The sequence below is a fragment of the Motilibacter deserti genome, assembly GCF_011250635.1.
In the GTDB taxonomy this organism is placed as follows: domain Bacteria; phylum Actinomycetota; class Actinomycetes; order Motilibacterales; family Motilibacteraceae; genus Motilibacter_A; species Motilibacter_A deserti.
The window spans coordinates 1-57,671 of record NZ_JAANNP010000006.1 but is presented as its reverse complement, the minus strand read 5'-3'; the positions used below and the strand labels follow the sequence as shown (position 1 = coordinate 57,671).

The 57,671-nt window shown below is 73.3% G+C and carries 41 protein-coding genes and 1 pseudogene (1 of these 42 running past the window's edge); 20 read left to right on the top strand and 22 right to left on the bottom strand.

All coding sequences use genetic code 11. The features are described 5' to 3' along the window. The 3 genes in view from G9H71_RS11570 to G9H71_RS11560 are tightly spaced (each overlapping or abutting the next) and all read right to left on the bottom strand, a layout consistent with a single transcriptional unit that may run on beyond the window. Positions 1 to 153, bottom strand: partial view of a glycosyltransferase family 2 protein gene (locus G9H71_RS11570; RefSeq protein ID WP_166281928.1) — the start only. The gene continues 705 nt to the left of window position 1, outside the view; the window shows 153 of its 858 coding nt (coding positions 1–153); its start codon is at positions 151 to 153; its stop codon lies beyond the left edge, outside the window. Then, positions 150 to 1,589, bottom strand: a complete 1,440-nt coding sequence (locus G9H71_RS11565) for an O-antigen ligase family protein (protein WP_166281926.1) — start codon at positions 1,587 to 1,589, stop codon at positions 150 to 152. The genes G9H71_RS11570 and G9H71_RS11565 overlap by 4 nt, the downstream gene beginning before the upstream one ends. Continuing rightward, positions 1,580 to 2,359 (bottom strand): hypothetical protein, encoded by a 780-nt coding sequence (locus tag G9H71_RS11560; protein WP_166281924.1) that lies wholly within the window; start codon positions 2,357 to 2,359, stop codon positions 1,580 to 1,582. The genes G9H71_RS11565 and G9H71_RS11560 overlap by 10 nt, the downstream gene beginning before the upstream one ends. 207 nt (positions 2,360 to 2,566) lie before the next feature. Between G9H71_RS11560 and G9H71_RS11555 the strand changes: the two genes are divergently transcribed. The 7 genes from G9H71_RS11555 (at position 2,567) to G9H71_RS11525 (ending at position 10,700) form a co-directional block, all read left to right on the top strand. Beyond that, positions 2,567 to 3,901 carry a polysaccharide pyruvyl transferase family protein gene (locus G9H71_RS11555; protein ID WP_166281922.1) on the top strand — a complete coding sequence of 445 codons (1,335 nt, stop codon included), beginning with the start codon at positions 2,567 to 2,569 and terminating at the stop codon, positions 3,899 to 3,901. Continuing rightward, entirely contained in the window at positions 3,898 to 5,226 is a 1,329-nt protein-coding gene (locus G9H71_RS11550) for a Coenzyme F420 hydrogenase/dehydrogenase, beta subunit C-terminal domain (protein WP_331272921.1), read from the top strand. The genes G9H71_RS11555 and G9H71_RS11550 overlap by 4 nt, the downstream gene beginning before the upstream one ends. A 35-nt stretch (positions 5,227 to 5,261) precedes the next feature. Then, on the top strand, positions 5,262 to 5,918 hold the full coding sequence (locus G9H71_RS11545; RefSeq protein WP_331272920.1) for a methyltransferase domain-containing protein: 657 nt from the start codon (positions 5,262 to 5,264) through the stop codon (positions 5,916 to 5,918). Beyond that, the gene (locus tag G9H71_RS11540; protein ID WP_166281920.1) at positions 5,915 to 6,583 is read left to right on the top strand and encodes a class I SAM-dependent methyltransferase; all 669 of its coding nucleotides are present in this window, start codon (positions 5,915 to 5,917) and stop codon (positions 6,581 to 6,583) included. Before G9H71_RS11545 ends, G9H71_RS11540 begins: the two co-directional genes overlap by 4 nt. A gap of 197 nt (positions 6,584 to 6,780) precedes the next feature. Then, the gene (locus G9H71_RS11535; RefSeq protein ID WP_166281918.1) at positions 6,781 to 8,103 is read left to right on the top strand and encodes a right-handed parallel beta-helix repeat-containing protein; all 1,323 of its coding nucleotides are present in this window, start codon (positions 6,781 to 6,783) and stop codon (positions 8,101 to 8,103) included. 258 nt (positions 8,104 to 8,361) lie between these two features. Beyond that, positions 8,362 to 9,705 (top strand): right-handed parallel beta-helix repeat-containing protein, encoded by a 1,344-nt coding sequence (locus tag G9H71_RS11530; protein WP_166281858.1) that lies wholly within the window; start codon positions 8,362 to 8,364, stop codon positions 9,703 to 9,705. Between the two features lie 65 nt (positions 9,706 to 9,770). Then, entirely contained in the window at positions 9,771 to 10,700 is a 930-nt protein-coding gene (locus G9H71_RS11525; protein ID WP_166281916.1) for a right-handed parallel beta-helix repeat-containing protein, read from the top strand. A 14-nt stretch (positions 10,701 to 10,714) separates the two neighbouring features. On the opposite strand, the gene G9H71_RS11520 is transcribed toward G9H71_RS11525, so the two are convergent. The 6 genes from G9H71_RS11520 to G9H71_RS11495 all read right to left on the bottom strand — a co-directional run bounded on the left by G9H71_RS11520 (position 10,715) and on the right by G9H71_RS11495 (position 21,756). Continuing rightward, the gene (locus tag G9H71_RS11520) at positions 10,715 to 11,626 is read right to left on the bottom strand and encodes a glycosyltransferase (protein ID WP_166281914.1); all 912 of its coding nucleotides are present in this window, start codon (positions 11,624 to 11,626) and stop codon (positions 10,715 to 10,717) included. Beyond that, positions 11,623 to 13,104 carry a lipopolysaccharide biosynthesis protein gene (locus G9H71_RS11515; protein WP_166281912.1) on the bottom strand — a complete coding sequence of 494 codons (1,482 nt, stop codon included), beginning with the start codon at positions 13,102 to 13,104 and terminating at the stop codon, positions 11,623 to 11,625. The genes G9H71_RS11520 and G9H71_RS11515 overlap by 4 nt, the downstream gene beginning before the upstream one ends. Before the next feature lie 62 nt (positions 13,105 to 13,166). Then, positions 13,167 to 18,314, bottom strand: a complete 5,148-nt coding sequence (locus G9H71_RS11510; protein WP_166281910.1) for a Kelch repeat-containing protein — start codon at positions 18,312 to 18,314, stop codon at positions 13,167 to 13,169. 6 nt (positions 18,315 to 18,320) lie between these two features. Beyond that, positions 18,321 to 19,757, bottom strand: a complete 1,437-nt coding sequence (locus tag G9H71_RS11505; RefSeq protein WP_331272919.1) for a glycosyltransferase family 4 protein — start codon at positions 19,755 to 19,757, stop codon at positions 18,321 to 18,323. After that, positions 19,754 to 20,836 carry a glycosyltransferase family 2 protein gene (locus G9H71_RS11500; RefSeq protein WP_166281908.1) on the bottom strand — a complete coding sequence of 361 codons (1,083 nt, stop codon included), beginning with the start codon at positions 20,834 to 20,836 and terminating at the stop codon, positions 19,754 to 19,756. Before G9H71_RS11500 ends, G9H71_RS11505 begins: the two co-directional genes overlap by 4 nt. Next, positions 20,833 to 21,756: a glycosyltransferase gene (locus G9H71_RS11495; RefSeq protein WP_166281906.1), complete on the bottom strand. Its 924-nt coding sequence runs from the start codon at positions 21,754 to 21,756 to the stop codon at positions 20,833 to 20,835. Before G9H71_RS11495 ends, G9H71_RS11500 begins: the two co-directional genes overlap by 4 nt. 570 nt (positions 21,757 to 22,326) lie before the next feature. Here G9H71_RS11495 and G9H71_RS24520 point away from each other — a divergent pair. Continuing rightward, positions 22,327 to 24,120 (top strand): DUF4082 domain-containing protein, encoded by a 1,794-nt coding sequence (locus G9H71_RS24520; protein WP_166281904.1) that lies wholly within the window; start codon positions 22,327 to 22,329, stop codon positions 24,118 to 24,120. 15 nt (positions 24,121 to 24,135) lie between these two features. Here G9H71_RS24520 and G9H71_RS11485 read toward each other — a convergent pair whose 3' ends face one another. The 3 genes from G9H71_RS11485 to G9H71_RS11475 form a co-directional block, all read right to left on the bottom strand. Continuing rightward, positions 24,136 to 25,323: a glycosyltransferase family 4 protein gene (locus G9H71_RS11485; RefSeq protein WP_166281902.1), complete on the bottom strand. Its 1,188-nt coding sequence runs from the start codon at positions 25,321 to 25,323 to the stop codon at positions 24,136 to 24,138. Positions 25,324 to 25,428: 105 nt separating this feature from the next. Further along, entirely contained in the window at positions 25,429 to 25,989 is a 561-nt protein-coding gene (gene pth / locus G9H71_RS11480) for an aminoacyl-tRNA hydrolase (RefSeq protein ID WP_331272918.1), read from the bottom strand. A 54-nt stretch (positions 25,990 to 26,043) separates the two neighbouring features. Next, on the bottom strand, positions 26,044 to 26,676 hold the full coding sequence (locus G9H71_RS11475) for a 50S ribosomal protein L25/general stress protein Ctc (protein ID WP_166281900.1): 633 nt from the start codon (positions 26,674 to 26,676) through the stop codon (positions 26,044 to 26,046). Between the two features lie 388 nt (positions 26,677 to 27,064). On the opposite strand from G9H71_RS11475, the gene G9H71_RS11470 reads away from it, so the two are divergent. The 6 genes from G9H71_RS11470 (at position 27,065) to G9H71_RS11445 (ending at position 32,652) form a co-directional block, all read left to right on the top strand. Beyond that, a complete protein-coding gene (locus tag G9H71_RS11470) occupies positions 27,065 to 27,664 on the top strand; it encodes a hypothetical protein (protein ID WP_166281898.1) in 600 nt (199 codons plus the stop codon). A gap of 43 nt (positions 27,665 to 27,707) precedes the next feature. Beyond that, positions 27,708 to 29,477 carry a DUF4012 domain-containing protein gene (locus G9H71_RS11465; protein ID WP_166281896.1) on the top strand — a complete coding sequence of 590 codons (1,770 nt, stop codon included), beginning with the start codon at positions 27,708 to 27,710 and terminating at the stop codon, positions 29,475 to 29,477. Positions 29,478 to 29,568: 91 nt separating this feature from the next. Then, complete coding sequence (locus G9H71_RS11460) at positions 29,569 to 30,183, top strand: hypothetical protein (protein ID WP_166281894.1); 615 nt, start codon at positions 29,569 to 29,571, stop codon at positions 30,181 to 30,183. Further along, entirely contained in the window at positions 30,176 to 31,411 is a 1,236-nt protein-coding gene (locus G9H71_RS11455) for a glycosyltransferase (RefSeq protein ID WP_331272917.1), read from the top strand. The genes G9H71_RS11460 and G9H71_RS11455 overlap by 8 nt, the downstream gene beginning before the upstream one ends. Before the next feature lie 129 nt (positions 31,412 to 31,540). Then, complete coding sequence (locus tag G9H71_RS11450) at positions 31,541 to 31,819, top strand: PqqD family protein (RefSeq protein ID WP_166281892.1); 279 nt, start codon at positions 31,541 to 31,543, stop codon at positions 31,817 to 31,819. Then, positions 31,816 to 32,652 (top strand): hypothetical protein, encoded by an 837-nt coding sequence (locus G9H71_RS11445; RefSeq protein ID WP_166281890.1) that lies wholly within the window; start codon positions 31,816 to 31,818, stop codon positions 32,650 to 32,652. Before G9H71_RS11450 ends, G9H71_RS11445 begins: the two co-directional genes overlap by 4 nt. On the opposite strand, the gene G9H71_RS11440 is transcribed toward G9H71_RS11445, so the two are convergent. From G9H71_RS11440 to G9H71_RS11430, 3 genes are all read right to left on the bottom strand, one after another. Continuing rightward, a complete protein-coding gene (locus G9H71_RS11440) occupies positions 32,589 to 34,022 on the bottom strand; it encodes a hypothetical protein (protein WP_166281888.1) in 1,434 nt (477 codons plus the stop codon). The two genes, G9H71_RS11445 and G9H71_RS11440, sit on opposite strands and share 64 nt — an antisense overlap. A 65-nt stretch (positions 34,023 to 34,087) precedes the next feature. Beyond that, the gene (locus G9H71_RS11435; RefSeq protein WP_166281886.1) at positions 34,088 to 34,807 is read right to left on the bottom strand and encodes a hypothetical protein; all 720 of its coding nucleotides are present in this window, start codon (positions 34,805 to 34,807) and stop codon (positions 34,088 to 34,090) included. Between the two features lie 130 nt (positions 34,808 to 34,937). Beyond that, positions 34,938 to 36,338, bottom strand: coding sequence for a hypothetical protein (locus G9H71_RS11430; protein WP_166281884.1), 1,401 nt, complete (start codon positions 36,336 to 36,338; stop codon positions 34,938 to 34,940). A 228-nt stretch (positions 36,339 to 36,566) separates the two neighbouring features. Here G9H71_RS11430 and G9H71_RS11425 point away from each other — a divergent pair, with 228 nt between their 5' ends. Further along, the gene (locus tag G9H71_RS11425) at positions 36,567 to 37,226 is read left to right on the top strand and encodes a class I SAM-dependent methyltransferase (protein ID WP_166281882.1); all 660 of its coding nucleotides are present in this window, start codon (positions 36,567 to 36,569) and stop codon (positions 37,224 to 37,226) included. Between the two features lie 25 nt (positions 37,227 to 37,251). Here the strand turns inward: G9H71_RS11425 and G9H71_RS11420 are convergent, their stop codons facing one another. Beyond that, positions 37,252 to 38,610, bottom strand: a complete 1,359-nt coding sequence (locus tag G9H71_RS11420) for a glycosyltransferase (RefSeq protein WP_166281880.1) — start codon at positions 38,608 to 38,610, stop codon at positions 37,252 to 37,254. A gap of 32 nt (positions 38,611 to 38,642) precedes the next feature. On the opposite strand from G9H71_RS11420, the gene G9H71_RS11415 reads away from it, so the two are divergent. Further along, complete coding sequence (locus G9H71_RS11415; RefSeq protein WP_166281878.1) at positions 38,643 to 40,115, top strand: lipopolysaccharide biosynthesis protein; 1,473 nt, start codon at positions 38,643 to 38,645, stop codon at positions 40,113 to 40,115. Positions 40,116 to 40,133: 18 nt separating this feature from the next. Here the strand turns inward: G9H71_RS11415 and G9H71_RS11410 are convergent, their stop codons facing one another. After that, positions 40,134 to 41,060, bottom strand: coding sequence for a glycosyltransferase family 2 protein (locus tag G9H71_RS11410; protein ID WP_166281876.1), 927 nt, complete (start codon positions 41,058 to 41,060; stop codon positions 40,134 to 40,136). 287 nt (positions 41,061 to 41,347) lie between these two features. Between G9H71_RS11410 and G9H71_RS25085 the strand changes: the two genes are divergently transcribed. Further along, the gene (locus tag G9H71_RS25085) at positions 41,348 to 45,253 is read left to right on the top strand and encodes a discoidin domain-containing protein (protein WP_166281874.1); all 3,906 of its coding nucleotides are present in this window, start codon (positions 41,348 to 41,350) and stop codon (positions 45,251 to 45,253) included. Between the two features lie 169 nt (positions 45,254 to 45,422). Beyond that, a complete protein-coding gene (locus G9H71_RS11400; protein ID WP_166281872.1) occupies positions 45,423 to 47,891 on the top strand; it encodes a glycosyltransferase family 4 protein in 2,469 nt (822 codons plus the stop codon). A gap of 169 nt (positions 47,892 to 48,060) precedes the next feature. Here the strand turns inward: G9H71_RS11400 and G9H71_RS23115 are convergent, their stop codons facing one another. Further along, positions 48,061 to 51,579: a glycosyl hydrolase gene (locus G9H71_RS23115; protein ID WP_196791997.1), complete on the bottom strand. Its 3,519-nt coding sequence runs from the start codon at positions 51,577 to 51,579 to the stop codon at positions 48,061 to 48,063. Between the two features lie 305 nt (positions 51,580 to 51,884). Between G9H71_RS23115 and G9H71_RS11390 the strand changes: the two genes are divergently transcribed. Then, positions 51,885 to 52,952: a glycosyltransferase gene (locus G9H71_RS11390; RefSeq protein ID WP_166281870.1), complete on the top strand. Its 1,068-nt coding sequence runs from the start codon at positions 51,885 to 51,887 to the stop codon at positions 52,950 to 52,952. Here the strand turns inward: G9H71_RS11390 and G9H71_RS11385 are convergent. Genes G9H71_RS11385 through G9H71_RS11375 form a run of 3 tightly spaced genes read right to left on the bottom strand, consistent with a single transcriptional unit; the run spans position 52,949 to position 56,010 of the window. Next, entirely contained in the window at positions 52,949 to 54,091 is a 1,143-nt protein-coding gene (locus G9H71_RS11385) for a glycosyltransferase family 4 protein (RefSeq protein ID WP_166281868.1), read from the bottom strand. The two genes, G9H71_RS11390 and G9H71_RS11385, sit on opposite strands and share 4 nt — an antisense overlap. Positions 54,092 to 54,140: 49 nt before the next feature. Further along, complete coding sequence (locus tag G9H71_RS11380) at positions 54,141 to 55,160, bottom strand: glycosyltransferase family 4 protein (protein ID WP_166281866.1); 1,020 nt, start codon at positions 55,158 to 55,160, stop codon at positions 54,141 to 54,143. Next, the gene (locus tag G9H71_RS11375; protein WP_166281864.1) at positions 55,147 to 56,010 is read right to left on the bottom strand and encodes a glycosyltransferase; all 864 of its coding nucleotides are present in this window, start codon (positions 56,008 to 56,010) and stop codon (positions 55,147 to 55,149) included. The genes G9H71_RS11380 and G9H71_RS11375 overlap by 14 nt, the downstream gene beginning before the upstream one ends. A 99-nt stretch (positions 56,011 to 56,109) precedes the next feature. Here G9H71_RS11375 and G9H71_RS25080 point away from each other — a divergent pair, with 99 nt between their 5' ends. After that, the gene (locus G9H71_RS25080) at positions 56,110 to 57,435 is read left to right on the top strand and encodes an O-antigen ligase family protein (RefSeq protein WP_166281862.1); all 1,326 of its coding nucleotides are present in this window, start codon (positions 56,110 to 56,112) and stop codon (positions 57,433 to 57,435) included. A gap of 25 nt (positions 57,436 to 57,460) precedes the next feature. Here the strand turns inward: G9H71_RS25080 and G9H71_RS11365 are convergent. Next, a pseudogene (locus tag G9H71_RS11365) lies at positions 57,461 to 57,671 on the bottom strand (glycosyltransferase family 4 protein); the annotation flags it as partial.

The following is a 57,671-nucleotide window of genomic DNA, read 5'->3' as shown; positions in this document are numbered from 1 at the left end:
GAGCGTCGCCTCGTCGTCGCCGTTGTGCCACAGCCACACGCGCGCGTGCTCGTCGCAGGACGCGAGCAGGCGCGGCAGCGAGAGCGACACGTAGTCCGCGCTGTTGTAGGTGATCATGAGGATGTCCACCGACCGCGGCGCGCCCGCGCTCATCGGGCGGCCTGCCCTGCGAGAGGGCGCAGCAGCGGCCGCTCCCGGAGGACGGGCACGTCCGGCACGGGCTCGTCCGCGCGGCCGGCGGCGGCCGGGCCTCGCGTCAGCCTCCACAGCGCGCCGGTCGCGCCGAAGAGGAGGAACAACGTCATCGCGAAGGTCGTGAAGCCGAGCGAGTCGAAGGTCGCCGAGGCGACGAGGCCCACCGCGACCGCCGCCGCCAGCGCCTGCCCGAGCGAGCGAGCCTGCTCGTCGGGCGCGGTGCGCCGGGCCCGGCGCGCCAGGCTGAACGCGACCGCGAAGAGCACGAGCAGTGCGGCCAGCCCGAGCACGCCGCCGCTGACGAGCGTGCCGAGCAGCTGGTTGTCGAGCAGCACGTAGCGGTCGGGCAGGAACGTGCCCTGCCCGCGCCCGAGCCAGGGGCGCTCGGAGATGTAGCCCGAGACCGCGGCGTAGTCGCTCGTGCGGTTCTGGATGCTGGGGTCGTTGCCCGCGTTGGTGAACAGCGACCGGATCGTGCCGAGCAGCCCGGGCTGGGTGGCCCGCACGGCGACCAGGGCGACCAGGGCGCCGATGGCGACATTGGCCTGCGCCCGCAGCCGCCACGGCGCCATGACGACGACGAGCCCCACCACGAGCGCGAGGACGGCGGAGCGGGAGATGGAGAACGGCACGCCCACGCCGATGACCACGACGAGCAGCCAGCGCCACCGGCGCTCGCGGCCGCTGCGGGCGAACAGCGCGTAGTGCAGCGCGAGCGGCAGCAGCATGCCGAGGATCACGCCGAACTCGATGTAGTGCCCCGCCGTGCCCGCCACCCGCGACAGGTCCCCGGAGCCGCGGGCGCCGATGCCGATGAGGGTCCCGTTGCGGGACAGGCCCGGTACGACGATGTGGCGGGTGAGGTCGATGCCCGCGACGTGCTGCAGCGCGCCCACGACCGACATCCCCGCGCCCGCCAGGACGAGCGTGCGAAGCAGCCGGTCCAGGGAGCGCCGCGTCGGCACGCCGTCGGCCACGACGAGCGCGGTGCCGACGAGCGCCACGGTCACGAGCAGCCCGCGGTCGGCGCTGCGCCCCTCGACGCCGTCGAGCCCACGGTCGTAGCCGGCGGCGTAGGACAGGACATAGAGCAGGAGGTACGCGGCGAGCGCCCAGCGGACCGGCTGCCGGCCGCGGGCGGCGAGCCCCGGCACGAGCCGCATCGCGCACCACCACGCGAACAACCCGAAGCCGAGCATCAGCGCGGGGCGGCCGGCGGCGCCGAGCCCGGACACGACCAGCCGGGGCGGCAGGGCGTAGAGCAGGAGGACGAGCGCGCCGACGACGACCCCGGCGTCCGTCGCGTCGCGCAGGAGGGGGCGGTCGGCCGCCGGCCGGCGCGGGCCGGGACGGGCGGGCAGGAGGGGTCCGGCCGCTGGCCCGGTCAGTGCCACGACCCCGCGTGCGGCCGCCGCGGGAGCACGACCGGCTCGTCCCCGCCGGGCGCCGGCGCACCGGCGCGGGCCGGGTCGGCGCGGTCGTCGGGGCCGAGGCCCGCGAGGGCGCGGCGCCGGGCGTGCCGCTGCGCCCGGGCCCGGGCCACGCCCTCCACCGCGAGCGCGAGGCCGACGGCGAGCGCGAGCCCGACGCCGAGCACGATGGCCTGGACCTTGCGCAGCCCGCTCTTGCCCGCGCTCGGGGTCTCGCCGACCGCGAGGTCGGTGACGGTGAACTGCTGGATCTCCGGCGACCCCTTGGCGTCCTGGAGCGCCTCGAGCTCGCGGCGGAGGACCTGGCCGAAGACCTCGGCGGTCCGCACGGCCTGGCCGGCGCTGTCGGCGACGACGCTCAGCTGGAGGAAGGGGGTCCGGGTCTGCGCCTTGACCGTGTAGCCGCCCGCGCCGCCGCGGGCTGCGACCTCGCGGCGGACCTCCTGGCTGCCCATCTTGAACTCCATCGTCTGCGCCATCGTCTGCGCGCCGGCGGAGAGGAAGGGGTTGATCGTCACCTCCTGCACGTCGTCACCGGACTCGTCCGGTGCGAGCGCGCCCAGGCCGCCGACGAGGGTGACGTTGGGCGAGGTGATCTGGACCCGGGCGGTCGTCGCGTACTCCGGCTGGATCCGGCTGCCGGCGAGCGCCGCCGCGAACACGGCGAGGAAGGCGATGGGAAGGGCGACGTACCACCTGCGCAGCACGAGAACCGTCAACTGCCACAGGTCCACGCGTTCCTCCTCGATGACGTCCGGCTTCCTGGCGAACAGCCTGCCATCCAGCCCCGGATCGGGAGGGCGTTCCTCTGGTAGTTTCCCCCGCCTGGGTCTGTGCGTGCTCCGGCCGTGACCCTCCGCCGGGCCGGCCAGCAGGCCCCTCCCGCCCCCGACCGGCGCCGCGACCCGCCGTGCCGGCGCCCCCATGCCGAGGTGCTGCCCGTGACCGATGGCCCGCTGCGCGCCTGCCTGTTCGGCACGCCCGGCACCGCCTACAACCTCGGTGTCGGAGCGCTTCGGCTCTCGCTGCTGCACGGTGTCCTCGAGCGCCGCCCCGACGCGCGGCTCGTCGCCTTCGACGACGGGTGGGGGGTACGCCCCGCGGCCCTCGAGCTGGCCGACGGGCGGGCGGCGGCGTACCGGCTCTGCGGCGCGCGCAACAGCCGTCGGCTGGACCGCCCCGAGAGCTACGCCCGCATGCGGCTCGCGCTCCGGCTCGGCGGAGCGGGCAGCGTGGGCGCCCGGCTGGTCCGCGGCGCCGACGCCGTGCTCGACGTCAGCGGCGGGGACAGCTTCGCCGGGACGTACGGGGAGTTCCGGTTCCGCACCGTGCTGCTGCCCAAGCTGCTCGCCCTGCAGGCCGGCCGGCCGCTGGTCCTGCTGCCGCAGACGTACGGCCCCTTCCCCGACCCGGCCATGCGGGCCAAGGCGGCGCGGGTGGTGCGTGCGGCGCACGCGGCGTGGGCGCGCGACAGCGACAGCCACGACGCGCTGCGCGAGCTGCTCGGGGACGAGTACGACCCGCAGCGGCACCGGCTCGGCGTCGACATGGCGTTCGCGCTGCCGGTGCGCCGCCCGGACGACGCGGTCGCGGACGCGGTGGAGCGGTTCGTCGACGGCGACGGGGCGCCGGTCGCGGGCGTCAATGTGAGCGGCCTGCTTTACAACGACCCGACGGCCGCGGCGCGCTACGGGCTGTCCGTCGACTACCCCGCCGTCGTGCGCGCGTTCGTCGAGCGGCTCTGCGCCGCGGGCGCGCGCGTTCTGCTCGTCCCGCACGTGCTCGGGCCGGCCGGACTGGTCGGCCCGGACGCGCCCGTCGAGTCAGACACCGGGGCGTGCCTGCACCTGGCGGCCCAGCTGCCGGAGCGCTGGCGGGACCGGGTGCACGTCGTCACCGGGCCCATGGACGCGACGCAGGCCAAGTGGGTGATCTCGCGGACGTCCTGGTTCACCGGCGCCCGCATGCACGCGACCATCGGAGCGCTGTCGTCCGGCGTCCCGACGGCGGCTCTCGCCTACAGCATGAAGTTCCGCGGGGTGTTCGCGTCGGTGGGCGCCGCAGCGGGCGTCGTGGACGCGCGCCGCGTGGACGACGCGACCGCGCTGGACGCGCTGCTCGCATCGTGGGAAGCGCGGGACAGCGCCCGGGGCGAGCTGGCACGGTCGGTGCAGGAGGTCGCCCGGCGGGCGGCAAGCCAGATGGAGGAGGTGGTCGGCGTGGCGGAGAGCGGGCGGCACGCCGGCCGGCTCGTCGGTCGCGGCGGCGGCGGGTGAGCGGGCGTCGGCGCGGGCTGCGCCCCGGGGCGCCACGCGACATCACCGAGGTCGCCGAGGGGCGGCTCTGCTCCGGCTGCGGCACGTGCGCCTTCGTCGCGCCCGACGCGGTCCGCATGGTCGACGACCTCGCGGCCGGGCGACGCCCGCTGCAGCTGCTGCCGTCCGGGTCGCCCTCGACGCAGGCCGCGCTGCGCGCCTGCCCCGGTGCCGCCCTCGCCCACGACCCCGGGTCGGTGCCGGCGGGCGCCGACCCCGGCCTGCTTCCCGGCTGGGGCCCGGTCCTCGAGGTCTGGGAGGGGTACGCGGGCGACCCCGAGCTGCGGTTCGCCGGGTCCAGCGGCGGCGCGGCCAGCGCCCTCGCGCTGCACCTGGTGGGCTCCGGCGGCGCGGCCGGCGTCATCCACACCGCCGCGCGCGCCGACGCGCCGCTGCTCAACGAGACGGTCGTCAGCACCACCCGCGAGGAGCTCCTCGCCCGGGCCGGGTCGCGCTACGCCCCGGCGAGCCCGGCCGACGGGCTGGGCACCGCGGAGCGGGCGGGGGCGGTGGGGTCGAGCCCCTACGTCTTCATCGGCAAGCCGTGCGACGTCGCCGGCGCGGCGAAGGCGACGGCCGTCCGGCCGGCGCTGCAGGCCGGGCTCGCCCTGACGATCGGCGTCTTCTGCGCGGGCACCCCGTCGACGGCGGGGACGCTCGAGCTCGTGCGTGCGATGGGCTTCGCGGACCCCTCGGACGTGGAGTCGGTCCGCTACCGCGGCAACGGCTGGCCCGGCGAGGCCGTGGCCACCGGGACGAGGGACGGCGAGTTCCACGAAGCGCGCTTCTCCTACGCGGACTCGTGGGGCGCGATCCTGCAGCGGCACCGCCAGTGGCGGTGCCACGTCTGCCTCGACCACACCGGCGAGTTCGCCGACGTGGCGGTGGGCGACCCGTGGTACCGCGAGATCGAGCCCGGCGAGCCGGGGCGCAGCCTCGTCGTCGTGCGCACCGAGCGCGGCCGGCAGGCCGTGGCGGCCGCGCGGGCCTCCGGGGCGCTCGTCCTCGAGCGCGTGGGCAACGACGTCCTGCCGCGCAGCCAGCCCAACCTCGTCCGCACCCGAGGCGCCGTCTGGGGGCGCATCACGACGATGCGGCTGCTCGGCCTGCCCGCGCCGCGCTACGCACACATGCCGGCCTTCCGCTCGTGGCTGCGGGACCTGACGCCGCGCGAGAAGGCGAGCTCCTTCGTCGGCACCGCCCGCCGCATCCGGGCGCGCCGCATGCGCCGCCCGGCCGTCGTGGTCGAGCACGCCGCGCCACGCGAGCGCAGCGACGCCTCCTGACCGTCCGCACCGCAACGCCGCCTTGGGAGAGACCCGTGCGCAAGCTCGTGAAGCCGTTGGCCCGCCGTGCCGTGGAGCTCAGCTCCCGCGGCCAGGAGCGGGGCGCTCACATCACTCGGTTCGTGATGTACGACCGGCTCGCCGAGGTGGGCCGGGGCTTCCGCCCCTCGCCCGCGGCCCGGACGCTGTCGATCAGCCGGTCGACCCAGCTCTGCACCGTGCTCGGCCTGGACGGGACCGCGATCACCGAAGCGGACTACCCCGACGTCAACATCCTGTCCCTGCCCTACGCCGACGCCTCGTTCGACTTCGTCGTCAGCGACCAGGTGTTCGAGCACATCGAGGGCAACCCGTTCACGGCGATGGCCGAGACCCTGCGCGTGCTGCGTCCCGGCGGCGTCGCCGTCCACACGACCTGCTTCATCAACCCGGTCCACGCCTGGCCCGGGGACTTCTGGCGCTTCACCCCCGAGGCGCTCGCGCTCCTCGTCGGCAAGGACGCCGAGGTCGTCGAGTGCGGCGGCTGGGGCAACCCCTACGTCTGGCTGGTCGCCGGCCTCGGGCTGCGCAAGACGCCTGTCCCGCGCTCCCCGCGCCACCCGCTGCACTGGGCCGCCACGAAGAACTCGCCGAAGTGGCCGGTCGCGACCTGGGTCGTCGCGCGCCGCCCGGAGCTGGACGGCGTCGCATGAGCCGGGCCGGCATCGGCGGCACGGTCCGCCGTCGCCTCGTCGAGAGCCCCGGCTCCCTCGGCGAGCAGGCGCGCAGCCGGCGGGCCGCGTTGGTGCGCGACCTCTTCCCCGACCTCGCGGACATGGACGTGATCGACCTCGGCGGGCGCACGTCCACCTGGGCCGCCGCACCCGTCCGCCCGCGCAGCGTCCTCGTGATCAACCTGGAGCAGCAGCCCGAGCTGCCCGAGGAGGACTGGCTGCGGGTCGAGCACGGCGACGCCTGCGAGCTCCCGACCCAGGTGCGCGGGCGGGCTTTCGACGTCGTGTTCTCCAATTCCGTGCTCGAGCACGTCGGCGGGCACGACCGGCGCCAGCGTTTTGCCGAGTCGGTGCACACGCTCGCTCCCCGGCACTGGGTGCAGACGCCGTACCGCTATTTCCCCGTCGAGCCGCACTGGCTCTTTCCCGGAATGCAGTTCCTCCCGCTCGCCGCGCGGTCCCGCATCGCCCGGCACTGGCCGCTCGTGCACACGCGCCCGGACGACGACCGGGGCGCGGTGCGCGACGCCCTGGGCGTGGAGCTCTCGAGCATCACGGAGCTGCGCTACTACTTCCCCGGCTCCCAGATCCACAAGGAGCGCATCGGCGGGCTGATCAAGTCGATCGTGGCGGTCAAGCCGTAGCCGGGCTATGACGGCCGGCACATCGCCGCAACCCGTTCGGCGCAACAGCGGGACGAACCGGCAATTGGATCACGACTTCCTCACGGTCGGCAATAGTCCGGACGGGTGAGAAGCACTCTCCGAGTTTCAGGAACAAGGGCCCGGGCCCCGATGGACCTTCCATCGGAGCCAGTCAGCCCTTATTCGGAGATTCCTTCATGACCCGCTTTCCCCGCCCGTCCGTCCTCGGCACGAGCGGCCGTCGGTCTCTCGCCGTCGCGCTGACGCTCCCCCTCGCGGCGGGCGCGCTCGCCACGACGCAGGCCGGAGCAGCCGACGCCGCGCCGACGTACCTGCAGGTCAGTGCCAGCAGCGACCGCAGCGGCAGCGTCCCGCTGGCCGGGCAGACGCTCTCGGGCAAGGTGTACGTCTTCGTCCCCGCCGTCACCGGCGCCACCACCGCGTCCTTCTGGATCGACGACGCCGCGGCGGCCGGCAAGCCGGACCAGGTCGAGAGCAGCGCGCCCTGGGACCTCGCCGGTGGGGCCACCAGCGCGAAGCCGTGGGACCTGCGCTCGTTCCCCTCCGGGCCGCACACCGTGACCGTGCGCTTCACGGTCAACGGCCAGCAGGTCACCGAGACCGCGACGGTCAACGTCTCGTCCCCTGTCGCTGCCGTGGCGGCGTCGGGAGCCGGTACGCCCGCGACCGCTCCGACCACCCCGACCAGCGTCGTCACGGCCCCTGCGACGGTCTCGGCCCCCGCCGCGGCCGACACCGCGCTCGCCGCCGTGCCGCCCGCGGGCTACCCGAGCGCCGCCAACACCGGCGTGCCCGCCGGCACGAAGCTGACGAAGAGCGCCGGGATCACCGTGACGAAGGCCGGCACCGTTCTCGACGCGCTCGACGTCGCGGGCTCCATCAACGTCAAGGCCAACAACGTCACCATCCGCCGCAGCCGGATCACCAACGGCGGGGCGAACTACCCCGTCCGGCTGTTCTCGGGCTTCTCCGGCCTCGTCATCGAGGACACGGAGATCGACGGCAACGGCACGGCCTCGGTCGGCATCTGCTGCAACAAGTTCACCCTGCGCCGGGTCAACCTGCACAACTCGGTCGACGGCATCCGCGCCGACGGCAACGTGCTCGTCGAGGACTCGTGGGTGCACGACCTGGCCCGTACGCCCGGCTCGCACAACGACACCGTGCAGACGCTCAAGGGCAGCAACATCGTGCTGCGGCACAACACGCTGCTCCCCTACAGCGCGGCGGACGGCGACCCGCACAACGCCGCGTTCATCATCAGCGCCGGCACGAGCGGCGGACCGGTCGACAACGTGCTGCTGGAGAAGAACTACCTCAACGGTGGCAACTACACGCTCTACCTCGGCAAGGGGGGCGTCCACCCCGTCACCAACGTGCAGGTGCGCGGCAACCGCTTCGGCCGCAACTTCCGCTTCGGCCCGGTGACCGCGCTCGCCGCCGACACCGCGTTCGACGCCACCAACGTCTGGAACGACAACAGCCTGCCGGTGCGCTGACGCACCTTCCGCAGCGAGCCCGGCCCTTCGACAGGGGTCGGGCTCGTCGCGTCGTGCTCACGTCCGCCGTCGCCGAGAATTGATCCGTTCGGGTGACACGGGCCGTCACCCGCACTAGGTTGCGGTCGTCGGCATCCGGCTGGGGAGCTGACGGCTGTGCACGTGCGGCTGTCGCGCGCCCGCACCTGGGGGACGGGCTGCCGACCGCCCAGCACCCGTCCTGACTCGAGCACGGCCGACCTCTGCGGAGACCTGACCATGCCCAGCCATGCCCACGCGCACCGTGCCCGCCCCCGCCACCTCCCCCTCCTGGCCGGAGCCCTCGCCCTCGCGGCCGCGGCAGCCGGAGCAGGCGCCGGCCTTCCCGGCGCGGGCGCGGCTACGCCGTACCTCAAGGTGAGCGTCAACGCGGACAAGTCGGCGGCGGTCCCGCTGCACGGCGCCAAGCTCAAGGGCAAGGTGTACGTCTTCGTGCCCACGTCCTCGTCGGTCACGGCGGCGTCGTTCTGGATCGACGACCCCAGCACCAAGAGCACTCCGGCCCAGGTCGAGGACGCCGCTCCCTGGGACCTCGCCGGCGGCACCCCGAACGCCAAGCCCTGGGACCTGCGCCCGCTGCGGGCCGGGGCGCACACGGTGACCGTGGTGCTCACCGTGAAGGGCAAGCGCGTCGTCGAGACCGCCACGCTGACCGTGCTCGCCGACGCGGCCTCCGCGCCGGTGACGACGCCGCCGCGCACGCCGGCCCCGACGCCCGCCCCCACCCCAATGCCCACGCCGACGCCCACACCGACCCCGACGCCCACACCGACCCCCACCCCCACCCCGACCCCCACGCCCACGTACCCGAACAGCCCTTCGGGCTTCCCCGACGCCCGCACCACGGGCGTCCCGGCTGGCACCGCGTTGACGAAGGTGACCGGAGGGCTCACCGTCACCAAGGACGGGACCGTTCTCGACGGGCTCGACATCAGCGGAGCCGTGACGATCCGCGCGGACGACGTGACGATCCGCCGGAGCCGCATGACCAACGGGGCGTCGAGCTACGCCGTGCGGCTCTACTCGGGCTACTCGGGGCTCGTCATCGAGGACTCCGAGATCGACGGCAACGGCACGGCCTCGGTCGGCATCTGCTGCAACAGCTTCACCCTGCGCCGGGTCGACCTCCACGACGCGGTCGACGGTGTCCGCGCCGACGGCAACGTCCTGATCGAGGACTCCTTCATCCACGACCTCGCGCGGACGCCGGGCTCGCACAACGACACCGTGCAGACGCTCAAGGGCAGCAACATCGTGCTCCGGCACAACACGCTGCTGCCCTACGACGCCGACGACCGCGACCCGCACAACGCCGCGTTCATCATCAGTGCGGGCGCCAGCGGCGGGCCGGTCGACGGGGTGCTGCTCGAGCGCAACTTCCTCAACGGCGGCAACTTCACCGTCTACCTCGGCGCCGGTGGGGCCCACCCGGTCACCAACGTGGTGCTGCGCGGGAACCGGTTCGGCCGCGACTACCGCTACGGGGCGTTCAGCGCGCTCACGGGCGAGACGGACTGGGACCGGTCGAACGTGTGGCACGACACCGGCCTGCCGGTGCGATGAGAAGCGGGCACGCGGCGCGTCTCTCGTAGGTTGGGACCAGGGGGTCCCAATGACGGGAGGGCAGGGTGCAGCAAGGCCGAGGTCCGGGCCTGTTGGTGGGCGTGGTCGCGATCGTGGCGTTCGTGCTGGGCGCGGGCGTCGTCGCGGGGGTCTTCCTCCTGCGCGACAGCTCGCGCGAGCCCGTCGACGACGCGGCGGGGCCCAGCGCCTCCCCGGCGCAGAGCCAGCTGCCGCCGTCGGCGCCCCGTCCGGCCGGACGCCCCGGCCCGGACAACACCGGGGTCCCCCCGGACGTCGAGCTGCGCCCCTCCGACGTCGTCGAGGTCACCGAGCCGGGGACGGTGCTGGACGGCCTCGACCTCGGCTGCCTGCGCGTCAAGGCCGACGACGTCACCGTGAAGCGCTCGCGCATCCGCTGCGACGCCGACGACCTGCCCGCCGTACGCGCCGACGACGGCGTCGACCGGCTGCTGCTCGAGGACACCGAGATCGACGGCATGGGCGTCACGAGCATCGGCGTCGGCTTCGCCCGCTTCACGTTGCGCCGGGTCAACGTGCACAGCACCGTGGACGGCGTCCGGGCCGGGGACTCCTCCGTCATCGAGGACTCCTGGATCCACAGCCTGTCCCGCAAGCCCGGGACCCACAACGACGGCATCCAGAGCATCCGCGGCACGGGCATCGTCATCCGGCGCAACACCATCGACGTCTTCACCGATGGCGACTTCATGAATGCTGCGTACATCATCAGCGCCGGCTCCGAGCGCACGGTCACAGACGTCCGCGTCGAGGACAACTACCTCAACGGCGGCAACTACACCGTCTACCTCGGCGACTCCGACGCCAAGAGCGTGACGGGAGTGGTGTTCCGGCACAACGTCTTCGGCGGCGACTTCCGATACGGGCCGCGGGTCGCCATCCCGGAGGGGACCGTGTGGGAGGACAACAAGCTCGCCTCCGGGGCGGAGGTGCCCGGCAAGACCGGCAAGGGCTGAGCCGTACGCCCCCCTCAGGCCCGCGGGCTGCGCCCGGAGACCCGCGACTTGAGCCGCAGCCACGTGCCCACATAGCGCACGTAGAACTCGGCGAGCACGTAGCCCGCCTGGTCGGCCGGGCGAGGCAGCCGCGTGTCGGCCCGCGCGCGGCGCACCGCGCCCAGCGGCGGGACGAGCCCGCGGACCACCTCGTCGACGGTCACGAGCGGGCTGCCGGCCAGCTCGCGCGCGTCACGGCTGCCCGCGACCACGCGCGCGAGCTTGCTGCCGAGCTCGCCGAAGGTGCGGCGGGCCGGGTGGCGCACGGCCGCCGCGGGGGCGTAGCGCCACGAGTGGCCCGCCCGGGCCGCGCGCTGGCCGAACTCCCGGTCCCCGCCCGAGCGCAGCCGCTCCTCGAACTCCCCCACCGAGTCGAAGACGGCCCGGCGGGCGAAGAGGTTGGCCGTGGCTGCGAACCGCAGCTGGTCGACGTAGCGCTCCTGGGGGAAGGCCTTGACCAGCTCGTAGGCCTCGACCGGTGAGAGCCGGTCCGGGCGCGCCGGGAAGAGCGTGATCGACCCGCCGACGAGGTCCACCTGCGGCGGCCCGTCCAGGGCCCGCAGCCCCTCCTCGAGCCACCGCGGTGCCGGACGGCAGTCCGCGTCGGTGAAGGCGAGGACGTCCGCGCCGGCCGCCCGCAGCCCGGTGTTGCGCGCGGCGTAGGAGCCGGGACGGCTCTCCTGCAGCCACCGCAACCGCAGCCGCTGCCCCGGCATCGCCGGCGGAGGCGGGGTCGAGGACCCGTTGTCCACCACGAGCACCTCGAACGACTCCGCGCCGAGGGTCTGCTGCTCCAGCGCCTGCAGGCACCCGGCCAGGTGCTCCCACTGGTCGAAGACGGGGACGACGACGCTGACGCGCAGGCGCTGCCCGCTCCGGGGCGTCACCTGCGGCCCCGCTGCGCGAGCACGAGCCGCACGCTCTCACGTGTCGGGCGCCACGCCCAGGTCAGGCCGGCGTGCACCAGCACGGCGGGGACGCCCACGGCCGCGAGGACGGCGAGCGGCGGCCCGTCGACGAGGGCCTGCAGCGCGGCGGCGACGCCACCGGTGACGGCCGCCAGTGCGGCCGGGCGCCAGACCGCGCCGCCCACGTCGCCCAGCGTCAGCGGCGTGCCGCGCACGGCGTTGGCGAACCCCGGCACGGCGAGGACGAGCTGGCCCACGGCGTACGAGACGGCGACGCCGAGCGGCCCCCAGGGCAGCCCGATCGCGATCGACACGACCATCAGCGGCCGGCTGACCAGCGCCCAGCGGGCCATGCGGCCGGTCGAGCCCCACGAGACGTAGATCCAGCCGTTGGTGTTGCCGACGACGTGCACGACGCCCGCCAGCCCGAGCGCGCGGAAGATCGGCACCGCGCCGTCCCAACCCGGCCCGAGCAGCACCGCGATGACCTCGGGCGCGCAGACCACGAGGAGCACGACGAGCGGCATGCCGACGAGCGCGAGCCCGCCGACCGCCGAGCGGTAGAACGCTCGGTACTTGGCCGGCTCGCCGCGCAGGATCGACAGCACCGGGACCGCGACGGACGCGAGCGGCCCGTTGAGCTGCTGCAGCGGCAGCAGGAGCAGCGTGTAGGCCCGGGAGTAGAGGCCGAGCGAGGTCGCGCCGCTGACCTTGCCGATCAGCACGTTGTCGGCGTTGCGGGAGACGTAGTTCAACAGGTTGAACGTGCTGACCCCGCCGCCGAACGACAGCAGCTCCCGGATCCCCGCGTCGCGGCGCGGGCGGCCCGGGCGCCAGCGGCAGAAGGCCCACAGCAACACGGTCCGTGCCCACGCCGAGGCCAGCGGGAGCACCGCGAGGGACCAGTAGCCCGCGCCGGCGGCCGCCGCGGTGACGGCGGCGACCACCCCGATGGCGAACGCCCCGGTCTCGCTCGTCGCGAGAGCACCGAAGCGCAGCCGGCGCTGCAGCAGGGCCGCGTGCTGGACCGACAGGCCGCCGGCGACGAAGCCGAGCGCCAGGACCAGCGTGAGCCCGGTGAGCTCCGGGCGGCCGTAGAACGCCGCGACGAGCGGCGCGCACGCCGCCACGACCGCGGCCAGCACCGCGCCCAGGGCGGCGTTGACCCAGAACAGGCCCGTGACCTGGCGGTCCTCGAGCTTGTCGCGCTGCACCGTGGCGGCCGCCAGGCCGAGGTCCTTGACCTGCTCGGCGAGGCCGGTGACCGCGACGACCATGGCGACCAGGCCGAAGTCGCCCGGCAGCAGCAGCCGGGCGAGGACCGCCGTCGAGGCGGTCTGCAGGACGAGCCGGCCCCACTGCCCGCCCATGGTCACGACCAGGCCGCGAGCGGCCCGGCGCCCGAGCGCGGGACGCAGGCTGCCGCGCTCGAGCGCGTCGGGCACCTCGTCGGCCATGCGGCCGGAGGCTACCGAGGCCTGCCCTCCGGCCGCGGCCCTGCCGCTGCCCACCCGCCCGCTCAGCCGGCCGGCAGGGTGAGGACCTCGTGCGCGTCGGTGAAGGCAAAGCCACCCGACGGCCCGCCGCCCACGACGTGCACCTGCCCGTCGACCACCCCGACGGATGCGCCGTGGCGCGGGGTCGGGATCCGGCGTAGCACGCGCCAAGCGTCGGCCGCCGGGTCGTACTGCTCGGCGACGTCGAACGCACTGCCGTCGGGGGCGACCTCACCGCCGATGAGGACCGCCTTGCCGTCCACCACCGCGGTCGCCATCGTGCGGCGGCCCGTGGGCATCGGGGCCTTGGCCGACCAGGTGCGGGACGCCGGGTCGTACGCCTCCACCGTCGTGTGCGTGGCGACCGAGGTCGCCCCGCTCGCAAGCCGCGTCCGGCCACCGAAGACGTAGAGCGAGCCGCGCAGCGCCGCGACGCCGGGGTTGTCGCGCGCGGTCGGAAGGGCCGGCGCGGCGGACCACGTCCTCGTCACTGGGTCGTAGACCTCCACGACGCCCGTCGACGCGCCGTCCTCGGTCATCCCGCCGGCGACGTAGACCTTGCCGTCCAGGACCGCGGCCCCCGCGCCGCCGCGGGCGGTGGGCAGCGCCGGGAGCGCCGTCCAGGCGTCAGCAGTGGGGTCGTAGGACCACGAGGCCGACTGGGCGCCGCTGAACGCGTCGGTGGAGCCCCCGAAGACCAGCAGCTTGCCCTCGAGCGTGGTCACCGCCGGGTTCTCCACGCCCGCGCCCGGCAGATCCGCCTTGCGGGCCCAGGACTTCGTCGCGCTGTCGTAGGCGTAGAGCCGGTTGGAGTGCGCCCGCTCGGTCTTGCCGCCGACGAGGTACATCGTCGAGCCGATGACGCCGGCACCGGAGTCGAGCAGCTTCTCCGGGAGCGCGGGCGCGGTGGACCAGCAGCCGATGTCCTGCGGCTCGAGGATCGTCACCTTGTTGCCGCCGAACTCGCCGACGACGATCGACCCGCCCGGGCCCTGCACGATCGGCAGCGGGTCCTTGAAGCCGCCCACGAGCCGCTTCGCGGAAGTCACGCTGCGCCCGTCGGCCGCCAGCTGCACCAGCGTCACGTCGTCCCCGACGCTGTAGTTGGTGATGAGCAGCGACTTGTCCAGCTGGCCGCAGAACGCGCTGCCGGTGTATTCGATGATCCCGTTGGCCGAGCGGTTGGGCCCGAGGTCGAACATCGGCGGGGTGTAGTTCGGGGCCGGGGCGACGCCCTGGTAGCTGCCGTTCTTGAACACGCACTCGCCCCGGGTCGGGTTGGGCGTGCCGTAGTAGCGCCCCTCCTCGATGAGGTTGAGGTCGTCGTTCTGCAGGCCGGGGTTGTTGCCGCCGGAGTTCCAGGGGCGGGTGTCGCCCATGCCGGTGCACGGCGCGGTCGGGCTGGGCGGGTAGCTGCCGACGACGCCGAGGCCGTTGTTCGGCCCGTAGATCTTGCCGTTGGAGTGGATGACGAAGTCGTAGGTGTTGCGCAGACCGGTCGCGAAGGTCTTGACGTCGCAGGCCAGGCCGGACCTGGTCATGTCGGCCGGGTCGGCGCAGGCGCCGTTGAAACCGGGCGCCTTCACGTTGGCCACGAGGAGCGCCCCGGACAGCGGCTGCTCACCGCGGTCGCTGAACTCGGTCTTGGCGGTGTTGGGCGCGCCGGCGCCGGTGTTGCCGCCCTGGGCGATGTAGAGCAGCCCGTCGGGGCCGAAGTGCAGCCCGTTGGTGCTGTGGTTGGCGAACGAGCGCGGCAGCCCGGTGATGACGTCGGACCGCTCGGTCAGCCCGGGGCCGGACAGCCGCGTCACGACGCCCGAGTCCACCTCGCCGGCGTCCACCACGGGTGAGGAGTGCGCGACCCACACGATCACGTTGTCGGCGGTCGAGGCCGGATCGACGGTGAGGCCGAGCGCCATCCGCGTGCCCAGCGTTCCGACGACCTGCCTGTCGACGACCTTGTGCGCAGCGTCGAGCGTGAGCACGTAGATCTTGCCGAACATGCTCTGCACGTAGAGCTTGCCGTCCGGGCCCATGGCCATCGCGCTCGGGAACGGCACGTCGTAGGACGTGCGGGTGAGCGGGTAGTCCGGGTTGCCCGCGATGTCGAACTCGCCGCCCACGCTGAAGGACGAGAACGGGTAGGTCACGGCCGTCGTCGCGCTGCGGTGCGTCGCGAGGATGCCGCCGAAGCTGCGAGTGCCGACGCGCGGGTCGATGCCGGCCGCGTCGAAGCTGAAGAACTCGCCCGGCGCGGTGAAGGTCGACAGCGGCGTCAGCCCTGCGTCGCCCACCTTGTAGTAGGCGGTGACCGTCCGCTTGGTCGGGTCGGACCTGATGGCGAGCTGCACCGGCTGGTCCGAGGCAACCGTGGTGATGGGCGAGTTCTTGCGCGAGACCTCGACGCCGGCGACCTCGAGCACGTGCTCGAAGCGCAGGCCGTTCGGGGTGGACGCGATGACCATGCGGTCGAAGTTGTCCTGGCCGTAGCCGAACCAGACCCCGGCCTGCTCGTACTTGCCGGTCGTCGCGGGCATCCCGGCGATGGTCGCGCTGATGGTCGCGATCTCGCTGTCGCCGTCGAACCCGACGCCGACCATGTTGTCCTGGTCGTTGTCGCCGAGGTGCGGTCGGCCCGCGGTCGTCGTGACGTCGAGCGTCCCCGTCTCCAGGTCGACGTCCAGCAGGTCGCGACGGTAGGAGTCGCCGGAATCCTTCTTCAGGATCGTGGTGAACCCGGTGCCGAGGCCGTCGCGGTCGAGCATGGCGCCGCCGTCGTAGCGCCAGGCGAGGTTGTAGGGCGTGTCGATCTTGATGAGGTCGCACGCGACCGGGCTGCAGCCGCCGGTGTCGCCCACGGTCAGCTCGACGGTCAGCACCCCGTCGAACGCGCCCGGCGCGCTGGCGCGCACGGTGGCGGTGAAGTGGCCCGGGGTGAGCCCGGCCGGGTCGGCCACGAGCTGCACCGGACCCGGCGCCGTCACCGTGGCCGGCACCCGGAGCCAGGGGGCGTCACTGACCAGCGTCGCGGTCGTGCCGGGCTTCTGGGCGGCGAACTGCACCTCGCCGCCGACGGCGGCGCCGTTCTGGTCGGCGGAGAAGGCGATCGAGGGGGCGGACCAGGTCAGCGCGTTCGTGCCGTTGGACGTGGTGAACGAGGCGGCGACGAGCTTGACGCCGGCCGCGGACTCGACCTTGGCCGTGATGGTGTGCGGCCCGTCCGGGATCTTGGCGGTGTTGAACGGCGCGGACGAGTGCGTCACCGAGCCCGGGGCGTAGTCGAAGGGGCTCGTGGCGTCCACGCGCACCGGCTCGCCGGCCGCGGCCGGGTCGTCGAGGTACCAGGACACGCTCGTCACGCCGGTGTCCGGGGACAGGAACGGGTAGACCGCGCTGCCGCTGAGCGCCGCGCCCGCGAGCGCGACCGGTGCGGTGCGCTTGGCGTTGCTGCTGTAGACGACCGAGTAGGAGGCGTCTCCGGGGCCGGCGGGGACCTCGACCGTCACCGGCACGACGAGCTGCGGCAGCGACGGCGCCGTCACGGTGACGCTGCCGCTGGACGTGCCGACCGGGAGCCCGGCGGGGTCGACGGTGACCGCGAGGGCTGCCGGCGTCGTACCGGCTGCCGGGGTGACCGTGATCCACGGCGCCGACGACGAGGCGGTGAAGGATGCCGACGCCCCGGACAGCGCGACCGACCGGGTGACCTGGCCGCTGCCGGCCTCGGCCGTCACCGAGACCGCGGCGGGGTCCGCGACGAGCACGGGGACGGGGGACGGTGCGCGGACGGTCAGCGTGACGGTCAGGACCGCATCGACCGCGCCCGGCGCGGCAGCGCGCAGCGTCGCGGTCCGGGTGCCGGCGGCCAGCCCGGCGGGGTCGACGGTCACCGCGACGGCGCCTGCGGTGGCCGACGCCGGCGCGCGCAGCCAGGACGCGTCGCTGGTCAGCGTCGCCGTCGTGCCCGCCGCCGCCGTGAGCTCGACCTGGGAGGTGGTGGCGGAACCGCCGGCCTCCGCGCTGACGGCAAGGGTCGGCACGGCCCAGGACAGCGCCTTGGTGCCGTTGGACGTGGTGAAGGCCGCGGTCGCCGTGGTGACGCCGTCGGCGCCCGTGACCTTCGCGGTGATCGTGTGAGCCCCGTCGGCGAGGGCGGCGGTGTCCAGCGGGGCGGACGCGTGCGTGACCGAGCCCGGCGCGTAGTCGAAGGGCGACGTCGTGTCCACGCGGACGGGCTGCCCGGCGCCCGTCGGGTCGTCGAGGTAGAACGAGACCGACGTGACGCCCGCGTCGGGTGACAGGAACGGGTAGACGAGCCCCGAGACCGTCGCGCCGTTGAGCGGGACCGGCGACGTGCGCTTCGCATTCTTGCTGAACACGACCTGCGAACCGGAGATCCCGCTTGCGGCGACCGGGGTGACGGTCACGCTGACGGGGACGACGACCGGCTGCCGCGCGGCGGCCGTGACGGTGACGGTGGCCGTGGCCGTGCCCACAGGCAGCGCGGAGGGGTCGACCGTCAGCGTCAGCGAGGCGGGCGCGGTCGCGCTCGCGCTCGAGGCCCGCAGCCACGAGGCGGAGGACGCGACGGAGAAGTCGACAGCGGGGCCGGACACCGCCAAGCTCGCGGTCTGCGCTGCGCTGCCCTGCTGGGCCGAGAGCGCGAGGGAGGCGGGGCTCACGGTGAGGGCCGGCGCGGGGGCTGTCTTCGCGAAGGCGGCCGACACGACCTGGGCCGCCCCGGTGGTCGGGACGATCTCCGCGGTCACGGTGTGCGTGCCGACCGAGAGCGCCCTGGTGTCGAACGGCAGCGCGGTGTCGTCCTTGGCGGTGCCGGCGAAGTCGTGCGGCGCCCCCTTCTCCACGAGCCGCGGCGCCTTCGTACGCTCCGGGTCGTCGAGGTAGAAGCGCACCTCGCGCACCCCGGTCGAGGGGGTGGTGAAGATGTAGACGCTGCCGTCGGGAAGGCTCGCGCCGGCGAGCGCCGCCGGGCTCGTGCGCTGGGCGGAGAGGCTGTAGGACAGCGAGAACTCCGCCGCCGCCCCGGCCGCCGCCGGGAGGAGGCCGGCCAGCACAGCGAGGGCCGCGCCCAGGGCCGTGATCCCTGCGGCCAGCCGGCAGCGAGGGTCGCGCAGCGGGAGCAGGCGCGAGGTGGGGCGCTTCGTCGTCATGGCGTTCTACTTCTCTCCGAGTGCACGTGTTGCCGCCGCCGACCGGGTGTGTGCCATCGCCGCCCGGTCCGGAAGGTGGACGACCCGGCCGGTCAGGTCGATCGTCCGGCGCTGCACCCCCAGCAGCTCGTCGAACAACCCGACGTAGCGGATCGCCTGCTTGTCCCAGTAGAGCGTGCGCTCGATGCGCTCGCGCCCCAGAGCGCCCATCTCCTTGCGCTTGGCCGGTGCGTCGAGCAGCGCCGCGACCTGCTCGGCCAGCTCTTCCTCGGTCGTCACGTAGGCCGCGGCCCCACGGGCCGACCGGCGGGTCTCGACCAGGTCGGTCGCGACCACGGGGAGGCCGTGGGCCATGTACTCCAGCGTCTTGTTCATGGTGGAGCGGTCGTTGAAGTCGCACTTCGGGTCCGGCGTGATGCCGAGGTCCGCGGTCGAGAGCCAGCGCCGGACCTCGTCCGGGCCGACCCGGCCGGTGAAGGTCACCCAGGGCCCGATCTCGAGCTTGTCGGCCAGCTCGCGCAGCGCGGGAAGGCTGTCGCCGTAGCCGAGCAGGCCGAACTGGCAGTCCGTGCGCCCCAGCACGTGGACGTAGTGCGCGATCGCGCGCAGCAGCCGGTCCACGCCGTCCTGCGGCCCCATGATGCCGAGGTACGTGACGAGGAAGCGCCTGCCTGCCCGCAGCTCCGGCACGGCGGGGCCGGGGCGCAGCCGGCTCGGGTCGGGGCAGCTCATCACGATGCGCACGTCGGAGGCCGACCGCCGGCCGCGGGTCATCGCGATCTGGCGGTAGGACGTGTTGGTCGCGACCACCTTGTCGGCGACGCGGTAGGACCCGCGCTCGAGGACGCGGACGGCGCGGTAGAGCAGGCCCCTGCGCCCGAAGCGGGCCTCGAAGACCTCCGGGCACAGGTCGTGCTGGTCGTAGACGAACCGCTTGCGGAAGGGCTTGTAGAGCAGGGCGAGCAGCCAGTAGGTGTCCGGCGGGTTGCAGGCCTGGATCACGTCGAAGCCGTGCTTGCGCAGGACGTAGAGCGAGAGCAGCGCCGTGCGGATCCAGCAGTAGGCGAACTCCCAGATGTAGGAGAGCGCGCCCGAGGTCGCGGGCGGCGGCGCGTAGGTGTGCACGTGCACCCCGTCGAGCTCGTAGCGCGCCGCCTCCCCCTCCCCCGCCGGGCAGATGACGGAGACGCCGTAGCCGGCCGCGACCAGCGACGAGCACTCGGCGCGCACCCGGCGGTCCAGCGAGTAGGGCATGTTCTGCACGATCACGCAGACGCGGCCGACGACCTCGCTCTCGCCCGGGCCGGGGGTGCGCCCGGCGCCCGGCACGTCGTCCGGTGCCGCGCCGGACGGGGCGTCCGGAGCCGCGTGCCCTGCACGCCCCCGGGTCGTCGGCCGGCCAAGCCGGGAGCGCCTCCGCTCGACGTGCTCGAAGGTGGTCACCGCTGCACTCCCGTCACCGTCGACGTCCAGCCCTGCATCCACTCGGCGCGTGCGCGCCACAGCTCGCCCCAGAACCCGAGCGGGGCCCGCTCCCGCACGGGGACGGCCCCTTGTCGACCGCGCCCGGCGCGGCCGGCCAGCCCCGCTGCCCGCGCGGCCCCCGCGCGCGCCGCCACACCGACCAGGAGCAACGCGACGCCCACCGGGCGGGCCGGCACCGGCAGGTGGCGGCGGAGCAAGGTCACCTTGCCAGTGAAGAGCAGAACCGCTCTGCGCAGGCCGATGCTGGACGCTCCCACCTGATGGAAGTAACGCGCCGCCGGGGCGAAGACCGCGGGCCGGCCGGCGCGACCGGCGCGCAGGCACAGGTCGACGTCCTCGCCGTAGACGAAGAAGGCGCGGTCGAACCCGTCCAGAGCGTCCCAGAGCCCGCGCTCCACGAGCATGACGGCTCCACTGACGGCGGGGACGACGCGGTCGTTCGCGAGGGCGGCCGCACTCCACGGGCCCGAGCTCTCGGGGTCGAAGACCCGGGACCCGGGCCGCGCGGTGGACAGCCCGGTGGCAAAGCAGAACGTCGACCACAACGTGGGGCGGCCGTACCACGACCGCGGGTCGGGGCGACCGTCCGCGCGCACCGCCAGGCCGCCCACCACACCGGCTTCGGGGTGGCGGGCCGCCGCGGCCAGCAGCTCGCGCACCGCTCCCGGCTCGAGCCGTGCGTCCGGGTTGACGAACAGCAGATGACGGGCGTTGCGCCCTGCCTCGCTGTCCGCTCCCGCGTGGCAGCCTCCCGAGAACCCACGGTTGTGTTGCAGTTCAGTGAAGTGAGCTTCCGGAAGCTCACGTCGCACCACGCCCTCGGCGCCGTCACCGGACGCGTTGTCCACCACGACGACCGCGCCGCGCAGCCCGCCGAGGGCCGTCCGCACGCTCGCGAGACAGGCCGGCAGGTCGGCTGCGCTGCGATAGGCCACGACCACGACGCAGACGTCGAGGGCAGGCGCGTCATCGGCGGCCGCACACGCCGCGTCCTGCAGCGCGCCTTCGCGAGCCGCCGCGGGGACCGTCCGCGTCACGCCTGGCCTCGCCGGTCGTCCCGCGCCCACACGTTCCGTGCCCGGGTGCGCGCGAGGACCTTCGCGCTCAGCGTGACGCCGGCGAAGACCGCGACGCCGGGCCAGCCCGCCGGGCGCCCGACCAGCCGGACCACCTGCCGGAGGCGGTTGCCGAGCGGGCGGTCCGACGCGGGCGCCACACCCTGCTCGGCGAGCTGGGAATTTCCGGCGTAGATGCGCGACCGCACCCGTACGACGTCGCGCAGGCGGGCTGGCGGGCGGACCGTGCACGGGGCGTCGTCGAGGATGCGCACCGCGGCGGAGGGCACGGCGCTCGTGACCCACCGGTCGTCGGCGACGACGTCCGGGAAGGCGCCCACCCGGCTGCGGCCGGCGTGGGACAGCATCAGGGCACCGCGGCCGGTGCGGGCCTGCGCCACCCAGGGCAGCTCCTCCCAGGTGCGGTAGAAGGAACGGGCCGCTGCGCTCGCCGCGGACAGGTCCAGCCGCCGCGCGGGGACGGCGAGCTCGGCGCCCTCGCCCTCGCCCTCGCCCTCGCCCTTGGGTGCGACGCTCGCCGCGAGCCGGCGCACGGTGGCCGTCGGGCACTCCACGTCGGCGTCGAGGTAGAGCCGAGGGAAGCCGTCGGCGACCGCGTCGCCCGCGCGCAGGGCCGCTGCCTTGCTCGCCACGTCGAGCTCGAGGACGCGTACGCGGTGGCCGAGCCGAGCGGCGGTGGCCCGGGCGCGCTCGGCGCTCGCGTCGGTGCAGCCGTTGCAGACGACGACCACGTCCAGCTCGCCCGGCGCGGCCGCGCCGAGCAGCGCCTCGAGGCAGCGCGCGATCGTCGCCTCCTCCTGGTGCGCCGGGATGACGACGGAAGCGAGCGGCCCCGGCGCGCCGACGACCCGGGGCGAGCGAGCAGGCGAGGGGGCAGGCACCGGGTCAGGCGCCGGCGCAGGAACCGGCACAGGGACCGAGTCAGCCGCCGGGGCAGGCATCCGTGCGGCGCCCCCCGACACCGTGGGGCCCGCCCCCGACCAGGCCCGCGGCGCGGCGGGTCGGCCCATGTGCATGACTCCCCCTCGCTCGACCACCCCCCGGGCGCAAGGCGCTGCGGCGCTTTGCGCCGCGCCCCGGCCTCGTGCCCCTGAACCTAGGACAACAGCCGGGTTAAATCCATGACGACGGCGTTAGTTTCCGCGCGGAACGCGTCGGGACCGCTGGCTCCGTCCGAACCGCCCGGGCAACCAGTGTCTCGCCGATCGGTACGCCTGCGGGCGCTTTCGCCCAGATGCCGCACAGCGCTACCGTCCGGTCACTCGATCGGGCCGGGACCTCCGCCTCAAATCGTGCGTATCCGGTCTCGCGTGGCCGCCACCCGTCGCAGTCTGTCGGCCGGAGCGGCCGGGCGGGCACCCGCAGCAGCACGCGCCGCAGCAGCACGGCATCGGCTCGGCAGCAGCACGGCAGCAGCCTCGCCGAGCGGGCAGGAGCAGGAGGGAACGCAGGTGACGAGCAGACGGGAGCGGACGGCGACGCGCCGGCTGCGCAGCGCAGTCCTCGCGCTCACCACGGCGGTGACGGCGCTGGCCGGGGCGATCGCCCCGGTAGGCCCGTTCGGGTCGTTCGGGCTCGCCGGCCTCGTGCCGCCGACGTACGCCGCCTTCGGCGCGTCCATCTCGTCCGGCGGCTCGGCATGGGCGGCGGGCGGCTGGAGCACGCGCCCGCTGCTCACGGCCGGAGCGAACTCGACTGCCGGAACTGCACTTCCCGCGTCTTTGTTCGAGCCGACATTTCGCCGGACCGGGCTGTCCTACGCGTCCGTCTCGATGGGCAGTGGCTTCGGTTGCGGTGTGGCTACGTCGGGTGAGCTCGCGTGCTGGGGGACGAACGGGTTCGGCCAGTTGGGCACCAGGTCGACCGCGGGTGGCACCGCTTCCACGCCCGAGGTGGTGGGCACCGGCTGGGACTCCGTCGACGTCGGGACGTACTCGGCCTGCGCGATCCGGTCCGGCAACGGGACGCTCTGGTGCTGGGGCGCCATGGGCGTGGGCTACGGCCTGCTCGGCAACGGTTCCGGCGGCGGCAGCACACGGCCGGTGCAGGCCGGCGCCCTGACCGGCTGGGCGCGGGTGTCGGTCACCAACCTCAGCGCGTGCGCGGTCCGCACCGACGGCACGCGCTGGTGCTGGGGCGCCAACGAGACCGGGGCGTTCGGCAACGGTGCGGTCTCCAACGTGCCGGCCCGGTCCCCCGTGCGGGCCGACGCGTACACCGACTGGCTCGACGTGCGCATGTCGCTCGCCGGCGGCTGCGGCCTGCGCCGGGCCGGCCTCTACTGCTGGGGCATGAACCCCTTCGGCTCGGTCGGGGCCGCGGGCGCGGGAAGCACGCAGCTGACGCCGCTGCTCGTGTCGCGCGAGTTCGTCGAGTACGACTTCGCCGGCAACAACGGCTGCGGCATCAAGGCGGACGCGACGCTCTGGTGCTGGGGCATGGGGATGCTCAACCGCAACGGCGGCGGCGATGAGGCCGACGCGCCGCTGCCGCGACGGCTCGGGGCAGGAAGGGACTGGCGCGCCGTGCGGGTCACCCCGGCGTACACCTTCGCGGTGGACTCGACCGGGACGGTGTGGGCCTGGGGCGGGGCGGCCGCAGCAGCCGGCCCCGCGAGCGGCTTCACCCAGTCCGCGTACGCCGGGCTCGGCGCGACGCCGGTCGCGCGGCTGAGCGCCCCCGGGTCGGCCACCCTGCAGCCGGCGGAGAACACAGGCTTCGCCCTGCTCGGAGCCGTCGACTGGGTGGCCGGCCCGCCCGTCACCGCGCTTCCGGCGACGCCGGCCGGGAACGCCACGACGGTGCCAGGAGCGGCCGAGGTCGGGACCCGCTTCCGGGTCACGTCGGCGCAGCAGCTCGTGGGCGTACGCGTCCATCGGGCGAGCGAAAGCGTCTCGGCCCGCACCGCCCGGGTCTGGCGCGCGGACGGCACGCTCCTCGCGACGCTGTCGTTCCACCCCTCGCCGGTCGCATCCGACGGCGTCGGCTCCTGGCTCTACGCCACCGGCACTCCGGTCGACCTAGCGCCGGGCGTGGACTACGTCGTGTCCTACACGGTGCCTGCAGGGGCCCAGGTCGAGGCCGAGGCCGGGGCGTCGGCCACCCCGCACGCGAACGGCCCCCTCACGCTGCCGCCCGGGTGGGGCGTGACAGGCACGGTGCCCGGGGCGATGCCGACGGGCCCGGCACCGGGGGACGCGGGATACGCGGTCGACCCCGTGCTGCTCAACCCCGTCACGCCCTGACGCGTCTCCCGCAGCTCAGCGGCTCCCGCGCGGCGACGCGACGCGCAGCGCGCGCAGGACCTCGTCGTTGCGGCTGTCCCAGTCGAGCTCACCCGCGCGCGCGACGGAGCGCGCGGACAGCCGGGCCACCTCCGGACGGTCGCGCATGAGGTGCTCGAGCGCGGCAGCGAAGGGATCGGGCGCCGCCGGCAGCAGCAGGCCGGCGGAGCCGACGAGCTCCGGGATGCCCCCGACCCGGCTGGCCACGACGGCCGCGCCGCACGCCATCGCCTCCAGCACGACCAGCGGGCAGGGGTCCTGGAACAGCGAGGGCACCGCGACCACGTCGGCCCAGCGGTAGTGCTCGACGAGGGTCTCGTTGTCCTGGAAGGGGAGGAAGCGGACGTCGGCGGCCAGCGTGAACGCCGTGCGCCGCAGCCGCTCCTCGTAGGCCGAGAGCTCGGGGACCCAGCCGTGGGCCGACGACCCCACCACGCGGAGGCTGAGCCGGCGCTGCACGTGCTCCGGCAGCATCGCCACGGCCTCGAGCAGCAGGTGCGGGCCCTTCTCGGCGGTGACCTGCCCGACGAAGAGCAGGCGCAGCCGCTCGTGCGGCTGCCGGTGCGCGGGCGGGCTGAAGACCTGGGTGTCGACGCCGTTCAGCACGACCGAGACCTCCGGCGGGCTGCCGCCGTGCCGGTCGACCACGTGCTGGGCGGTGTAGGCGCTGACGCAGACGATGGAGTCGGCCGGAGCGAGCAGTCGGCGGACCTCGCGCCGCGAGTACGCGCGGGACAGCCGGGTGTGGACGTAGTAGCCCAGGCGCGCCGTGGGCAGGGCGGCCCGCAGCCGCGGGAGGGCGGTCGCGGCGTAGTGCCCCTCGTGCAGCAGGGCGACGTCGGGGCCCAGCGCGCGCAGCCGCTCCACCGCCGGGTCGAACAGGCCGGGGGCGAAGCGGCGCTCGCGGCCGAGCGCGCCCAGCATGTGGTCGAGGAGGTACTCGGTGCGCCGGAAGCTCTCGCGCGGGCAGTGGGCGGTGTAGTCCACCCGCTCGACGCGGGCGTGCCGGACGGTGCCGGGCCGGTTGTGGCTGAGCACCACGGTCGAGCGCCCGCCAGCGCGCTCGTGCGCCGCCGCGAGGCCGCGTACGACGTTGGTGATCCCGCTGCCACTGCGGGCCAGCGGGATCGGGACGTGGGCGACGTGCGGCTCGCCTGTGGTCACATCACCCTCCTCCGGCGTCGGCGTCGCGACCCCATTGTCAGGTTGGCCCTCGCTCGTGGGGCGAAACGCTGCCACTCCCGCCGGCGCGTCAGCCTTTGGAGCGCGTCAGTCGTTGAACGAGCTCTGCGCGCGTTCGAGGCCGAGCGTCACGAGCTCCTCGACGGCGTCGGCCGCGCGCTCAAGGAAGACGTCGAGCTCCTTGCGCTCCGGAGAGGAGAAGGGCTTGAGCACGAAGTCGGCGGGGTCCTGGCGCCCGGGCGGGCGGCCGATGCCAAGGCGTACGCGCAGGTAGTCGCCGGTCCCGAGCGAGCGCCGAAGGGACTTGAGCCCGTTGTGCCCGTTGTCGCCCCCGCCCAGCTTCAGCCGCAGCGCCCCGAACGGGAGGTCGAGCTCGTCGTGGACCACGACGATGCGCTCAGGCCCGATCTTGAACGCCTGCTGCAGCGAGGCGACCGGGCCGCCCGACTCGTTCATGTAGGACCGCGGCTTGGCCAGCACGGCCCGGGGGCCGCCCGGCCCGCCGATGCGGCCCTCGAGCACGTCGGCGCGCCCCCGCCGGTGGGCGCCGAAGCGCCCGCCGACGCGCCCGCCGAGGACGTCCAGCGCCATCGCGCCGACGTTGTGACGGGTCGTGGCGTAGTCCGGGCCCGGGTTGCCCAGGCCCACGACCAGCCACGCCCCGTCGACGGGCGCGCCGCCGGGAAGGTCCCCGGCCAGGCGTCAGCCCTCCGAGCCGGCGGCGGGCTCGGACTTCGCCTCGTGCACGATCCCCAGCTCGGCCTCGGCGCCGGCGAGGTCGGCGTCCAGCTGCTCGGCGGTGGGCGTACCCGTGATGCGCAGGATCGACAGCTCGGGGTCGCCCTCCAGGGTGGCGCCCGCCGGCAGCGAGATCTCCTTGGCCAGGACCTGCGTCCCGGCGGGCATGCCGTCGACCGACAGCTCGACGAACTCGGGCAGGTGGGTGGCCTCGGCGACCACGGACACCGTCTGCAGGTCGACGACGAGCAGGCCGTCGCCGGCCGGCTTGCCGGTGACGTGGATCGGCAGCTCGACGCTGACGGCCTCGCCGCGCTCGACGACGACCAGGTCGACGTGCTCGAGGAACCCCTTGACCGGGTCGCGCTGGACGTCCTTCGGCAGCGCGAGGATCGTCTCGCCGCCCAGGTCGAGCGAGAGCAGGACGTTGGGGGTCTTGAGCGCGAGCATCAGGTCGTGCCCGGGCAGCGCGATGTGGCGCGGCGCGTTGCCGTGGCCGTAGACGACGCCCGGCACCTTGTGGTCGCGGCGGATGCGGCGTGCCGCACCCTTGCCGAACTCGGTACGGGGCTCGGCGGAGATGCGGACCTCGGACACAGCGGTGCTCCTCGTGACGGTGGGACTCGTTCTGTCCACGGGCGGTCGGGCTCGCCCACGGCGGCTCGGGACGAGCGGCGGCGCGGGCGGCAAGGGCACACAACGGCACCGCTCGTCGATCACGGAGCCGTACGGTTCCCTCGCCGTGCTGCCGACCAGCATACTCGCCCGAGCCCCTGCCCCCTCCCCGCTCGTCCGCGGCCCGCCGATGGACTGACACCGGGCACCACACCCACCCGATCGTGTGATCTTCAGCGCCCGAACCCCCTCAGAACGGGCGACGCCCCCCCCCGACCTACACCTGCTCGCGCGTCACCTCCCTAGACTCAGAGGACAAGATCGCCGCGGAGAGCTCGTCAGAGACTCCCGCCGACGCCCGGGGGGGCTGATGAACGACAGTGCGACCCAGCCTGGGAACGTCTCGCGCAGGGATGCCCTCCGCCGCATCGCAGTGGTCGGCGGCACCCTCGCGTGGAGCGCCCCGGTCCTGCAGACGATGAGCCTGTCGGCCGAGGCGACGACCAAGCCGTCGCCCAAGCCCTCGACGTGCGACTACTACACCGTCAAGGCGGTGTTCTGGGTCAACAAGACATCGTGCTTCGAGCAGACGTTCATCGTCCGGCCTACGACGACCAACGCCAGCCGGGCCCTCGACGACATCAAGGCCGGCTGCTCCGACGCGGCGATCAAGGACTGGGTCTACGACGTCTTCCAGTACAGCCTCGCGGGCTCGGTGGACATCGACAGCCAGGACGCGCGCCAACTGACCTCGACGCAGGCGTCGGCCTACAACCTGCTCCGGCCGTCGACCTGGCCCACCACGACGACCAACACCTACACGCGGACGTTCCGTGACTGCTGGAATCGGAAGGTCTGCCGCCCGTCGCGCCCCTCGTGCACGCCGTGCATCGGCGGCAAGGTGCGGCTGACGATCACGCCCTGCGGAGGCTCTGCCACCTGCAGCGGCATCATCACGCTGGCCCACTGAGCCGCACCCACACAGCTGAGGCACCGCCCCTAGCCTGCCCCGCGTGCGCAGAACCCGCCGGCTCCTCCTCGCGGCCGTGGCCGTGGTGGCCCTGGTCGTCCTCGCCGGCACAGCGGCGGGCTACCAACTGCTCTCGAGCGGCCGCGACGCCCGTGCCGAGCTCGAAGCGGCGCAGGCGCAGCTCACCACCGCTCGGACCGCCGCGCTCTCGGGGGACGCCGCCACCGCAGCGGCGGCACTGAGCGCCGCCTCGGGACATGCGGCCCGGGCGCGCGACCTCACCGGAGGCCCGGTGTGGGCGGTCGGGTCGCGGGTGCCGGTCGCGGGCGGGCCGCTGCGCACGGTCCGGGCGCTGACCGCGGCGGCCGACGACCTCAGCCGCGAGGTCCTCCCGCCACTGTTGCCGGTCGCGGCCGCCCTGCGTCCCGAGCAGTTGCGCACCGGTTCGGCGGCCTTCCGACTGCCACCGCTGGTCGCCGCAGAGGCGCCGCTGGGAGACGCCGTAGCGGCCGCCAGACGCGTGCGGGAGCGCGTCGCGCGCTCGCCTGAGGTGAGCCGGCCCGCGCAGGTCGGGACGGCCCGCTCCACGCTGCTGGGCACCCTGGACGACCTGGTCTGCACGCTCGGCGCCGCTCACACCGCGGCCCGTGTGCTCCCCGCCGCCCTGGGCGCGCAGTCACCCCGTCGATGGCTGGTGGCCCTGCAGACGCCTGCCGAGGCGCGCGGCACGGGCGGGCTCCTCGGGGGCGTGGGCGTCGCGAGGGCGGACCGCGGCAAGGTGACGGTGACCGAGGTGGAGACGAACCGCATCTTCCGGAACGAGCGTGCGGTGAAGGTGCCGCTGCCGCCGGGGTACGCCGCCCAGTGGGGCACGTGGTCGCCGACGACCCTGGCCATCAACGGCGGCGTCAGCCCGGACCTGCCCGTGGCGGCCGGCATCTGGGCCGCGAAGTGGGAGGCGTCGCGCGGGGAGCGGGTGGACGGCGTGGCCACCATGGACCCGCTGGTCCTCGGCTACCTCCTCGCCGCGACGGGCCCTGTCCGGCTCTCCGACGGGACGCAGCTCGACGCCGGGACAGCGGCCCGCTTCGTCTTGCAGGACCAGTACGCCCGCTATCCCGACGAGCTCGAGCGCGACGAGCGGGTCCGCGAGCTGCTCGACCGGACGCTCACCGCCGTCATGTCCCCGCGCACCGACGCGCGCGCGCTCGTCCTCGCCCTGGTCCGCGGCGCCCGTGAGGGGCGCATCTCGGTCGCGATGCCCGGAGACGAGCGGGTACAGGCGATCCTCGCCGGACAACGGATCGGCGGCAGCCTGTCCGGCCCTCCCTCCCCCCTGATCGCCGTGGTCGTGAACGATGCCGGCGGGAGCAAGCTCGGCCCCTACATCACCCGCGAGATCACCTACACCTCCGCGGCCTGCGCCAAGGGGCGGCAGGAGGCGACGCTCGACGTGCGCATCGGGAACTCCGCACCTCGCAGTGGGCTCCCCGCGTACGTCACCACTCGGGCCGACCTCGGCGGCCGGCCGGGATCCCCCACCGGGCAGCGCCGCGACTACGTCTCGGTCTACCTACCGCCCGGGTCGACGCTGGGCGCAGCGACGCTGGACGGGACGGCGACCGGGATGGAGGTGCGCACGGAGAGCGGTTTTACGGTCCTGTCGCTCTACACCACAGTCGACCCCGGCTCGCAGCGGGAGCTCACGCTGCACGCCAACCTGCCGGCCATGACTGCTGCACCAACCGTTCGCACTCAGCCACTCGTACAACCACCGACGGTCAACGTTCATCACGCTTCGTGTCAACGCTAGGCCATTCCGGGGTTCACTCGGACGATTAGCAACTCTCTGCATCCAGCACGGGGCGATCACCTCTACTCTGTGACACAGGGAGGGGCTTCACATGCGAACGACTCAGCAGTTGATGACGATCCTGGGGGCGGGCATCGTCAGCGCGGCGTTCTTGGGCGCGGCGGGCACGAGCGCCGCCTGGGCGGACTACGTGCCGACGAGCGGCAACGGCACGGTCACCGCGTCCGACGCATGCGTGGGCACGTCGGTGACCTTCGCCGCCGACGGCTTCGCGCCGAGCAGCACCGTGGCCATCACCGGCGCCGGCGCAGAGGGCACGTTCGTCGTGGCCGACGCGAGCGGCAAGGCGAGCTACGTCCTCTCGCCCGCGCAGGCGGGCACCTACACGCTCACCGCGACCGGGCAGACCCCGCCGCCCGGGGACGCGGCGCGCACCGTCACCGCGACCGTGACCGCCAGCGACTGCCCGGCGGGTGCGACGGGCCCGGCGGCCCCGGCCCCCGGCACGGGTGCCGAAGGGGGCAGCGCCGGCAGCGGCTCGGGGGACGGCTCGGAGAGCAGCGCTTCGGGCGCCGCCGCCGGTGGCCTCGCCCGAACGGGTGCGACGAGCCTCCCGGTCCTGCTGTCCGCCGCCGCCGCGCTGCTGATCGCGGGCCTCGGGCTGGTCTCGGTCCCGGCCCTGCGCCGTCGGTCCGCGCGTGCGTGAGGCCACGATGAAGACGTTGACGAGGTACGTCGCCCCGCGCGTCGAGGCGTCTCCCGCCGGGCAGCCGCAGAGCGCCCAGCCGCGCGTCGTCGTCGCCCACGACTACGTCACGCAGCGGGGCGGCGCTGAGCGCGTCGCTCTCGCGATGCTGCGCTGCTTCCCCGGCTCGCCGCTCGTCACCAGCGTCTACGCCGCGGAGCGGACGTTCCCGGGCTTCGACCGGCACCAGGTGCGCACCAGCCTGCTGCAGAACGTCCCGGCGTTCCGCAACGACCCGAGGCTCGCCCTGCCACTTCTCGCGCCCGCGTGGGGCATGACCACGATCGACGACGCGGACGTCGTCGTTGCGAGCAGCAGCGGGTGGGCGCACGCGGTCCGCACCGCGCCGGGCGTCCGCAAGGTCGTCTACTGCCACAACCCGGCGCGCTGGCTGTACCAGAGCGAGGAGTACTTCGCCCGGTCCCCCTGGCGCGGCGCTGCGCTCGCCCCGGTGCGCCGCCCGCTCGCCCGCTGGGACAACCGGGCCGCCCGCACCGCCGACCGGTACCTCGCGAACTCCACCGTCGTGGCCGAGCGGATCAAGCGGGTGTACGGCATCGAGGCCGAGGTGCTGGCGCCCCCGGTCGCCGTCGACGTCGATGCTGAGCGCGAGCCGGTCCCCGGCCTCGAGCCCGGCTTCCTCATCACCGTGGCCCGCGGCCGCGGCTACAAGAACACCGCAATAGTCGAGGACGCGGTGGCAGGCATGGCGGGACAGCGCCTCGTCGTCGTGGGCAGCGGGTCAGGGGACCCTCGGACGGCACCCGCTCCGGTCACCCGCCTCGGCATCGTCAGCGACGCGCAGCTGCGCTGGCTCTATGCGAATGCGCGTGCGCTCGTGAGCGTGAGCTACGAGGACTTCGGGCTGACCCCGATCGAGGCCAACGCGTTCGGGACGCCTGCCGTGGTACTCCGCGCCGGTGGCTTCCTCGACACCCTCGACCCTGGCGTCTCGGGCGTCTTCGTGGAGGAGCCGACTGTTCAGGCGGTACGCGACGCCCTTCGGCGGCTGCCGGACCTCGACCGCGCACGCGTCGCCCAGCACGCCGGCCGCTACTCCGAGTCCGCCTTCCGCACGCGGCTGCGGGCCGTCGTCCGCGACGTGGTGGCCGGCCCGCGGGTCATCAAGCTGCCGGAGCAGGAGCGCACGATCGACCTCCGGGACCCCGAGGCCGCCCGCATCGGGTGACGGGCTCCCGCCATCCGTGTCCCGCAGCGTGGCATGCTGCCTGGCGCACAGCTCGTCGCCCCACTCGAGGGCGGTGACGATGCGGGCCGCTGCGGGGCGCGGCGGTGGGACCGGCAGACGGAGGACAGGGTGACCCAGGCGCTCTCGTGGCAGGTCGCCGACGGCGTCCTCGTGCAGGAGATCGAGGGACGGGCGATGCTGCTGCATCCGGCCTCGACCAGCGCGCTGTCGCTCAACGAGTCGGCGACCTCGATCTGGGCAGCGTGCACCGCAGGAGCCGCCACCGTGGACGAGGTCGTCGAGATGCTGCACGACGCTCTGGGAGTCGACGCCGACGCCATCCGGGCCGACGTCGAGGCCGCCGTCCAGCGCCTGCTCCATGAGGGCTACCTCCTCGCGACGCCTTGACCGCACAGGACCTGCGCCTCGACCGCGTCGCGCTGGGCGTCCTCGGACGCCGTTGGGACCTGGTCGTGCCTGCCGGCCGCACGCTCGGGGCCGAGCTGCTCGACCTCGTCGGCGACCTCGTCGTCCCGACGCACGAGCCCGCCGAGGACACCTGGACCCTGCGCGAGACCGACGGCCGGTGGCAGCTCTACCGCGGGGACGCCCTGCTGCTCGCATCGCCCGACGGCCCGGGCCTGGTCGTGGACACGCTGCGACTGCTCAACACCGTGGCGATCGACGACGAGGACGTGTTCGCGGTGCATGCCGCCGTCCTCGCCCTCGACGGCCGCGCCGCAATCGTGCCTGCGGTGTCAGGCACCGGCAAGACGACGCTCTGCGCTGCCGCGCTCGGGGCAGGGCTCACGTACCTCACGGACGAGGCGGCCCGCTTTCCCGACGAGGAGGCGACGAAAGTGGTCGCGTACCCGCGCCCGCTGAGCCTGCTGTCCGCGTCGCAGGCGCTGCTCGGCCTGGCGCCGGCCCCGGTCCGCTCGCAGACCGAGGGGTTCTACCGCGCCAGTCTGCTCGGGAACGTGGAGCGCGGCCAGGTCGACGTGACCGTGGTGGTGGTGCTCGACCGGCGCCCGGGCCTGCCGGAGGCGACGAGGCTGCCCCGGAGCACGGCCGCAGAGCTGCTGCTCAAGAACTCCTTCAACCACTACCGCGACCCACGCGGAGCCTTCCTTCGAGCGACGGCGATCGCGGCCGCCGCACCCAGCTGGCTCCTCGGCTACGAAGACGCCCCGGCTGCGGTCCCGCTGCTCGCGGGCTTGCTGAGCGCGCCGCGAGGCTGACACCCGGCGTCGGATAGCCGCGCGTCGCCGCCGTGGGTGGCTGCGGCGAGGGCCGTCCCGAGGACCAGCAGGGCGACGTAGCCGAAGGGGAACTGCGTAAGGGAGCTGCGCGTGAGCCCGTCGACGGCGACCACCGCGAGCGTGCCGAGCCCGCACAGCGCTGGAGCAGCAGGTGCTGCCCGGAGCAGCGTGCGCGCCATCAGCGCGAAGACCGCGCAGGTGAGCACGAGCCCCGGCAGACCCACGTCGGCTACGAGGGAGAGGTAGGCGTTGTCGACGTAGAGCAGGGAGGACGGCGCTCCGGGCGACACCGTGGCGCCCGCCTGGTCCACGGTCGGGCCCCACAGACCGGACTGGCTGCGCGCCAGCCCGGTCCCCACCTGCCCTACGCCCCGACCGGCCAGCACGTCCCACGGGCCGCGGAGCACCTGCGACCAGAGCTCGGTCCTGCCGTTCAGCGTGAGCAGGACGTCCAGCCCCGTCGCCGTGCTGCTCGTGCGTGCGGGCAGGACGAGGTAGAGCGTCGATGCCGCTGTCGCGGCCGCGCCGAGCAGGACCGCACTCGCTCGGTGTCCCCGGACCGCGACGGCGGCCACGAGGACGGCGACCACGAGGACGGCCTCGGTCCGCACGAAGGACACGATCACCCCAAGGGCGATGACGCCGGTCGCGACGGCCCCGTGCGACCTGCGCAGCGGCAGCGTGAGCGCGGCCACCAGGGCGACAGCCATCACGGCGGCGTAGCTGAAGGGGTCCGAGAAGGTCCCGAAGCTGCGCAACTGCCCGCCGTGGGTCTCCCGCACCTGGAACCCGAGCCAGAGGCCGAAGTCATCAACGAGACGCTGGGCGCCGATGGCCTGCTGCACGAGCCCCAGCAGGCCCTGGGCAACCCCGACGGCGACGAGCGCGCCAGCGGCGAAGCGCCACGTCCGAGCCGGGTCGGGAAGCAGCCAGCCGACGAGGAACAACCCGAACGCGGACGCGGTGAGCCGGGTCGCGGTCAGCCAGGCTGCCCCATGGTCGCCGACGGGATCGACCACGTAGAGCCCGACGAGCAGGAGGGCCCCGCCCGCCACCCACGGGTCAGCTCTGCGCAGCGCGGTGCGGTCCCGCAGCAGGCGGATGGCCAAGGCAAGGACCGCGACGAGCACGGCGGCGTCCTTCGCGGGGCCGAAGTACCAGGAGACGTAGAACTTCAACGTCGGCTGGATGCAGAAGAAGGCGACGAGGCCCGCAACCAGCACATGACTCAGCCGCGAGCCGGCGTACGCCACGGCGAGAAGCAGGCCCACGGCGGGCAGGACGAGGAGGCCGCGCGGCCAGCCGGCGACCCCCAGGCCCGCGAGCTGCAGGACCAGCGGAACGCCCACGCCCGCCACGAGTGAGGCGGGGCGCCCGCGGGGCCGGCGCGGAGCGCGCGCGGTCAGGGCAGCGCTCATGACGACGCCGGGCGCGCAGCGTCGTCCCCGGCCGCCGGGAAGCGAGACAGCTCGTCCCGGCGACGGAACCGCCAGGCCAGCACGAGCAGGCCGGCCACCAGCCCGGCGACGCCACCGGCCAGCCCGGCGCGCCATGGCTCGATGCTGACCCGGTCGGCCGGAGGCTCCGAGACGAGCACCTCCGCGGCGGGGCTGACGCGTTCGAGGTCGCGCAGGTCCTCGAACCGGCGACGGCCCTCGGCCGAGAGACCGGGCGGCACGGCTTTGAATTGGCCGCGCAGGCGGTCCGTGAGCTCCGAAGCCACGGCGTCCGCGAGCCGAGTGGCACTGGCGGCCGTCCGCGCGGACGCCCACAGATCGAGGACGTCCGCGTCCTCGCGGGAGGTGACGGCGAGGTCCTCGCGCAGCCGCGCCCAGTCTGCGCGCGGTCGGCCGATGCGGACCGCGACACCCTCCAGGACCGGGCGTGACCTCGCGATGAACGCGGCGTTGGTGTGGAAGCGGAGGGCGGCGCGTTCGTCAGCCAGCGGCGCCCCGCCGAGCTGGTAGTCGCGCAGCAAGACGCTCGAGATCGCCGTGTAGCGGGGTGCGTGGGCAGCCGCGGCCGTGAATGCGGCGCCAGCTCCGAGGACGACGAGGATCGCGACCGACGCGACCGAGACCCGGAGGCGGCGGGAGTACCGGCGCCGGTGCACGAACCCCGGCGGAGCAAGCACTGCCCTCCCCTGTCCTTCCAGCCACGCGGGCTCCTCGGGAGCCGCCGCTGATCGGGTGGCCACGCGGCCGTCCCGCGAGGATAACCGCGCGACCGCCGCCCGGCCGGTGCCTTCCGAGCGCTCGCCCCGGTCAGGCGACCAGGTAGCCGAGCGCGAGCACGCCGACGACCACGAGGGCCGCCCCGGCGACCGCCGCGCTCCACCGGCGCGACAGGTCGGCGAAGACCGCGGCCGCCCCCACCGCCGCCAGCGGCAGCGCGTAGCGCGGGTTGTAGAACGCGACGCCCGCTGTCACCCGCGTCGCGACGAGAAAGACGGGGCCAGTGACGAGCGCCCCGACCAGAAAGCCCTGGCGTACGACGGTGAGGGTGTCCGCCCGCCACGGCAGGGTCGAGCGCAGCACCACGTGAGCGGCCGAGCCGGCCGACAGGACACCGAAGGCCAGCGCGAGCACGCCGGTCACCGCGAGCACGGCCGCGGCGACGCCGGGCAGGTCATCGGGGGCCGCGAAGGGGGTCAGCCCCGCTGCCACAGCGTCACGGAGGACCTCGCCCTGCGGAGTGGCGAGGCTGATGAGGAACGCATAGGTCTTGTTGGCGGGGTCGGCTACCCCACGCGCCCCGTCGTCGAGCACAGCGAGCACCCCGTAGCCCAGCGCGGGCAGTGCGAGGAGCGCGAGCGGTCGCACCAGCGCGCGCAACCGACCCGCGGCCGGTCGTCCGTGCCCACCGGGCGACGACGTCGCACCGGTGGCCATCGACGCTCGCAGCTCGAGCAGCGCGGCGAGTGCGAGGCCCGGCACCGTGGTCTCCTTGACGGTCAGCCCCATGAGCCCGATGAGCCCGACCAGCAGGACGCGGCGGCGCGCCGGCGCCGCCTCGAGCCGCAGCCAGACGAGCAGGACCAGTGCCGCCCACCCGATCGCCGCCGAGTCGTTCGTTACGCTCGTCCCGAGCAGCAGGACCAGTGGCATCGCCGCGAGCAGCGTCGCGCCCGCGAAGGCGCCCGTAGGGCGCGCGCCGAGCCGCAGGGACAGCGCCGCCACGGCCGCCACTCCGAGGCAGAGCCAGAGCAGGTCGGCCAGCCGAGCGGCCTCGAGCAGCGAGACCCCGGGCACGGCGCCGAGGGCCTTGCTGACGACCGCTGTCACGCCGTAGAACGTCGGGAAGTACTCGGTGGTGTAGCTCTGGCCCTCGAACGGTGCGAGCGCGGGATCGACGGAGGTGGCGCCGCACGCAGCCCCCAGCGGGGTGGTCGGCTCGGACCGGCAGGCGAACTCCCGCAGCGACTCCTGTCCGAGGTCCTCCCCCACCTGCGGGACATCACCCTCCGCCAGCTTCGCGACGTAGTCGAAGTGCGCCATCTCGTCGAAGGGGGACTGCACTCCCGTCGTGAGGAAGCAGAGACCGAGCACGGCCGCAGCGAGGGCAGAGCCGACGACCGCGGCCCACCGGGCGCGCCGCGACGCACCGTGCCTGGTGACCGCGTGGTCACCCTCGCGACGGCGCTCGTCCACCATCACCTGCTGCATCGCAGAACCCCCTGGTCGCGGGTGACGGAGCTCCCGGACCCTCTGCGGCCGACACTAGCGGACCCCCGATGCCGAGATCGGGTGTTTGCCGGGCCCGGTTGACGACGCCGGAGGCGCCCAGGACCGAGCTCACGCGTCCCCCCGAACGGCCGATAATCGCGGTGCCGCTGTGGAACGCTGACCGGAGGCGGACGGTCCGCCGCACACTCCTGACGAGGAGCGCGACCGGTGCATCGAGACACGACGGAGTACTACGCCAAGGACGCCACCTCGAAGGTCGCGATCGGCCACCTGAGCTTCGCCCTAGAGCACGCCGGCCCGGTCGTCCACGACGCGGCGGCCGCAAGCGGCGACTACGTCGCCGCTCTGCAGCAGGCCGGCCACACCTGCACCGGGAGCGACATCAACGGCGGATACGTCGCCATCGCCAAGGGCCGCGGCCTCCCGGTCGAGGAATGGGACGCGGCGGCCCTCGGGCTCCCCGACGACAGCGTCGACACCGTGCTGCTGTTCGAGGTCCTCGAGCACGTCCCCGACCCGGACGTACGCCGCCGCATCCTGCAGGAGAGCAAGCGCGTCGCGCGCAGGAACGTCCTCATCACCACCCCGCACAGCGGCGAGCTCGACCTGCTCTTCCAGTGCGGCCTGACCTACGAGCACATGCTCGACCGCGACCACTCGGTCTTCTTCACCGAGCCGATGCTCCGCGCCGAGCTGGGCCAGGTCTTCGACACCTTCACCCTGACTCAGGAGGAGGAGATCGACTCCCGGCTCGTCAGCCGCCTTTTCTCCCCGCGCACGCAGAAGGTGCTGCACCTGGTCTCGCGGGTCAAGCCGTACCAGCCGAAGCTCTTCTTCCGGTTCTACGCCGTCGCCTCGGCGCAGTAGAGCCGAGGCGCCCCGCAGCCCAGGATCACTTCGCCCCGCGGCCGCCACCCAGCCGGGCCTTGGTCAGCCGGAGACCGGCGTGGACGGCGACGCGCGCCGGCACGACCAGCCCGTTGTCACCCTTCAGCACGCGCAGGTAGTCGACGTAGGAGCGGCCGAGAGCCGAAGCGCGCGCCATCTCGAACCGGTGCCCGGGCGCTGCGACGACCGCGTCGATCTGCCGGTCCAGCGCCCGCGTGACCCGCTCCCAGCGGAACTCCTCGCGCACGACCGACAGCCGGTCCTTGATGCGCGCCATCTCCTCGGGGTCGTCGAGCAGCCCGGTCAGCGCCCTGGCCAGGCCGTCGACGTCCTCGTAGCCGACGACGCGCCCCAGTCCGCGCTGAGCAATGAGCTCGGCGATCGAGTCCCCCTCCGTCGCGACGATGGGGAGCCGGGTCCAGAAGTAGTCCAGCATCCGCGTGCGAAAGGAGAAACGGGTCTCGAGGTGGTCGAAGTGTGTGGAGACCCCGAGGTCCGCCTCGAGGAAGTGATTCTGCCGCTCCTCGTACGGAACCCAACCGTAGTTGAAGAAAACGGTCGAGCCGTAGAGCCCGAGCTCCTTGGCCAGCTCGACCGCACTGAGGGCCATCTTGTGGTCGGCGAGCGCCGGGTCGGGCTTCTTGAGCCCCATGAAGACGAGCTTGACGTCGTTGCGGCTCTCCGCGATCCGCCCGAGGGCGCGGATCAGGGTGAGCGGGTCGAACCAGTTCCAGACGCCGCCACCCCACAGAACGACCTTGTCCGTCGGCAGGATCCCGAGCCGTTCCCGAAACCCCGGCCCGGTCCTGACCGGCTCGCCGTCCTGCACCCCGAAGGGCACGACGTCGACGAGCGTGCGCAGCGCGTTGTCCCGCGCGTAGGCGTCGGGAGTGACCCTTCCTACGGTCATGAGGCTGCCGAGCCACAGGTCGCGCTGCTTCTCGGACGCGCAGATCAGGCCGTCGGCCGAGAGCATCGAGAGCATCAGGTCGTTGCGGAACACGCGGGCTGTCCGCCGTTGCACGTCGAGGTCCATGTGGCGCAGGACCTCGAGCGCCTCCAGCAGTACCGGGTCGTAGGCGTCGACGATGATGCGGACGTCCGTGCGGTCCGCGAGGTAGGCCAGGGCCGGGGTGACCTTCTGGGTGATGATCACGTCGTGTCCCGGGAGGACCGACGTGACTCCTTGGGGCTCGTACGAGCGGATGACGAAGGCGTCGGACGTGAGGTCCGGCTCGTTGGGCGCAGCTAGTGTGACGTCATGCCGTGTGGAGAGCGCCTTCGCGAACTCCCAGGAGCGGATGCCAGGCCCCGCCATGGTCTTGCCGATGATGTCCTGGCTGTAGACGAGAACCTTCGCCACCAAGCACTCTCCTGCGTAGAACGGGATCGGACGTGACGACGGACACGCAGGTGGCGCAGGCTCCCGGCTCGCTGCTCGGTCGCGCCCGCAAGGGCGTCCTCTGGGTGAGCGTCGTCGTCTACGGCTCGAAGGTGCTGAACGTCGCGACGACCCTCATCCTCGCTCGGATCCTAGCTCCCGAGGACTACGGCCTGCTGGCGGCTGCGTCGGTCGTCGTGGCGGCGCTGGTCGTCTTCACCGACATGGGCCTCGGGACCGCGATCGTGCAGTCGAAGGCCGACCGCCAGCGGATGGCCTCAACGGCCTTCTTCCTGATGCCCGCGATCGGCCTCCTGCTCTACCTCGTCGCCTTCGCGTCTGCCGGCACGCTGGCCGACCTGCTGAACTCGCCGCGCTCGGAAAACCTCATCCGGGTCGTGTCCCTCAGCCTGCTGCTGGGCTCCTTCGCGACGGTGCCGGCGGCGCTGCTCGAGAAGGACATGGCGTACAAGCGCAAGGCCATCCCTGACCTCGTGCCCACCTTCGTCTACATCGCGGTCACGCTGGTGCTCGCCACCGCATTCGACGCCGGGCCGTACAGCCTCGCCATCGGCTCGGTCTCCTCCACGGTGGCCGCGGTCGTGCTCGTCTGGGCGGTGTCGTCCTGGCGGCCCTCGTGGTGCTTCGACTGGGCCATCGCGAAGCAGCTGGTGTCGTTCGGCAAGCACGTGCTGGGCGGCGGCGTCATCATCTACGTCACGACGAACATGGACAACATCTTCGTCAGCAGGGTGGAAGGGCCGGCCGCCCTGGGCCTCTACGGCCTGGCCTACAGCCTGGCCAACCTGCCGGCGACGCACATCGCCGACGTGATCGGCCGCGTCCTGCTCCCGTCGTTCGTCCAGATGAACGACGACCTGGCGCGGTTGCGCCGCAACTACGTGCGCTCGCTCAAGCTCATCACGCTCGTCGTGAGCCCGGTGGTCGCGGGGCTGGCGGCGACCTCGCCCGTCCTCGTCCCGGTCCTGCTGGGGCCGAAGTGGGAGCCGATGGTGCCCGCTCTGGCCCTCCTGCTGGTCTTCGGCGGGATCCGCTCGGTGGCCGGATCGACCGGCAGCCTGCTGCTCGCGGTCGGCCGGCCCGGGGTCATCTTCGTCACCGGGCTGACCGGCCTGGCCCTACAGGCCATCGCCCTGCCCGTCTTCCTTCTCGTGCTGGACATGGGGGTGACCGGTGCGGGGCTGGCTGTGGCGCTGGCGTCGCTGGTCAACTCCGCGCTCATCATGGCGGTCGTGCAGCGGATGCTTCACTTCTCGGGGCGGCGCACGCTGGCCCTCGGCACCCGGCGGCTGCTTCCGGCAGCCCTGATGGGCGGAGTCGTCTGGGGCGTGGGCACGGCGCTTCCCGTCGCCCTGCCCACGCTCCTGCTCCAGGTCGTGCTGGGCGCGGCGCTCTACGTCGGGTTCCTCGTCCTCATCAACGGCCGAGCGCCTATCGACGAGGCGCGCGCGCTCACCGGACGCTGACAGCGCGACGCCCGCCCGTCAGCGGATCGCGCCGACCCGGGCGAGCACCGCGGCGTCCGTCAGTCGCATGTGCTTGCGCGCCTCAGTGCGCGCGTGCCTGAGCTCGGGGAGCCGGGAGACCGCACGCCCGAAGCCGCGCAGCGTCCCCATGTCCCGCTTGAGCGCGGCGACGAGCAGCCGGAACGGCAAAGCGGCGAAGTGCTCGACCAGCAGCCGGGTGTCGGTCACGTTCTTCCAGACCGTGAGGTACTCGTTCTGGCGGACGAAGCTGCGCAACTGCGTCGGGGTGAACACCTTGCGGCTGCTGTGCCCACCCACGTGCCGCACCACCGAGTCCGGTGCGTACCGGATGACCCAGCCCCGCTTCCACGCGCGGTAGGACAGCTCGATGTCCTCGTGGTACATCGGCCGGAGCAGAGGGTCGATCGACCCGATCTCCTGCAGCTTCTCGTGATCGAAGAACGACTGGCCACCGACGGCAAAAAAGCAATCGGTTGGCTCGGGCGAGTGCGGCAGGGCCGTGTAGAAGATCAAACCGCCGCGCCATTTCCCGGAAGTGCGACTGCCCTGCTCGGCCCCACCGAGCTCCAGAATGCGTGGGCACACCGCGAATATCTCGGGCGACGTGAACCCGTCGAGGCAGCCGTCGATGAACCCGCGATCGACGGTCATGTCATTGTTCAAAAAGGCCACGTACTTGCCGGTCGCAACCTTCAGACCCTCGTTCAACCCGAAGATGTAGGTGTTCTCGGGGAGGGCCACGAGTTTGACCCGCGGGTATGCCTGGGCTACCCGGACGCCGCTGCCGTCGGTCGAGGCATTGTCGACCACGATCAACTCGTCCTCGTCGGACATGTCGGCCAGCAGCGACCGCACGCAATCCTCGAGGACGCGCTCACCCTCGTAGTTCAGCACGATCAGCGACGCGCGCGTGGTGCCGGTCACAGGTATGCCCCCCTCGCGAGCACGCGCGACCACGCTGCTCGACGTATCGGCCGAACCGGATCATCCCCCTGCGCTGCGCCGATGCAGCCCGTGACACCTCTGGAGCGTCTGCCAGCAGCCTAGCAGCGCAGCGTGCGGCGTCCGGCCGGACAGCACCCGAGGACTGTTCTAGGCACCGTCACCCGCTTGGCGGCATCAGTACCCGGGCCCTACGTCCCGACGTATTCTTCGTGAACACAACCAAGCGAACGATCCCAGCCCTGCTGGCCCTGACTGCTGTGAGTCTCGTGAGCGCGGTAGGGACGTCCGCGGCGCCGGCGTACGCGGCGGGCAGCAGCTTTCTCGACCAGCGCAGCACGCCCACCGTGAACGCCTGCGGTTATGTTTCCGTCAAGGCTCCCAACACTCTTCCCGCCATTGCCCCCAAGAAGTTCACCGACTTCTTCCTGGGCGGCACCACCTGGGCGAACGGCAAGCTCTACCTGTACGACTCCGGTCAGGGCGTCGAGCGCGTCTACGACAAGGCCGGCAACCTGCTGCAGACGGTCAACGTCGCGAAGGAGGGCATCGGCCAGGCGATCGACGCCGAGGGCTCGCTCTATTTCGTCAACTACCCGTGGACCCTCTCGAAGTACAGCGCCGCCGGTGTCCTGCAGTGGACCAAGACGTTCACGGACCCGGTGAACGCGGTCTTCGGCCTGCAGACGCCGTCCGGATGGCGCGTCGGCGCCGTCGGCCGGTCCGGCACCTCGTACCTGTTCGACAGCGCCGGCAACGCCCAGGGCACCGCGGCCGTCACCGGCAAGTGGTTCTCCAACGATCCGGCCGGTGGCATCGTCGCGACGGACGGCCGCTACGTGACGCGGTACGACTCCTCGCTCCGCGTGACCACGAAGTTCGGCGACACGGGCATCGCGAACGACCCGATGCCGGTGGCCGCGCCGCGCCACTTCTACCTGCAGGGCGGCGCCGTGCGTTTGCCGGACGGCCGCTTCCTCGTGGCCGACGCCAACAACGGCATCGCCCTGACAGACCCCAACGGCTTCTTCGTCGGGATCGTCCCCGACGACTTCGTCAACCTGACCGAGAACAGCCTGCTCGCGACGGACGGCGAGAACCTCTACTACTCCAGCGGCGGCCGCTTCACCTCCGGCCAGCACATCGCCTCCTTGCCGCTCCAGACCGTCCTCACGCTCGCCACGAGCCCCAACCGCGACCTGCCTCGGCTCGGCTACGGCGCCGGCCTGTGGGTCGAGGGAACGAAGGCGAAGTACTACCGGCAGGGCCAGAGTCCGAGGGTCACCGTCTCGTTCGACCAGTCCTGGAAGACCGTCGCGGACCTGCAGGTCGACTACCGCGTCCGCACCCACACCCAGGTTCTCGACGGCGTCGACGTGCCCTTCACGCGCGCTGCCGTCACGACCACCGCGATCGACAACCGGCTGCCTCTCGACCTGCCTGCTGCCACTCCGGGCTACTACGAGGTCGAGGCGTACCTCGTGAAGAACGGTGTCCGGATGTCCGGCACGTGCACCAACTACGCCATCGCAGCCCCGGGGCAGAACCTGGACCTCGCCGCGATGCCCGGCGCCGCGGACGCCGGCGGCCCCGACGCTGTCCGCGGCGTCGCGCTCGCCGACGCGCTCGGCACCGGCCTGCACCGCTTCCAGATCGACTGGCGCCAGCTCATGCCCAACGGCGTGGACGGCCCGCTCAACTTCGGCGCGTACGACGCCCACCTCGCGGCGGCCTCGGCCGAGTCGGCCAAGCGCGGCGTGCCGCTCGTCGTCCAGCTCGGCGAGGGCAACAGCGAGAAGGGCCTCGTGGCCAAGGGGACCTGGGAGGCTACGGTCCGTCAGGTCGTCGCGCACTACAAGGGCGTGGTGAAGTACTGGGAGGCCTGGAACGAGCCGAACAACACGTTCGGCTCCCCGGCCGACTACGTCAACCAGGTCCTCGCCCCGGTCTACCGCGCCGTGAAGGCTGCCGACCCGGACGCCAAGGTCATCGGCGGCACCGTGTGCGGCATGGACATGAGCTACTGGGGCGGCGTGGCCTACGCCGGCGGCTACAAGTACATGGACATCGTGGGCCTGCACCCGTACACCGGGCACAACCGGTCGTACGAGGAGGAGGGCATGGCCCGCTTCATCCAGATCCTCAAGACCGAGATGGCGAACTATGGCGTCTCGAAGCCGCTGTGGGTGACCGAGCACGCGTGGTGGTCCGACGGGCAGGGCAACCAGTTCGCCCAGGGCGACTACAGCGCCCGGGCACAGCTGCTCTACCGCGAGTGGGGCATCGACCGCTGGGCCTACTTCATCCCACAGGGCACGTGGGGCGGCGACGGCCTCACCTTCTCCGCCATCCAGGCGGAGGACTACGTCAAGCCGTCGGCGCTCGCCCTGATGACGCAGAAGGAGCAGGTCTCCACCCGGCCGTTCGCCGGCCGCGTCGAGACCGGCACCCCGCACGTCTTCGTGCAGCGGTACGGCGCCAGCAGCACCGCCGCTGACGAGGTCCTCGCGGCCTGGAGCGACGACGTGGCGACGCCCATGCGCCTGCGCAATACCGGTGCGTCCGCCGTCACGGTCCCGGTCGTCGACGAGCTCGGTGCGCCCAGCACCATCACCGTCCCCGCCAACGGGACCGCCTCGCTCACGGTCAGCGGCTTCGTCCGCTACCTGCACGTCCCGGCCGACGGCGCGGTGTCGCTCGTCCCGGCGGAGACGTGGGGCGACAACGTCGCCCTCGCATCCTCCGGCGCGACCGTGACCGCGACGTCGTCGGGCCCCGGCAACCCGGCCGCCCTCGCCATCGACGGCGTCGTCGACGCCCAGGGCGCGGGCGAGCTCGCCGGCACCTCGGCGTGGGTCCAGGCTCCGGGCGACAACGCGCCCGCCCTGACCGTCACGCTGGCGAAGCCGACGACGGTGGACCGGGTCGTCGTCTCGACCATCGGGCTGAACAGCATCCTCACCGGCGTGCGCTCCTTTACGGTCGCCGTACAGGGCGTCGATGGCAGCTGGACGGACGTCTCCACGCAGGAGGGCGTGTTCTACCAGCGCGGCCGGATCGCGGAGTTCGCCCCGCGTACAGCGAAGGCCGTGCGGGTCACGGTGACCGGCGTCAACTTCAGCGGCTACTTCGCCGGCGCGGCCCCGTCCTTCTGGCCGACCGACGCGGGCACGCTGTCGAACCCGGGCGCCACGTTCTACGGCGCGGCGGTCGTCCGCGAGCTCGAGGTGTACGCCGCCGGCACCAGCACCGCCACCCCGGTGGTGACGCCGACCCCGACGCCCACCCCCACCCCCGCCCCGACGCCCACGCCCACCCCGACGCCCACGCCCACCCCGACGCCCACGCCCACCCCAACCCCGACGCCCACCCCCACCCCGACCCCGACGCCCACCCCCACCCCGACCCCGACGCCCACCCCGACGCCCACCCCCACCCCGACGCCCACCCCCACCCCAACCCCGACGCCCACCCCGGCCCCGGCCCCGGCCCCTGTCGCGCTGCCGATGAGCATGGTCGGCAACGCCACCCTCAACGCGGGCAAGACGACGACGATCTCGCTGCTGGGCAAGGGCGGGATCCCGACGACGGGCGTGGGCAGCGTGACGCTGACCCTGATGGCCAGCACCAAGGGCGCCGCCACGGCGCTGACGGTGTCGGGCACCGCGTCCTCGACGATCACCGCCCCGGCGGACCGCTCCACGGCAGCCACCGTGACGGTGCCCGTCGCCAAGGACGGGACGGTCAAGATCAAGAACACCGGCAAGGGCACGACGTCGGTGACCGTCTTCTCCCAGGGCTACACCGCAACCGCCGTCGCGGCGGCCAGCACCAAGGCCGTGGTGACCACCACGACCGCGGCCAAGGCGGCCACCCTGGCGCCGGGGCGTACGACCTCGGTGTCGGCCCCCCGCACGGTCTCCGCCACCTCGACGGGCGCCCGCCCGGTCAAGGGGCTGCTGCTGAGCGTCTCCGCCACCCCCACCCGCGGCACGGCGAGCGTGGCTCTCGGTAGCGACCTCCCCGGCTCCGCCCGCACCGTGGTCAAGCCGGCCAAGGGCCGAACCACGACCGTGCTCGTCCCGGTCGGCAAGGCCGGCCGCGTGACGGTCGGTAACCTCGGCAATTCCGCGGTTCGCGTCAAGGTCGCAGTCAGCGGCCTCGTCTACGGCTGACGCACCGCCAGCACCCGATCCCCGTCCCGGGCACTGCCCCGGGCGGGGATCTGCTGCGTCCGGAGGGGTGGCGAAGGGCGGAGCAGAGCCGGTGGCCGGGGCCGCAGCACGCTAGGTTCGGCTCCGAGGCGGTGCGCGACGCGCGCCCCCGGACCAGGAGGCCGACTCGGTGCGCGTGCTGCGCTTCTACCACTCCGGGCGCGACGCGGCGCACCGCCTGCGCGAGGCAGCGCTCGTCGAGGCGAGCGTCGACCTCACGCTCGTCGTGCCCGCCCGATGGGAGGAGTCCGGCGCGCAGGAGGTCCTTCCCGCCCTCCCGTTCGACGTCGTCGAGCTCCCCGTCACGCGGCCCGGAGACGTCAACCGGCACCGCTACGACGTGCCGGAGCACCGGCTCCGGGGCTTGCTCCGCGACGTCGCGCCCGACGTCGTCGACATCCACGAGGAGCCGGTGAGCGCGGTCGCCGCCCAGCTCTTGCCGCTCGTGCCGGAGCGGACGCCGGTCTGCATGTACACAGCGCAGAACCTCGACAAGCGGTTCCCTCCGCCCTTCGCCCGCTGGGAGCGCCGGGCGCTCGCGCGGGCGGACGGGCTGTACCCCTGCAGCGCGCAGGCAGCCGCCGTCGCCCGGGGCAAGGGCTACTCCGGCCGGGTCGAGGTCCTGCCCCTCGGCTACGACGACCGCGCGCTGAGCCCCGGGTCGCAGGCCCTCGGGAAGGGGCAGGAGCGGGTCCTGGCCCTCGTCGGCCGGCTCGTCCCAGAGAAGGGCGTCGTCGACGCCGTCGAGGTCCTCGCCCGCCTCCACGCCCGGCACCCCACGCGACTGGTCCTCATGGGCAGCGGCCCCGAGGAGGCCACGGCGCGTGCCCGTGCGCAGGCGCTCGGGGTCGCCGACCGGCTCGAGGTCCGGCCCTGGGCCGGGACCGAGGCGCTCGCGCAGGTCTACCGCAGCGCGCACGTCGTTCTCCTGCCGAGCCTGTCCACGCCGCGTTGGGTCGAGCAGTTCGGCCGGGTGATCGTCGAGGCGCACGCGTCCGGCGCGGTCGTCGCCGGCTACGCCACCGGGTCCATCCCGGAGGTCGCGGCCGGTCTTGGTCTCCTCGTCCCAGCCGGCGACGTTCCCGCTCTCGCGGCGAGCGTCGAGGCCCTACTCGACGACCCGCCGGCGTGGGAGAAGCTGCGGGCCGAGGGAATCGCGCTGGCCGCCACGCGCACCTGGCCGCGCGTCGCCGAGGGGATGCTGCGGCTCTACGAGCAGGTCCGCTCCACGGGGCACGTGCCCCGCTCGCTGCCGGTGGCGACGCCGCTGACACGCAGCCGCGCCGTCGCCGAGTTCGGCGAGCCGGCCACCGCAGGCGGCATGGCCCGCCCGTTCGCGCTGCCCGTCCTGCGTTCCAGCCCGGCGGCGGCGCGGGTGCTCGGCGGCCTCGCCGACGCCACCGCCCGGGCCCAGTACCGCGCGGCGCACCGCGCCGAGCCGGCCGCCACCCCCGACCGCGCTGGCCCGCTCCGCGTCGTCTACCTAGACCACTGCGCGGAGCCGGCCGGCGGCGAGCTGGCCCTGCTCGACGTGCTGCCGCACCTGCCCGCCCACGGCGTCATCCCGTACGTCGTCCTGGGCCGCGAGGGCCCGCTGCTCGAGCGCTTCTCCGACGCCGCTGCGACCCGCGTGCTCCGACTGCCCGACGCCGCGGCCAAGGTCGGGGTCTCCGGCGCCGGCACGCGCGGGGGCAGAGCCGCCGCCGGGGCCGCCACGCTCGCGTACGCGGTCCGGCTGGCGGCCCTGCTGCGCTCGGTCAAGGCCGACGTCGTGCACGCCAACAGCCTCAAGGCCGGGGTCTACGGCAGCGTCGCCGCGCGGCTGGCCGGCGTGCCCCTCGTCTGGCACGTGCACGACCGGCTCTCCGAGGAGTACATCCAGCCCTCGATGCTGCAGATCGTGCGCCCGCTGGTGCGCCGGCTGCCGGCCGCGGTCATCGCGAACTCGAACGCGACCGCAGCAACGGTGCCGCCACGTGAGCGGGTCGAGGTCGTGCACGGCCCGGTCACCACCACCGCGGCCCCGACCCCTCCCGCACCCGTCGCCACGACCTACGCGACGCTGAGCCGGCTCAGCCCGTGGAAGGGCCAGGACCGCTTCCTGTCGGCCTTCGCCCGCGCGTTCCCCGGCGGCCGCGAGCGTGCCCTGGTCCTCGGCGCCGCCCTCTTCGGCGAGGACGACTACGCCGCAGCGCTGCACGATCTCGTCGCCGAGCTCGGCATTGCCGACCGGGTGGCCTTCGCTGGCCACGTGGACGACGTCGGCAGAGTGCTGGGCTCGGTCGACGTCGTCGTGCACACCCCGACGATCGCGGAGCCCTTCGGCCGTGTCGTCGGGGAGGCGATGGCTGCGGGTATCCCCGTCATCGCGCCAGCCGCGGGCGGCCCGTTGGAGATCATCGAGGACGGGCGCACGGGTCTGCTTGTGCCGATGAACGACGAGGACGCACTCGTGGAGGCGCTGCGCAAGATCGCCGGGGACGGTGCGCTGCGCCGGCGGCTCGCAGCCTCCGCCCCGGCCGCTGTGGCGCCGCTCGCTCCCGCTCCGGTAGCGGGGCGCTACGCCGAGATCTACCGTGCCCTGCTGCCAGATTCGTGATTCGAAGGATGCTTTCTCCCGTCCCGCCATGAGACGCGGACCGGGCCGCCCCCTGGCACTGAGCGCTCGCTCCGGAAACGGGACAGGCGCCCGAGGGAGTCCTCGGGCGCCTGTCCTGTCACTGCCTACTGCCGCTGTCGCGCCGGGCGGAGTGCCCGGCGAGGGGTGATCAGCCGAACCAGCCCTGGGTGAAGACCGTGACGTTCGCGGTCCCCGTCCCCGTGTTGCGGATGACGAGCTGGCCGTTGGCGCCGATCGTCACGTCACCGTTCACGGTGGCCACCCGGTTGAGCCCGAGCCCCAGGGTCACGGCCTGCCCAGAGAGCCCGGGCAGCTGCAGCCCGGAGGCCGAGCCCGCTGCTGTGGCGAGCAGCGACACCCGCGCACCCTTGGCCCCCGAGGCCGGGATCCCGCCGCGGCCCGCGAGCTGCACCGAGACCGACTGACCACCGGGGATCGACAGGCCCGCCGCGACGAGCGCGTTCGGCAGCGCCTTGAAGACGACCGGGGTGGGCGTCGGGTCCGGGGTGGGCGGCGGGTCCGGGGTGGGCGTCGGGTCCGGGGTGGGCGTCGGGTCCGGCGTGGGCGTCGGGTCCGGCGTGGGCGTCGGGTCCGTCGTTGTCTGCCCCGGCGTGTAGACCTCGACCTCGCGGATCAGAGCCGGGCCGTAGAACGGGTTGTACGGGTCGGTCTCGGCGACGGCCGGCCAGAAGACCGGCTTCGCACCACCCAGGTAGCCCGAGAAGTTGATTCCCGTGACCGAGATGCGCACGGCGGTCGCCAGGCGAGCCGGGAACTGCACGAGCCGGCTGCGCTGGTAGAAGATCTTGTTCTCGCTGGACACCTCGGACCACGTGCCGTCAGGCGACTGGATCGACAGCTTGAACGAGCGCAGCCCGGTCAGGATGCTGTTCTGCCCGACGGTCGACACGAGCACCTTGTTGATGGTCGTGGCCTTCGCGAGGTTGATCGTCAGCGCCGGGGACTGGTCCCCGACGGCCTGTGCCCAGGTGAACGCGCCCTGCCAGTCGCCGACGCCGTGCGCGTCGGACACGCCGTCGATCGCCGAGATCGGCGGATTGATCGGCGCGGAGGACGTCGCCGTGGCGGATGCGCCGGCCGACGCGAGAGCGACGTTGTCGCCCCACTTCTCGGCTGTCGTCACCGTGACCTGCGAGCCGCTCGGCACGCGGACGTACTGCACCGACCCGGTGACGTCGAACGGGACCGACTTCCCGGCAGGCACCGTCAGGGGCGCCGGCTTGCCGAGCTCGTCGACGACGCTCACCGTCGATGCGGCGTTCCCGCTGTTCGACAGCCGCAGGGAGTAGGGCATGTCGTCGGTCCAGACCGCGTAGACCGTGTCGTTGGCCGTCGCCGACGCGCCGTACTTCTGAACGAACACGTGCGGCACGCCGAGGTCGGAGGAGGACGTGAGCGGCCGGGTGGACGTCAGGTCCTTGACCGTCATGAGCGAAAGCGCCGCCGGCTTGACCTGGTCACCCGCTTCGATGGCCGAGAAGGTGACGTCCTGGCCGCCCCAGGTGCCCTCGATGATGAAGTACGCCCACCGTTCGACACCCCAGGAGCGGTAGAGCAGCTGCGCCCGGGCCGAGTAGTCCGCCTGGGCGAAGAGGTTGCCCTGGCCGTTGGACCACCACGAGTGCTCGGTCACCCAGATCGGCTTGTTCGCCGAACCGTTCGCCGCCATCAACGCCTTCAGCTCGGCGATCTGGGCTGCGGTCCCCTGCTCCTCGAGGGAGCGCCCGTGGCCGGTGTAGGGGTGGATGCCGACGATGTCGAGGTAGTCGAAGCCGCCGTTCTCGCCGATCTGCTTCCAGTACCCAGGAGAGATCTCGACGGTCGAGCCGCCGATGACCTTCGCCTCGGGGTCGACCGACTTGATGACACGGTACGTCGGCTTCAGCACGCGCTCGACGTAGTCCACGGCCGGGCCGAAGCTGGCCGGGTTGTTCGGCTCGTTCCAGGTGTCCCAGTACTTGACGATGCCCTTGTAGCGCTCGACCAGCTTGCGGACGTTGGACTCCCACGTCTGGCCGAGGAAGACCATCTCCCGCTCGAGGCCGCTCTCGGTCGCGAGCGTCACGAAGAGCGGCACGCCGCGGCGGGCGGCCTCGGCAGCACCGGAGCGGATCTCCCCGTCGATCGAGGAGAAGTCGAGCGGGCCGTTGGACCGAGCACCGCCGGGCTGGACCTTGTGCCAGTCGACGACGATGCGGTGCGCGCCCGTGCCGAGCACGTCCGCGAGGGCCACGCCCCGAGCGGCGCCGGGGCCGCCGGGGTTCGGCTGGCCGGGGAGGGTGCTGAAGTCGAGCTGCTGGCCGGGGGCGCCGACGGCGTACTCGGCGCAGGTGCCGGACAGACGGGTGCCGTTCTGGACGATGAACGCCTCGACCTGGTAGTAGCCGGGCTTGGCCTCGGGCAGGTTGAGGCTCAGCGGGGCGTCGAACGCCCCCGGGCCCAGGGCGAGCGTGGTGTAGGCCGGGTTCGCGTCGGCGTCGATCTCCTCGAAGTCCCGGACGCGGTACTGCAGCGAGAGGTTGGGCAGCGACTGCCACCAGCCGTCGATGGACGCCTCGACCCGCGGCGCGGTCCCCGGACGGAAGTACTTGTAGGAGCCGCCGACGACGGTGAGGCCGGCGCCGAAGCCGAGCCGTGGCAGCGATCGCTTCGGGTAGTCCGCCAGCGCCTGCAGGTCCTTCAGCGAGATGTAGGTGACGCGCTGGTCGTTCGTGAAGCGCGCACCGGAGGCGTAGTAGACGCCCGTGCCGTCGAACGCGAGCGGGCTCGCCTGCGTGAGGCCCCAGAGCGCCGCGTCGGCCGCGACACCCTGGACCAGACCGCGCGAGTCGACGACGTGGATGCCGCGGTCGGCGTCCGCCGCGAGGAAGCGGCCGTCGGGCAGCTTCACCGCTCCACCCTGCAGGTAGAAGTGGTAGGGCGCACCCTCGGGCATCGGGTCGTTGCGGGTGCCCTTGTCACCGAAACGCTGCACGAGCTTGAGGGACGAGTCGTAGACGCGGACGTAGTGGCCGTCGGTGGTGACGACGGACCCGTCGGCGGCGTTGGTGAACATCGAGCCGTACACGCCCGGCACGAAGTCGCGCTCGACGCCGGAACTGTCGAGCAGGAACGCCCCGCCGCCGTCGCGCTTGACGACACCGAGGCGCCAGCCACTCGCCGAGGGACGAGCGAACACGCCGTTGTTGAGGATCGGCTGCGTGAACGTGTGGGTCCAGGCGAGCGTGCCGTTCGCGGCGTACTTCATCACCTGGAACGGCGGCTGCATGACATAGACGGCGCCGTCCGGGTCGACCGCGAGCGCCTCCCCACCGTTGCGGGGCACGTCGATGCTGGCCTGCTGCACCCGCGCCTTGTTGTAGACGAGCACGCGCTGCTGGCCACGGGCCAGCACGTAGAGCTTGTCGTTGGCGAACTGCAGGTTGTCCGGCACGACCCCGGCGAAGACCGTGGTCGGCTCCGGATAGGCCGTGCCGGCCGGTGGTGCGTCGATGGCGCTGGGATCAACCACGCCGCACAGGTGGATCGCGGGCGTCGAGTCGTAGATGGAGGCCGCGGCTTGCTCGCTCGCGGTGGCTCCTGATGGAGGGGCGAGCGAGGCCACGGTGGTCACGGCCGTCAAAGCGGCCAGCAGAGCGACGCGCATGGGACTCCCACGTTCGAGTTGGACACCGTCTGCGGCGGACGCGCCGCAAGCCCCCGATGGAGTGTTTAGCGCCCCTGATCGTAGGGAACGTTCACTCATCAGGGTGAGTGGTGCCCGAAATAGATAGAAACATCACAGGTGTGGTGATCTTTCGACTGTGCACCCGTGCACGGGTGGCCCGTGTCACTCGGCAGTGCGCGCCCCGCCCGTAGTACGGCGGCTCGCGAGCGCGGCGGCGCACCCTCCGCAACCGCTAGGGTCTGGCGCGAGACAACGTCCGCGACGCTCGCCGTCCGCTCTCGGGAGTGCTCCTGACCGCCCCACGTGTCGCCTTGATCTCGCTCGAGCCGTGGGACGAGGTGTGGCGAAGGAACCAACACCTCTCCGCGCAGCTCGTCATGCAGGGCCTGGCCGACCGGCTGCTCTTCGTGGAGCCGCCCGCCTGGCGACCGGCCCCGCTCCGCCGCCCGATGCCCAAGGTGACCGTCGTCCAGCCCCGGCGGACAGTGCTCAAGCGTGCCGGCGGCAACACGCTCGTGGGCACCCAGCTCCGGCTCGGCGCGCTGCGCCGGGCGGACCTGCTGTGGGTCAACGACCCGGAGGTCGGCGCGGCGGCGGTCCGCCGCGGCCAGCCTGCCGTCTACGACGTGACGGACGACTGGCGCGAGATGGCCTCGCTGCCGCGCATCGTGCGGCGGATCGTGCGCGCCGAGGACCGGTTGGCAGGGACGGCACGCACCACCGTGTGCAGTCTGGAGCTCCAGTCGCGGTGGCGGGCGCGCTACGGCGTGGAGGCCCCGGTCATCAACAACGGCATCGACGCGGCGGCGTGGGCCGCCCCGTCCCCGCGGCCGCTCACCGGCCCGGGGCCCCACGTCGGCTACGTCGGCACCCTGCACGAGGAGCGGCTGGACGTGGATCTCACGCTCGAGCTGGCTCGGCACCCGGCCGTCGGCACGCTGCACCTGGTCGGGCCCCACGCGCTGGACGCGCAGAGCCATTCCCGCCTGGCCGCGGAGGACAAGGTCGAGCTGCACGGGCCCGTTCCGGCCGCGGACGTCCCGTCCTGGATGGCCGCCCTCGACATGCTGCTGTGCCCGCACCGCATCACGCCGTTCACCATGAGCTTGGACGCGATCAAGAGCTACGAGTACCTCGCGAGCGGACGACCCGTGGTCGCGACGCCGACGAGCGGCTTCCAACACCTGCGAGCCCCGCAGCTCACGGTCGTCGGTGTCGAGGGCTTCGTCGAAGCCGTCGTCGCCACGCTGGCCTCGCCGCCCGCAGCTGCGGACCGCTCCGTCGGAAGCTGGGCCCAGCGCGCCCGAGAATTCGCCGCGGCGTGGCCACCCCTGGCCACCGCCGGCGGCTAGCTCGGCACCGGCGGGGCCAGCGCCTCGGCGTACGCCCGCTCGTACTCCGCCCGGATCCGGTCCCAGCTGAAGTCCGGGAGCCGCTCGGCCGCCGCGACCGACAGCCGCTTGCCCAGCTCGGGCTCGAGGAGCAGCCGCTCGAGCGCCTCCGCGAGCGCCGCCCGGTCATTGGGGTCGACGACGAGGCCCGTCCGGTCGTGCTCGACGAACTCCGCGGCGCCGCCGGAGGACGACACGACCACGGGAGCGCCGGCCCGCCAGCCCTCGAGCGCGACGATGCCGAAAGGCTCCACCCGGGACGGCATGACGAACGCCGCGGCGCCGTGCATCACCGCGGCCACCTGCCCACGGCCAAGCTTGCCGGGGAAGTGCACCCGGTCGCCGAGCCGTTGCCGCGCCACCTGGTCCTTCAGCCCCTGCAGGGCGGACCCGGAGCCCACGATGACCAGGCCGACCTCCGGGACGCGCGGGGCGAGCTCGGCGAACGCGTCGAGCAGCAGATCGAACCCCTTCTTCGGCACCACGCGCCCGAGCCCCAGGACGTAGCGGTCGAACGGGAGCTCGACCGCCTGGTGGGGCGCTTCGTCGACGTCCACCCCGTTGAAGACGACGCGCGCCTTCGCGGGGGGAAGGCCGAAGCGTCGGATGCTGTCGTCCAGGGTGAACTGGGAGCAACCCGTCACCACCCGCGCCCGGCGCAGGCCGAGGCGCAGAGCGGCGCGGAGGAACGCCGAGTGCTCGTAGATGTCGAGGTCGTCCATGACCGTCTCGCCCTGAAGCGTCACGATGAGCGGCACCCGGCGTGCTGTGCTCAACGCCGTCGCGTAGGCGCCGTTGGTGCTGAAGCACTGAACGTGCAGCAGGTCGGGACGGAAGTCCGCATAGGCGCGGAGCAGGTTGCGCATCGCGCCGGCCGCGCCTGCGGGCCAGCGCGCAAGGCTCGCGACGCTCGCGGAGGGAGCCGCGAAGACGAACCGGCGCACGTCGACGCCGTCCACGACCTCGCGGGCCGCGAGGTCGTCGCCCTCGGACCGGGCCGTCCACACCTGCACCTGGTGGCCTGCCTGGGTGAGATTGACGGCCAGCCTGTGCGTGAGCACCTCCACGCCGCCCACCGAGGGGTGGTAAGCGCTGGGCATGAGGGCTATGCGCACGGGTGGCCTCCGGGACACTCCAACGGGAGCGGCGTCATCGCAGCGCTCCCTCGTATATCTCACTCAGCTGGTCGACGTGCCCTGCGATCGAGAACTCACGGCGCTGGCGCGCCTGAGCCTGCGCTCCGAGCTGTCGGCGGAGCACGTCGTCCTCCGCGACGCGACGCAGGACTCGGGCCGCAGCCGCGGGGTCGCCCGGGGGGAAGAGCAGGTCGGGGTCCGCGATCGTCTCGACGTGCGCTCCGCCGCGCGCCGCCACGACCGGCAGTGCGGCCGCCATCGCCTCTGCGACCGCCAGGCCGAACGGCTCCTCCGGCGCCGACGCGAAGAACACGTCAGCTCGGTCGAGCAGGCCCGCGGTGTCCGTCACGAAGCCGAGGAATTCGACGGACGACGCCACTCCCAGCTCCTGGGCCAGGGCGCGCAGCGCCGGCTCCTGAGCCCCGCGCCCGGCCACCTGCAGCCGCCAGCCGTCCTCGGCAAGACCGGACAGGGCCCACGCGTGGAGGCCGATGTCCGTCTGCTTCTCCAGGTCGAGCCGCTGCATCATCACGACCGACCGGCTCCCACCGGTGTGTGCCGGCCGCTCGCGAACACCGTTGGGCAGCAGCGTCGTCGGCTCCCCCACGCGCGACGCGACGAAGCGGCTGATGGCCAGCTGGTCGCGGAACCGACGGCGCAGCAGTGGCGAGGCGGCACGGATGGCAGCGGACGACCCGCGCGGCGCCGCGAAGTGCCGGGTCGTGAAACAGGGCATGCCCCACGTCCTGACGGCGAGCGCCGCGGCCACCTCCGCCTGCGTCATGTGCACGTGCAGGACCCCGCGGCCACGTGCGGAATCCACCTCGCGGACGGCTGCCGCGACACCAACCGCCGGACGGTGCGTCACCGCCGTCCCGAGCTCGCGGGCCATGGCGGCGGGGTCGCCGCCGATCACCGACACGTCCCAGCCGCGGCGGGCGAGCTCCACCGAGACATCGCAGATGTAGCGCTCGACTCCTGCGAAGGCGTCCGTGCACACCACGTGGACGACACGGCGGTCAGCCGACGGCACGACGCCCCGCCGCCCGGGCCGGGCCCTGCAGGTAGAGGCGTGCCCGTGCAGCGTGCTCCGCGCGACGGTCCCGCCCCTGCAGGGCGAGCCGCAGGAGCGAGCCCACGAGCGAGGCGGCACGCACGCCCTGCCACCCCGTCGGGCCGTACCACTTGCGGGAGAACAGCTCCGCGGAGCTGTGGAAGAGGGCCTCGCGACGCTGCTCGTCTGAGCTGCTGCCGGCGCCGACGTGCGTTGCCGAGAGCGTGTCGCAGAGCCGGACGCGCCAGCCGCGGCGCAGTGCGCGCAGCTCCCAGTCGGACTCCTCGGCGTAGAGGAAGAAGCGCTCGTCGAAGTCGCCGACATCGCGCAGGGCCGCACCGTTGAGGAGGAGGACCGCGCCGATGAGGAAGACCTCGGAGGGGCGGACGAGACGCCGCAGCCCCAGGGCGTCGACCCACGCATTGCGCGGTGACGGGACCGGCCAAGCCACCTGCTGCTCCTCGCCGGTCTCCCCGAACAGCCGCGGCGAGACCGCAGCGATGCGTTCGTGGGCGTGCAGCGCGTCGGCTAGCGCCTCGACCACCGCCACCGAGACGCGCGCGTCGGGGTTGAGCAGCAGGACGTCGCACGGACCGGTGGCCAGCGCCGCTCGTATGCCGAGGTTGACCGCGGCCGCGAACCCGACGTTGCGCCCCGGGGTGAGGTAGGCCACGCCGCGCTCCTCACAGAGCCCCGCGACCTCCGCCTCCACTCCGTTGTCCACCACGATGACGTCGACGCGGCGCTCGAGCCCGTCCAGCGCGGCCCGAAGGTCGTCGGTGTTGCGATAGGCGACCACGACGGCTTTCACCGTCCCGAGATCTGCCACGTCCCTCCCACGCCGAAGCCTCAGGTACGCATGCAGTCTGTCGTAAGGATCAGTCGACCGCAGCCGTGAGGGTAGGGTTCCGTCGTTGGAGGGTGCCGGGTGAAGCTCAAGCCGTCCGGGGTCACCCCCACGGTGATCACGCTCATAGGGTTCGCCGTCGCGGCGGCCCTCGTGGGCTACCTCACGACCGAGGGCACCTACATCGCTGCGCTCGTCGCGAGCATGGGCGTCGTCGCCGCGATCTCCGTCCGCGCACCCCTCACCCTGGCCGTGCTGACCGTCCCCGGCGTGATGCTGACGCAGCGCGCGCCCGGCAACATCAGCTTCAGCGACGTCATCACCACCGGCGTCGCCGTCCTCGCATTCCTGTACGGCGCCCACCGCCTGCTCGCGCCGCAGTGGCGCCGTGTCGCCGCCGGGTTCGTCTTCTACTTCGGCATGCTCGGCGTCACCCTGGTCGTGAACCACAGCTTCCGCTCGGACCTAGAGGGCCTGCACCGGATCGAGATCGTCCTTGGGTCGATCCTCATCGGGGCCTGGCTCGTGCACAACGACAAGCAGCGCCACGCGCTGCGCCTGCTGCTGCTCGTCATGGCGATCGTCTCCGTCGCGGCCGCCATCGAGTCCGTGCAGATCGGGTTCCAGCCGTCGTATCCCCTGTGGTTCAACAAGAACTTCTCCGGCAGCGTCTTTGCGACGACCCTGCTCGTCGTGCTCACCGCCCCGGACCAGTTCCGGCTGCCCCGGTGGCTCCTCGTCACGGGCGGGGTGACCATCGCGGTCGGGCTGCTCGCGACGCAGTCGCGGGGCGCGATGCTCGGTGCCGCGGTGGGGTGCGCCTTCTGGTTCCTGCGCATGTCGCCGGAGGTCCGCCGGAAGTACCGCAAGCTCGCCCTCGTCGTGATGGTCGCCTTCGGCGCGTTCGTCTACATCTCCGTCGACGCGCAGCTGGAGCGCCAGCGCACCACCACGCCGATCGACAGCTTCACCGAGCGTGAGGACGAGGCGAAGAAGACCCAGCAGCTGTGGATGGACAACCCCGCCACGGGAGTGGGGCTGCGCTATTTCGCCCAACCCGGCTTCACCGGCTACATCCCACCGAACAACGTGCTGAACGAGGTCCTCGCCGAGGCCGGGCTCCCGGGCCTCGTCGGGTTCCTGGTCTTCGTCTACGCGAGCGTGACGGGGCTCTGGCGCATGCGGTCACCCCTGGCGACGGCAGGCCTGGCCGTGGTGGTCGCGAGATTCGTCCACGGGCTGGTCGACATCTACTGGATCGGCGGGCAGTCGACCCTGCCCTGGCTGATCGCCGGCATGGGGCTGGCGATGCAGCCCGTCGCCTCCGGGCGCGCGATGGCCGCGGACTCGGAGGCAGGCCCGCTTCCTGCACTCGGTCCGGTCCTACCAGTGCACCGCGCCACGTAGCGACGGCGCCGCGCCCACACGGCGGTCAGACGCCGACGACCTCGCGCAGCCGCGCGTACTGCTGGCTCCAGTCGCGCTTGAGGACTGACGCCCGGCCGCGCGACTTGAGCTCCTCGACCCGTCGCCGGTCGGAGACGAGCTCGGTGAGCGCTCGCTCGATGTCGTCCGCGGACTCCTCGACAAAAACGGCGGCGTCACCCCCGGCCTCCGGCGTGCCACCACGACGGGTCGCCACG

Bases quoted from the DNA above. Each gene is read 5' to 3' on its own strand.
- G9H71_RS11540 (WP_166281920.1), top strand. From the start codon at position 5,915: ATGAGCCGGGCCGGCATCGGCGGCACGGTCCGCCGTCGCCTCGTCGAG.
- G9H71_RS11535 (WP_166281918.1), top strand. From the start codon at position 6,781: ATGACCCGCTTTCCCCGCCCGTCCGTCCTCGGCACGAGCGGCCGTCGG.
- G9H71_RS11530 (WP_166281858.1), top strand. From the start codon at position 8,362: ATGCCCAGCCATGCCCACGCGCACCGTGCCCGCCCCCGCCACCTCCCC.
- G9H71_RS11515 (WP_166281912.1), bottom strand. From the start codon at position 13,104: ATGGCCGACGAGGTGCCCGACGCGCTCGAGCGCGGCAGCCTGCGTCCC.
- G9H71_RS11510 (WP_166281910.1), bottom strand. From the start codon at position 18,314: ATGACGACGAAGCGCCCCACCTCGCGCCTGCTCCCGCTGCGCGACCCT.
- G9H71_RS11470 (WP_166281898.1), top strand. From the start codon at position 27,065: ATGAACGACAGTGCGACCCAGCCTGGGAACGTCTCGCGCAGGGATGCC.
- G9H71_RS11460 (WP_166281894.1), top strand. From the start codon at position 29,569: ATGCGAACGACTCAGCAGTTGATGACGATCCTGGGGGCGGGCATCGTC.
- G9H71_RS11430 (WP_166281884.1), bottom strand. From the start codon at position 36,338: ATGCAGCAGGTGATGGTGGACGAGCGCCGTCGCGAGGGTGACCACGCG.
- G9H71_RS23115 (WP_196791997.1), bottom strand. From the start codon at position 51,579: ATGCGCGTCGCTCTGCTGGCCGCTTTGACGGCCGTGACCACCGTGGCC.
- G9H71_RS11385 (WP_166281868.1), bottom strand. From the start codon at position 54,091: ATGCCCAGCGCTTACCACCCCTCGGTGGGCGGCGTGGAGGTGCTCACG.